The sequence below is a fragment of the Ruoffia sp. FAM 20857 genome (assembly GCF_045528645.1).
GTDB lineage: Bacteria > Bacillota > Bacilli > Lactobacillales > Aerococcaceae > Ruoffia > Ruoffia halotolerans.
Map to the genome: position 1 here is coordinate 57,672 of NZ_JBGQRB010000001.1, position 57,671 is coordinate 115,342.

The following is a 57,671-nucleotide window of genomic DNA, read 5'->3' on the forward strand; positions in this document are numbered from 1 at the left end:
GTTACTTAATGAAGACAGACTTCGATAGCTTAATACCAGCAATTGAAGCTGTATCTAACGGACATAGAGTATACGGAGATGAGATTGTCGCAAAGATTCCATCATTTCTATCCTCAGATCAGAAAAAAGAAGGGCAGAATCAAATAGAACATCAATCCCTCAGTGAACAAGAAGTGGAGTTAATACATTGGGTAGCCCAAGGATTAAATAATAAAGAAATTGCTGAGCAAATGCACTTCTCAGAAGGAACAATCAGAAACTACTTATCGAACCTATTAGAGAAGTTAGAATTAAGAGACCGCACACAACTAGCGATTTATTATTTTAAGAATATGGGGGAGTAGGAGGAGCCAAGTGATTGCTTCTTTTTTTGTTTGATGAGCTAGGAACCTAGGTATTCAGGTTGAGTAACCTAGATTTTTTTGATGCAAAGAGAGGATGCAATCGGATTTGTTGAAATTGATGCTTACTAAAAAATGTAGGATACAAAAATGTTGTATTAGATATTAATAAGCAGTTAGTAGTTTCTTCTTTTAGGAATTTTCCTTTAGTTCAAGTTCAACAGAATTTATCAAATTATTGATTGTTTTTTCATAAGCCCGACCTAATGTGTCATTATTAAACTGGTAGATGATATCAATAGCGCGGTCTGTGTATTTTTTGCCTTCAGTAATCTTGCCTTGCGCAATCATTGCTTTGCCTTTTAGGTATTGTAATTTATTGATCTCATAGAAATAAGGTGTATTGTTTAAATCATCAAGCAGTTCGTTAATCATATCAATTGCTAGAAATGTTTCTCGTTCCTTAATTAATTTATTGATGAAGTTAGTTTGGATGATAACAACAGAGTGCTTATAATTTCCTTCATCAACATAATTGGCTGCAGATGTCTTAGCTTTCTTTAAGAGAAGCCTATTAATATCTAAGGGGATAAACTTAATAAAGTTAGTGTAGAGATATACTTCATAGCTCCCCCAGTAATCATTGGCCATCAAATAATTGATGATTGTGTTTGTATTTGTTTGATTGATGGGTAGATCAGTTAAGTGATCGATAAAGTGAGTTATAAGGATTTTGTAGTGAGTATAGAATAAGGAATCATATTTATTTTTATTCTCATCAAGCTCAGTTAATTTTTGATTAAGTAGGCGTACATCATCATTACGAAAAGCGGGTGTTAAACTCGCAATAAATTCTTGAATCGGTGTAGAATTATAATTAGACACTAAACGGTAGAACTCTTTGGGATCAACTTTTAATCGTTGAAGTAAAGCTAATAAGTTGGAGGCAGAAATATCATTTTTTTCATTTTCAAATTTAGAAAGAAAAGAGACAGATACAATATCCTTACTAACTTCTTCAAGAGTTAAGCCTTTCGATTTTCGAATTCGTTTAAAGAGTGGACCAATATGCTGCATGATATATACTCCTTTGCGTTTGAACTATAGTCAAATATTAGAATATGTTAATAATACTTATGATAAGATGAATTTATAAAATGTCAAGGAAGGATAATATAATCAAGCTTAAGTTTTTTACTGCCGTCTGTTTTTTATTAGTCACTCTCAATATCACTAGTTATTCAAAAGTAATATCATTTCCAATGGATGATGATGATTATGTCCCGTATATTATTAAACATTTATGACTTAAAAAGATCTTTAATAATATATTACAAGGAGAAGGTTGATGTTGGTTCTACTTTTTCTTAGTTCAATGTAACTTAGAATTCAATATACTATTCAAAATATTTAATTAGAACTATGCCAATTGTCATTAAAAAGTTCAGATAATTATTAGTAATCGATAAAATAAGTAACTGAATGTACATTAGGAGGAAAAAGATGAATAAATTAAGAAGTAACAATTATAAAATATTTAGATTATTAATTCTTGCGATAACATTAATTCAGCTTGGGACATTCACTACAACGGTATCTGCTAAATTAGTTCTCATATCATATAGATATGATGAAAACAAAATTACTGGAAATCTTACAAATTATCATAATTATTTATATCGCGATGTTCCAGATAATGCATATATATCTTCAACGATAACTCGTATTGTAGAAGAGGGATGGAATTACATTAGGTTTGAGAAAATTAATAATTATAATTGGTGATTTATGTAGTTTAAGTAGGTGTCATCAGTGATTGAGTTATTAGACATACCCATTAAATTTAAAAGTCCATTCTAATAAATGTTAGTGTTACGTTCCAAGAGGGCAATTTTTATGGTCTTGGTGGAGCCAATGGTTCAAGAATGAGCTCAGTCCTTAATGCTATAGTTAAGCTAATTGAGTATGAAGGATAGATTGAAGTGAGTGGTCTAAACGTAACGCAGGCTCAAAGTTCTATTCAAAAGGTAATGTATTTAGAATATTCCGAGTGGTTTGACTATAACTTAACAGCAATGGACTACCATAAGCTATATTCAAAATTATGGAAGTCTGAGCTTGACTTGGATGGAGAGATTAATTATTGGGGCATGAAAGACTATGTCAATCGAAAGATTGACAAATACTCTTTAGAAATGCGGAAAAAACTACTGCCAAGTTTATGTGCACTTTCCTCGGCAAGATATCTAATTATGGATGAACTGATTAACGACTTAAACTAGGATACAGTTGTCTTGTTCAAACGGTGGCTGGAAAAAAATATCAGGAAAACAAATCTTATTTACTTCGCACTATCATGATACTATTTTTGAATTGTGTGATGCGGTGTAGGAGATTGAAAACTATCAATTGAAGCCTGTAGAGCAGTGAGGAGGATAATCCATGATATTGTTAGAGTTTTATAGTAAAAAAATTTACCGTAATAAATTTAATTTGATTCTATTGGTGATTTTAGCTGTAATTATGGGACTTTCACTTTATTTTAATAACAATTCCAACTCACTGATTTCTACTGTTAAGATGGAGCAAAATGATTTAAAAGCGATGCAAAGCAATATAGCTAATAACGCAGAACAAAATGCAGCTTTTACAGAACAGATAGAAAATAATGAGCGGTTTTTTCATATTATGAATCAGGAGAGTATTCAAAAGCCTATGCGACGCGAATTGAAAAATTAGTCAAGATTAGAGAAATTAGTGCTAACACTACTAATATTGAAAGCGATTTAAGGGTTTTAGATGAGATAATAGCGGAGTTAGAAGCACTGGCTGAACATAACCTAGAGTATGATTCTGTCTTTACCCCAACCAAAGGATTTAACTTTATGGCCTATTCAACAGTTAATTCTCTGGTGCCGTATTTGTTAATTCCATCTTTAATATTAATAATGACTAGTTTGTTTACTGACTCTTATAAGCGTAATCTTAATATTGATCTGACGTATCCACTTAAGTTAACAGAATTAAGAATGAGTAAATTTGTCACTGCCTTATTCTATTCAATCATCAGTTACTTAATCTATATGTTAGTCAGTTTTGGGTTGTCTTCATTAATTTCTGGAATAGGGTCTTTTAATTACCCATTAGTAGCTTATGGTGAAGATGGCATATCAATGCATGTTTACGATACATTGACTATTATGCTAGGAAGTATTGCCATACATTTCTTATTGTTAGTACTATTGGTATTACTTGTTTTGTTGCTTTCAGATTATATCCGTAATCGTCTCTATTTATTTTTTGTAATTTTACTGATTGTCTATTCTCAAGTTTTAGTTGTACCTTTAATTCCGCCTTTATATGGAATAAGTCATTTATTTCCTTTCTACTATTTAAATGCGAAGTCCATCATTAGTTATGAATCAGCTTTCTTACTAGGTAATTTAAATTTGAATTTTAAAACAGGTATATTAGTGATTACAGGTTATATTGTTTTATTATCTTCGATAATTTTTACGAACAATTTTAAAAATCAGAAAAGGATGGAGAATTAAAATGAAAAAATTACTATGTTTATTATTTGTATTAGTTACAATTACAAGTGTAGGAGCTACTTCAGCTAGTGCACAAGTTACAAAAGAGGTTATAAGTTCTTACTATTATGAATATAATAAGTTCACTGGTAATACTAGAAATTATGGGTATACATGGATTTTTGTGCCTGCCTCAGCATACATCACTGAAATTGCTGACAATTTTATTAGTGAGAATTTAACTTATATCACTCACAAAAGAAATTACTTTTATTCAAGATATAACTAAAAATTTCATATAACTATTCAATGATTAGTACTATAAAGAATATTTACAAACTTAATAGATTGTGACAACTATTCTTTAGTTGATCACAAAATGTTTTGTTGCATTTTAGAGTGATTTGGTACATTCAAGATGATATTTAATACTATTACTATATAATTGTATTAGTAGACAATGGAGAATAGGAATTACTAAATTTAAGAATGTTCATTAAAATTGTTTCTTGTCAGTATTATCAGGGGAGGTATCATCAATGATTCAGTTATCGGATGTATCCATTCAATTTGAAGAGCCCATTCTAACGAATGTTAGTGTTACATTCCAAGAAGGGAAGATTTATGGTCTTGTTGGAGCTAATGGTTCCGGCAAGAGCTCAGTTCTTCGTGCTATTGCAAGGCTAATCAAGTATGAAGGGAAGATTGAGGTAGGTGGTTCAAACGTAACGCAGGCTCAGAGTGGATTTCAAAAGGTAATGTATTTTGAACATTCTGAGTGGTTTGACTATAACTTAACAGCAATGGACTACCTTAAGCTATATTCAAAATTATGGAAGTCTGAAGTAGAGTTGAAAGAAGTGGTATCTTATTGGGGTATGGAAGATTATGTTAATCGCAAGATTGGCAAATATTCTTTAGGGATGCGCCAAAAACTACTGCTAAGTTTATATGCACTTTCTACGTTAAGATATCTGATTATGGATGAACCGACTAATGGCTTAGATAAAGATGCTGTTATTTTATTCAAACAATGGCTAGAAAAAGAAAAAGTATCAGGCAAACTCATTGTATTTACCTCACACTATCATGATACTATTTTTGAATTGTGTGATGCAGTGTATGAGATTGAAAACCATCAATTGAATCTCGTAGATCAGTGAGGAGGGTAAGCTATGATATTATTAGATTTTTATAGTAAAAAGATTTATCGGAATAAGTTCAACTTGATCTTATTAGTGGTTCTAGGGGTAGTTATGGGTGTGTTGTTATATTTTAATACCTTATCCAATACGCTAGCTCTCTTTGTTGAATCAGAGCTTGGGGCTATGAACGAGCAACTAGCTACGACGACGAATCAAGAACAAATCGCATCTATTGAACAACAGATTGAAAATAATGAACTGTTTTTAGCTTATTATGAATCGGGTCAATATTCTGAAGCCTACAAGACGCGAATTGAAAAATTACACAGAGTAAGAGATATTACAGTGAGAACAACGAATAATGATAGCGAATTAAGACAATGGGATGAATCAATTGCTGAGCTTGAAGTACTTGCAGAGCATAACCTGCAATATGACTCAGTTCATTCTCCAACAAAAGGCTTTCAATTTATGACATATTCGACAGCCAATTCTTTGATTCCTTACTTATTAATCCCTTCTTTAATACTAATAATGGCAAGTTTGTTTACTGATTCTTATAAACGTAATCTCAATATTGATCTAACTTATCCACTTAAGTTAACAGAATTAAGAATGAGTAAATTCACCACTGCTTTATTTTACTCTGTAATCAGTTACTTACTTTATATGTTAATAAGCTTTGGTCTTTCCTCGTTAATCTCCGGGGTAGGGTCTTTAGACTATCCATTCGTAGCTTATGCTAAAGATGGTATATCAATGCATGTTTATGATACGTTGACCATTTTACAAGGAAGTATCATCCTACATTTCTTATTGTTAGTACTACTAGTCTTACTCGTTTTGTTGCTTTCTGATTATATCCGTAATCGTCTTTATTTATTCTTTGTAATGTTATTGCTTGTCTTTTCTCAAGTATTAGTGATACCTTTAGTTCCGCCATTATATGGTATAAGTCATTTATTTCCTTTCTTGTATTTGGATGCGAAGTCCATAATTAGTTACGAATCAGCATTCTTGCTGGGGAATTTAAACTTGAATTTCACCACTGGTATTATAGTGGTTGTGGGGTGGATTGTTGTCTTAGCTGCGATGATTCTTATAAAAGATTTGAAGAAACAAAAAGATATGTAATGCTAACTAGTATAAAAAATACATCGATCCATAAGAGAGCAAATCTCTATGAATTGATGTATTTTATTTATTAATATTCAGTTTGGTTATCTTGGCGTTGTCTTTTTTGCTCATTGGAGATAGCTAATAATTTATCACGTAGGTCATTTTCCATCTCAAGCAATTCTTGCTCTGCCAAACGGCGTTGTTGACGGCCTGTTTGTTGAATCTCTAATGTCTCTTCTAAAGTACTAATTAGATTGCTTTGCGTTTTGCGTAAGGTATCGATATCGATGACACCACGTTCTGCTTCACGAGCAATGTCGACAGTGCTTTGTTTCAACATTTCAGAATTCTTAAGTAACAAGTTGTTCGTTGTCTCAGACACTTGGCGTTGTGATGTGGCCGCGTTTTGTTGTCTAAGTAAGGCTAGGGCAATCGTAATTTGGTTCTCCCATAATGGGATAGCCGTATGGATGGATACTTGAATCTTTTCTGCCAGAACTTGGTTCGTGTTTTGAATCATTCGAATTTGTGGTGCTTGTTGAATAGTCATTTGACGTGTTAAGCGTAGATCATGTGTTCGCTTGTCCAAGCGGTCTAAGAATTGATTTAAGTCGTTCACTTTTTGAACTTCCATTTGATCTTGAGACTGACGTGCTTTTTCGATAGCTGCTGGGATGACTTCGTTTTGAAGTTGTTCCATCTTAACTTCTCCAGCAGCAATGTAGACATTTAAAGCGTCAAAGTAATCTTTATTCTTGTTGTAGAATTGTTCAAGCATTTGGTTGTCATTAAGCAATTCAGTTTTTTCGCGTTCAAGTCGAATGGCCACACGGTCAATTTGGCTCCCAATTTGTTGGTAACGCATTTGAGTTTCAGTAATTGAACTCTTTACACGTTTGAATACACGTTGGAAGATGTTTGGTTCAGCCGTTAGTTGACGTGGGTCAGATTCTTGTAGTTTAGTCATTAACTCTGTAAGAACATCACCGACTTCTCCCGTATCTTTTAATTGGACTTGTTGAAGTATTGAACGAGAAAATTCACTTAATTTTTTCTGAGCGTTTGATCCATAAGCGATGATGGCACCCATGTTCGCTTCATCAATTTGCTTAGCTAAGTCTTGCGCTTGTTTTTGACGATGCTCTGGTAAACGTTCAATTAACTTTTCATTGGATACTTGACGTTTAGCAAGCATTTCTTGATCAGCTAGGTCTTTTTCTAGCGTTTGCTCGATAGTTTCATCGAAGGGATTGGCTAGTAATTCATCAAATTCAGATGATTCTTGTTGCGTTGGTTGAACGGGATCATTGATAGAACCGTGTTCTTGTTCTAATAGTTCGTCGAATAAGTCTTTTTCTTCAGTCATATTTTTCTACTCCTTCGTCTCGATGTCATCATCTTTGTCCATATTATTCCAATCTTCTAATATTTCATCAACCGATTTAGACGGTTCATTTGCTTGCTGGCGATTTAAAGTACGGTTAGCTAAATTAATCTCGTCATCTAAATCTTGGTAAGTTGCTTTGTGGAAGCTAATATAATCTTCAGTTAAGCGTTCAGCTAATTCTTCAATCGTTTGAGCACTTTTTTCTAGAATCAGATACGTTTGTTTGTTCTTAGCAATGTGTTCGCTCACTTCATTGTATTTCTCAGTTAAATCATCTATGGAAGGGAGAATACGGTATATAACATCTCCGGCTTCACTGAAGCGTTTAGGTTCTTTGACAATATCTTGAAAGAATTGCTTACTTATTTCAATCGTATTGTGTCTAACATCAATGGCACGTAATTTAGCAGTAGCGTTCATTTGTTTTTCAATCGAGATAATATGCTCGCGTGTTTGGGCTAATTGTTCTCTAAAGTATGAGATTTCTTCATTAGATAAACCAGCTTCTTGATAATGTTGAATTTTATCTGTTGCTTTGGATCTATAAAAAGGGTTTTTAGTAAAAGATTTTGGCTGATTCACAAATATCTTATCAATGATAAAAGTCATAACTCCAAACCCAAAAAGGGTGGTTAGACATAAGATAAAGAGTGATATTATATTATTTATCATATGATAATCAACTTCAAAAATCGCATTAAGACCTGCCCCCGCAAGACTTAAAAGCGAAAATAAATAGACAATGGTTTGTAAGACATGAGGACTGTCATTAGTTAGATGGTTATATAGACGTGATAATGTTGAAATTGAGCCAAGGGTCATAACGATGACGATGGCTAGGTAAATAAGTGAATAGGGTGAAAATGTTGAGCCGGATAGCAGTATCCCAAGAAATAGTAAAATTACAATAATCATGGGAACATTTCTGTTCTTGCGACTTGATTTATTTGTATGTGGTCGTTTCATAATTAATCCTCCATTTAATTTTTTCTTTTTCATGTTCATCTTAACTAAAGTTTATCATAGAGCATTGAATCATTTATCGGACTAGAGACCCATATTTAAATATTGGGCATATAAATTTAACCGAAAAGTCATGCATTACACACAGAACATGTCTATACTTACAGTTAGAGAAGAATGAAAGGTGGATTGAAGTCTTTACTTGTATTATACAGGAAGAGGCGCTACAATTTGTCTTATATTTATTAGGAGGTACATGATGTATTCGAATCCAGAACATATCCCATTCTTACAAGATGAAGCTTTAAAAGAAAGTGAATTAATCTATGATGGGGCAATCTTACAATTATATCGAAATCAAATCGAATTAGAGAACGGGCAACTTACTTACCGTGAATTAATTAATCATCAATCAGCAGTCGGTATTTTAGCGATCACACCGCGTGATACTGCAATACTTGTGAAGCAATATCGACCTGCAGTAGTCGATCACATTATTGAGATACCTGCGGGTTTAAGAGATTTTATTGAGGGTAAAGAAGAAGATGCACTCCTAGCAGCTAAACGTGAACTTGAAGAAGAGACAGGCTATCAGGCGAACGATTGGACGGAATTAGGGAGTTATTATGTGTCTCCAGGCTTTATTAATGAAAAGGTAACCGTATTTGTTGCGGAAGGCTTAATTAAAGTCGAAAATCCACTTGCTCAAGATGAGGACGAACAGATTGAATTAGTTGAATATAATCGTCAAGAAGTGAAGACAATGCTCGATAATGACAAAGTGAGGGATATGAAGACTGCACTTGCTTTAAATTACTGGCTATATCAAAAGGGTGAATAAAATGTTTAATAGAAAACGAAATAATGACTATGAAGATTATTTAGATTATGATAATAATCAAGAAGAAGAGCTGGAATTTGATGAAACACGTGAGTATCAAAACAATCCAGATGAAACATATGAGGAGAATCAGTGGCCGAGTGAAGAGGATTACTCCTATTATCAAGAGCAACAAGATGACTTCAATCCTGAATATGAAACAAGAAGTCAAAGGTATGCAAATGATGAACAAGAAATTCCATATGAAACAAATTATGAAAGTGAAATACCAGAAGAATATACAGAAGATAATGACGAGCAAGAAGAATCAATAACGAGTCAAAACAAGGCAATGCCTAGACGTGCGAAGTATAATGCACGGATTGATCGCTTCTTAAACAATGGTATTATCATTGTTGGCGTATTATTAATTATCGTGTTAGTCATTGCATTCTTACTATAAAATACATAAAAGAAAGAGGAATAATTATGATTATTGGGCTAATTGGAGCGATGGAAGAAGAAATTCGCGAGTTAAAAAAAACGATTACAAATCAAGAACACACTGAGCAATTCGGTGTAGAATTTATTAAAGGTAATTTGGAAGGCAAAGAAGTTGTTCTCGTATTATCAGGGATTGGGAAAGTAAACGTAACAATCACAGTGACATTATTAAAGCAATTATTTAATGTGACACATATTATTAATACAGGATCAGCTGGAGCACTGGACTCTGCCTTAGAAGTTGGAGATATTGTAATTGCCCATTCATTAACTTATCATGATGTCGATGTAACCGGCTTTAATTATGAGCTTGGACAAATGGCTGGAATGCCAGCGCAATATTATCCAGATACTGAAATGGTAAGAATAGCTCAAAATGCATGTCGTGAGATTGGCTTAGAACCTTATATCGGACAAATTGTTTCGGGTGATCAATTTGTTTCTAAACAAGAACAGAAGTTAGAAATATTAAATAATTTCCCGTTAGCGCGAGCAGCTGAAATGGAATCTACTGCGATTGCTCAAGCTGCGTATGTTATGGATGTCCCATTTGTTATTATTCGTGCGATTTCAGATTCAGCTAATGATGAAGCTTCAGTTACATTCGATGAATTCATTGTTACTGCAGGTAAAGTATCTGCCACAATGGTGATGGCAACTGTTGCAGCCTTATAATATATAATGTAATGACAAAACCTCCTAAGAAATTAGGAGGTATTTTTGTGGATTAACAAAACTTCAATAGCGTTATTTATTAAAATAAAATTAAAACTCTTGACTTAAAAGATTATATATCTTATTATAAACTCATAAATAAAACAGATTATTCCAAAGGACGAAGAGATAGGCAAGGCTATGAAAGAGAATTTGCGGTAGCTGAGAAGCAAAGCATAGCCCCCTATGAAGACACACCCTTTGTATAATAATCAAGGTTGACCCTTTATCGTCAAAGTAATTCTATTACTTGCTGAGATAATTATTGCGAAATAATTATAAAAAAAGGTGGGACCACGTCGTAGACGTCCTTTAATCCAATTGGATTAAAGGACGTCTTTTGTTGCTTTGATTTATAAAAAGGAGATAAGAAAATGAAAAAATTTGTATCAAAAATTAGTATGGTATTTGTCGCTCTATTGTTATTATTATCCGTTTCAAAGCCAAGTTTTGCACAAGAAATAAATAAAGATGAAGGGGTAGTCATTGGTTTCGATGACACTTTTGCCCCTTTTGGTTTCAAGAATGAAGCAGGAGAAAATGTTGGTTTTGATATTGATTTAGCCAATGAAATTCTAGGTCGGCTGGATGTTGAATATTCTTTCCAGCCTATTGACTGGAGTATGAAAGAAACAGAGTTAAATACTGGAAACATTGATATGATCTGGAACGGTTATTCAGTGACACCACAACGTGAAGAAGTTGTCCTATTCTCAGAGCCATATATTCAAAACCGTCAAGTGATTGTTGTTAAAGCGGATAGTGATATTCAATCCAAAGAAGATTTTGCAGGTAGATTAATCGCAACTCAAGAGCAATCTGCTTCACTAGAAGCGATTATGAATGAAGCTGACTTTGCCGAAGCACTAGATGGCGCTCAACCAGTCACATATCCAACGTTTGTAGAAGTATTTAGTGACTTAGATAATGGCCGGGTAGAAGGTATTGTTGTTGATGAATTATTAGCAACTTACTTCCTAGAGCAAAATGGGACAGCAGATCAATATCGAATTTTAGAAGAGAACTTTGGTGAAGAAGATTACGCAGTCGGTTTTCGTAAGACAGATGAAGCGTTTGTTGAAGAGTTTAATGCTGTGTTAGCAGAAATTATTGAAGATGACACATTTACAGAAATTAAATCACAATGGTTTAGTGATGTAGATAGCGAATAATATAACTAATGAGTAAGCTATAAGGAGCGAAAAGAAATGAACTTATCAATGTTACAACCCCTATATAATGGTTTCGTTACAACCTTTCAATTTTTCATATTCACGCTAATATTAAGTATTCCCCTAGGGTTAATTATTGCCTTATTAGCGCAGAGATTTTCGAAAACATTAGGGCTAATAGTGAATGGGTACGTTTATCTTTTTCGCGGAACGCCTTTATTGCTTCAAATGATGTTTATGTTCTTTGGTCTTCCATTTATTGGCATAGTGTTAGGGCGGTTTGAAGCCGCCCTCATTACTCTAGTCTTGAATTATGCGGCTTATTTTGTTGAGATTTTTAGAGGCGGTTTAAATGCCATTCCAAAAGGGCAGTATGAAGCCTTACAAGTTCTTTCAATCAATCGTTTCAATGGGTTGAAAAACGTCATACTTCCACAACTATGGAAGATTGTCATGCCATCCGTGGGGAATGAAGTCATTAGTCTAATTAAAGATACATCATTAATCCATATTCTAGGTTTAGAAGAATTATTAAAAGTAGGTCGGACAATGTCGAACCAACAAGCCAGTTTAATGCCCTTTGTTTATGTAGCCATTATCTATTTATTATTTACAGGTGTGACAACATTGGCGCTGAGATTTATCGAAAGACGTATCGAAGTTTAAAATTAAAAAAAAATTAAAATCTTTGACTTTAACGTTGGTTTCTTTTACCATATTCTTAATAATGATTTATTTATGGATAGGTTTTAAAGATGGATTCCTTCATGAAAGAGAGTTTGCGGTAGCTGGAAAGCAAATCATGAAGCCATACTCACACACACCCTATCACAAAACATAAAACGTTTGACGCGTTATCGTCTCACTTTTGCTCATGTAGTATAAGTGATCAAGTTAATTACCGTGAGGTAATTATAAATGAAGGTGGAACCACGTCTCGACGTCCTTTGCTCCCAAACAGAGTGAAGGGCGTTTTTTAATTTGTTTAAAGGAGTTTGAAAATGAAAAAATGGCTTAATTTATTAATACTTATTATGTTAGTATTTGTACCCATCCAAGCAGCGGCTCAATCAGATATTACAATCCAACCAGGTGAGACGGTTACAGTTGGACTCGATTCAACTTTCGCACCCTATGGGTTTTTAGATGATGGTGAATATACAGGCTTTGACATTGAATTAGCTGAAGAAGTCTTTGGCACAATGGGAGTTGATTATGAGTTCCAATCCATTGACTGGTCAATGAAAGAAGCGGAATTGAATAACGGAAATATTGATATGATCTGGAACGGTTATTCAAAAACACCTGAGAGAGAAGAATTAGTACTTTTTTCTGATAATTATGTCGAAGGTCGTGTCGGTGTATTAGTTAAGAATGAAAGTGATATTCAAACGATCGGAGATTTAGAAGGAAAAAAGGTTGCGACTCAAGAAGGTTCCTCTCAATTAGAAGCAATTAGACAGCAACCAGGCTTAGAGGAATCTTTAGATGGCGGTCGAGTGATTACTTTTTCATCTTTCAATGAAGTCCTTCAAGAATTAGCAACAGGACGGGTGGATGCGATTGTTGTTGCAGAATTAGTAACAAGATATTATTTCTCACAAAATGGTCAAACAGGTGAGTATCGCATGTTAGATGAAGATTTTGGTATTACTGAAACTGCCGTAGGTTTCAGACAAAATGAAACAGCTTTTGTTGAAGACTTTAATGTCGCTTTAAATGATGTATTAAATAGTGAAGCTTATGAAGAAATAGAAAATCGTTGGTTCGCTGAATTAGGTGGTGATGAGTCTGCTGAAGAAGCCAATATGCTTGCACCTTTATTGGATGCAGCCAAGACAACTTTACTCGTATTTTTTGTTGTTTTAATTGTAAGTATTCCACTTGGTTTGATTATCGCCTTATTAGAACAACGAGCACCAGCTTGGATAAAAGCAATCATCCAAGTATATGTTTACGTCTTTAGAGGGTCACCATTACTCCTTCAATTAATGGTTGTATATTTCGGCTTACCGTTTTTAGGTATTACACTAGACCGTGTGCCCGCAGCCTTAGCGACCATGATTATTAACTATGCTGCTTATCTAGTGGAGATTTTCCGAGGAGGCTTAAATGCCATTCCTCAAGGTCAGTACGAATCATTAAAAGTATTATCCATTAATAAACTAACGGGATATCGTCGAGTGATTCTTCCGCAACTTTGGAAAGTGGTAATGCCTTCCGTAGGTAATGAAGTCATCAGTTTAGTAAAAGACACATCACTTATTTATATTCTTGGTTTAGACGAATTACTAAAAGTAGGGCGTTCATTATCAAATCAGTACGCAAGTATGATGCCGTATTTATATGTCGGTGTGATTTACTTAGCTTTAACAGGAATTGTCACAATTGTATTAAATCAAATTGAGAAGAGAATTGACTATTAGGAGGATTACAAATGAGTTTAATCGTAAAAGACGTTAGTAAACAGTTCGGGAATAATGTCGTAATAAGTAATTATAGTATGGAAGTTGCCCCAGGAGAAATTACAGTCATTCTAGGGGAGTCGGGAAGCGGGAAGACAACATTACTGCGTATGATCAATCACTTGGAAGAAGTTGATAAAGGTTCTATCTCGATTGATAATACTTACTTAGTTAAAGACGGAGAATATCAAGATAATCAATCCATTAAAGATTATCAATACAAGATCGGACTTGTGTTCCAAGATTATCAATTATTCCCAAACTTAAGTGTGACTGAGAATTTATTATTAGCCCCACTTTCGAATAAATTTGCTGACAAAGCAGTTTTAGAAGAAAGAGCGGCTTCATTGTTGGAACAAATGGGTGTCGGAGACAAAGGGGATTCTAAACCGAGCCAGTTATCAGGTGGACAAAAGCAACGTGTTGCGATTGCGCGAGCGATGATGATGAATCCAAGCTTACTTTGCTTCGATGAACCAACCTCTGCCTTAGATGAGAAAACTGTCGGTAAAATTGCGGAATTAATTACTCAACTATCTAATCAAGGGATTATGATTTTGATTATTACCCATGATAATGAATTAGTAAAATTATTAGGAGACGCAAGAGTGATTCGAACGACAGAATTTATCAAATAATGCTTGCTTTTGATACACCTGTTTGGTACACTAGCTCTTGTGTAAAATAATGCAGCGTTAAAACAGAAAGCGCGTCAACATTCTAAAACCTAATGAAATAAGTAGGGCATCGAGTAACCGCGGCTGCTAATGGTGAAAGTGAAAAGCGGAATGCACGCATTCGAGTTTTAAACAGAATTATTTTACTCCAAAAAAACTTATTGGAGGAATTAAATTATGTCAAGATATACAGGACCATCATGGAAATTATCACGTCGTTTAGGAATCTCTTTAACTGAAACAGGGAAAGAAATCGCAAAACGTAACTACGCACCAGGACAACACGGGAACAACTCTCGTAGAAAAATCTCTGAGTACGGATCTCAATTACAAGAGAAACAAAAATTACGTTTCATGTACGGATTAAACGAACGTCAATTCGCAACATTATACCTACGTGCAGGTAAAATGGAAGGAAAACACGGTGAGAACTTCATGGTGTTATTAGAAACTCGTTTAGATAACTTAGTATACCGTTTAGGATTTGCTAATACACGTCGTCAAGCACGTCAATTAGTTAACCACGGTCACGTTACTGTAGATGGTAAACGTGTTGATATTCCATCATACTTAGTATCACCAGACCAAGTGATTGGTTTACGTGAAAAATCTCAAGAATTAGCATTAATCAAAAACAACTTAGAAAACGTTGTTTCTCGTTTAGACTTCATCTCATATGACGAAAACTCTAAAGAAGGTACTTTAACTCGTTTACCAGAACGTAGCGAATTAAATGCTGAAATTGATGAGTCATTAGTTGTTGAGTACTACAACAAATTAGGCTAATCTTTAGTAAAGATTTAATAACACAGAGTAATTTATATAACGGGTGTCAGTTTAGAGCTTATTCTAAACGGCACTCGTTATTTTCTGTCATAGGGTATAATAATAGGCTTACTTATTGCTTAAAATGAATGGATTCTTAAAAAAGACAATCGAATATTAAAAAAGACAAAAAATATCAGGACCACAAAAGTGATCCTGATATTTAAATTATTAGTATATATTATTCTGGAGCATCTGGAACTTCAATGTCTCCGTCTATAATTTGTTGTTTGTAATCTTCGATGACTTCTGATGCTTCATCGGTTAATCTTCCTTCTGCGATACCTACACCATCGTTAGCAAGGTTAAACCATTGGATGCCAGGTTCAAAGCCTTCTTCCATCATAGTATTACTGAAAGAGTGAATGGCATTCCCAGTGTTCTTTAAAGTAGAAGTTAAGTTGATATTGCGAGTTTCACCATCAATATCTACTTCACCTTCAGCACTTTGGTCTAAATCAACACCGATGACCCATAAATCTCGGTCAGGTTCAATACTTACTAAGTCTTTAGCTTCTGAGAATACACCGTTACCAGTAGGGCCTGAAGCATGGAAGATGACGTCAATATCATTCGAATACATCGTCGCAGCAATTGTACGACCAATTGATGGATCGGTAAAACTTCCTGCATATTGAATTTCGATATCAATAGAATCGTCGACGGCTTGAACACCCGCAACGAAGCCGGCTTCAAACTTATCAATAACAACGCCCTCAACACCGCCAACGAATCCAACTTTATTCGTTTGAGTCGTAGTCGCTGCAGCTACACCAGCAAGAAAAGCAGCTTCTTCATCGGCGAAGTTTAAAGAAGCAACGTTTGGTAAGTCAACGACTGAATCGACCATACCGAAGTATTGATCAGGATATTGTTCTGCAGTTTCCTGAACAGCTGGCTGTAATTTGTAGCCAATGGCAAAGATAATATCGATATTGTTTTGAGCAGCTAGATTTAGGTTTGTAATGTAATCAGCTTCAGTATCTGATTGGAAATAAGAAAAGCCATTCAAACCTTGTTCTTTGCTGTGTTCTTCACCCCAACGTTGCATGCCTTCCCAGGCACCTTGGTTGAAGGATTTATCATCAATACCTCCAACGTCCGTGACCATCCCGATACTAAAATCATCCTGGGCTTGAACACTTACAGTGGAGAGCATAAGTAAACTTGAGAAAAGTAATAAAGATTTCATTTATTTACCCAACCTTTCAAATATAATAAATATAGTATAGCATGTTTCTATAATAGAATTAGTATTTTTAATATAATAAATCGAATTTCAGTAATTTATTGAATTATTTACATATATAGTGATAATTTATAATCATTTCTGTTATTATAGTAAGTGTATGGGTGTACTATAGAACAATTTGACAGGTTTGGAATGATTTATATATACAAGTAGTATGATGACAAGTAAATATCTTGTCTATATTAGTACAGAAATAAGGTTGATTTAGATAAAAAGATGGAACATCGAGAACATAAACGATGTCATTAACGCTAATGCCTTTATTTATCTAGATAAATACTTTAATTAATGACTTGTAAATGCTATAATCTAGATTGACAATTTATGTAGTAAATTTAAAACACATATATATACTGATTGATGAGGAGCGAGACAATGAATTTAACCTTTACTGATATTTTATTTATCATCGTTATCCTCTTTCTTGTTGCATCGGGGGTTATTTTTTATCTAAGAACGCAGCGTGCGAAAGAGATTCGAGAACTAGAGAATCGTAAAGACGAGATGATGAGCATTTCAATTGCTGATCAGTTGTTTACGTTAAAGAATATGGACTTAGCGGGCCAAACGAAACGTAAATACGAAAGCCTTGTAGCAACTTGGCAAACTCTAACAAACTTCCAATTTACTGAAATTGAAGCGATGTTAGTTGGTGCTGAGCAATACAGCGAACAAATGAACTTAATGAAGGCTAAGACAGCTTTAGACGAAGCACGTGACTTACTTGATGAAACAGAAGTCCAAGTACACGATTTACATGATGAGTTAACGGCTTTACTAAAGATTAGTGAAGATAATCATGAACGTAATGAAGCGCTACTTGAACGATACAACACTGCTCGTAAAAGTATCATGAATCATTCATTTGACTATGGACCAGCCATTGAAACGTTAGAGAAAAACTTACAATATTTAGAGTTAAACTTTACTCGTTACAATGAATTAACAACAGCGGGCGATCATATTGAAGCGGATGATATGTTAGATACAATAGAAGCAGACTTAGGTAGCTTAGAAGACATTCTTGAGAAACTACCTTCAATGTATAACAAGATTAAGAAAGATTACGAAGATGCTTTAGAAGATATTCTTGATGGACACCAAAAAATGCTTGAAAGTCACTTTAACTTCGAAGGCGTGGACGTTCCTGAGAAAGCAGAAGAAATTCAAGAAAAACTGAACGAAGCGAAAAATCACATTAAAAATGCCGACTTAGTTGACGCGCAAACATTAATGGATAAAGCAGACCGTGAAATTAATTCATTATATGACTTTATGGAAGCTGAAATTGAAGCGAAGAATTATGTGAATACACATATTAATCAATTGCGCACGCGTTTCGAAGAAGTAAGAGAAAATAATCGTTATGCAGGGATTGAAGTAGACCGCATCGCGCAAAGTTATATCTTACACGAGAACGAAGTTGATCAAATCGGTGAACTAACTGAACAAATTAACGCAGAGTATGGACGATTTACTGACACTGCCGGAACGATTGAATCCGATGGTGCAGTCTTTACTCAAGTTGCAGAACAATTAAGTCGTATTGAAAAGAATTTAAATGAATACGATAGCAAGCAACAAAAAATCGTTAAAGATTTAGGACAACTTAATGCACGCGAGCGTGAAGCGAAAACAAACTTAGATTCATATGAACTTGATTTACGTAACATGAAGCGACGCTTAGAGAAGCAACATTTACCAGGTTTAAGTTCTAATTACTATGAGATATTCTACAAAGTGACAGACGAGATTGAATATTTATCTAAACAACTAAATCGTGTTCGCATTGATATGGTTGAAATTGAAGGCTTAGAGAAACAATTAGCTGAAAACTTAAATAAATTAGATGAATTAACTGAGTCTACTGTCGATAGTGCAACACTAACTGAATATATGATTCAACATAGTAACCGATTCCGTTTTGACTATCCTGAGATGGATCAAGCCATTCATGAAGCAGAATACTTATTCTATGATGAATTCCGCTACGACGAAGCTTTAAATGTTATTGAAAAAGCTTTATACCGTGTTGACCGTGAAGGTCCGACTCAAGTTAGACGTATGTATCAACAAGAAAAACAAAATCGCGTATTCTAAACAATACAATAACCTTTGAATTTTGACTTTTAGTCGATTCAAAGGTTATTTTTTAAGTTTAGTAAATATTATATATACACTGACATCTAATCTAAGCTATGTTATAATGTTTGGTGCTGTTTTTAGAATATTTTTATAGATAAGAAAAATTGTAGAAGGAGAAATGCCATGTATTATTTCGATAATAGTGCAACAACAAAGCCGACACCTGAGATTCTGAATATATATCAGAAAGTGTCATTAAATTACTTTGGAAATCCCTCAAGTGCACATAAACTTGGAGAAGAAGCTAAAGCATTAATGACATCCGCACGCAAACAAATTGCTGCGATATTAGGCTTTGAAAGCAATGAGATTTACTTTGCTTCAAGTGGGACTGAAGTGAATAACTGGGTCATGCAACCGATCTTAAAAGCAATTAAACAAATTCATCCCAATAGAAATAAAGTATTAATCTCTTCGATTGAGCATCCAGCTACAATGAAACAAATCCCACTGTTAGAATCATTAGGCTACCAAGTGGAACTAATAAAAGTTGATGCCAACGGACAGATTGACTTGGCCCACTTTGAAACTTTATTAGATAATGAAGTTCTACTAGTGTCAGTCATGGGAGTAAACAATGAAGTTGGAGCAATCCAACCTGTTAAAGAAATGGCCACTTTTTTACAAAAATACCCACAAGTGATTTGGCATATGGACGGCGTTCAGACCATCACTTCGCAAATCGCATTGCTGCGTGAGCCACGCATTGATATGATTACTTTATCAAGTCATAAATTCCATTCAGTACGCGGAGTAGGTATACTAGCCCAACGTCAACGCGTTCCTAATATGCCTTTACTTCATGGTGGTGGGCAAGAGACTGGTCGACGCAGTAGTACTGAGAATTTAGCGGGAATCGTTGCGACAAGTCGAGCGCTAAGAAAAATGAATGAAATCCAAGCGGATACAAAAGAAAGATTAGCAACTTACCGCGGTAGAATCATTGAAACTTTAAAAAATCTTGATTGGCAAGTATTTGCTGAGACAACAAGTAGTGAACATATTGTTTGTGCAGCTTTAGCACCCGTTCCCGGAGAAGTGCTATTACATGCTTTAGAAGCACACGATATCTTTGTTTCGACAACAAGTGCCTGTGCTAGTCGCTCGCACCAAGAGCATGCGACATTAAAAGCCATGGAAATACCCGACGAGATCAGTAAATCAGCGATCAGGCTAAGTATGGCTCATTCAACTACAGATGAAGACGTAGATTATTTACTTAAGACCTTAGAACAAGTAACTGAACAGTTTAAAAATTACGCCTAAAGGGGGGTTATAATGGAAGAAAAGCAAATTAAAATTCATTACGGAGAGTTATCAACAAAAGGTAAAAACCGTAAAATGTTCCAACAGAAGATGGCGGAACAAATTAGACATAAGACTAAACATATTGAGCGCATTAAAATTTTCCCTAATCGTGATTTTATGTTTATCAAATGGGAAGAAGCAAGATATGAAGAGCTCATTGAAGTATTAAAAGATATCCCAGGTATTTCACGTTTTGAACCAGTTTATCCTGTAGCAAAAGACATGGATGCTATTAAAAAAAGAGCATTAGAATTATTCAGTGAGTTAAATATTCAAGACGGTGAATCTTTTAAAGTCGTTGCTAAACGTTCTGATAAGGAATTTGAACTAGATACTTACGAAATTCAACGTGAAGTTGGAGATGTTATTGGGGAAGTTTATCAAAACCTAGCTGTTAAGATGACAAGACCGACATATAAACTGACAGTCAGTATTCATCTGAAAGATGAAGCATACTTAAGTTTATTATCATACCAAGGACTCCAAGGGATGCCTTATGGATCAAGTGGGCGTGGGATGTTAATGTTATCAGGTGGTTTTGACTCACCTATCGCAGGTTACTTAATGATGCGTCGAGGAATGGAGATTGAAGCCGTTCACTTTAGTAGCCCACCATATACAAGTCCCCAAGCTCTAGAAAAAGCGAAAAAATTAACAGCTAAATTAGCACACTTTGGAATGCCAATTAAGTTTCATAACGTTCCGTTCGCTAAAATCCAAGAAGAAATTAAAGCACATGTACCAGACAGTGAATCGATGACCGTGATGAGACGCTTTATGTTGCGAATCATGGATCAGCTTATTGAACGAAATAATGCTGATGCTATTGTCAATGGAGAGTCTCTAGGACAAGTTGCTTCTCAAACTATCAAGAGTATGCGTGTAATCAACGAAGTAACTTCAACACCCATCTTTAGACCATTAATTGCGACAGATAAAAATGAAATTATTAATTTAGCCGAGAAAATTGATACCTTTGATATTTCTAATGAACCTTATGAAGATTGCTGTACAGTATTTGCACCAACGGCACCTCATACAAAACCAAAACAAGAAAAAATCGAAGACTATGAAAGTGCACTAGATATCGAAGGCTTAGTGAAAGATGCCGTTGAAAATACTCATATTGAGAAGATTGATGAAGACTATATAAAAAACCAAGAAGCAGATTTTGCTGATTTACTGTAAGCAATAATCAGAATCTTTGAAGTATTCACTTGCAAGCGATATAATGACAATAGTATTAAAATATGAAAGGGAGTTATATCATGCAAGTAACATTTAAAGGCGATCCAATCGAAGTAAAAGGTACTCAACCTTCAGTAGGGGACAAAGCACCTAACGCAACTGTTACTAACAACAAAGGTGACAAAGTAGAATTAGAAGATGTAATTAAAGGCAATGTAACAATTCTAAGTGTTGTACCTGATGTATTAACTCGTACATGTGAATTACAAACTAAGAACTTTGCTGAAAAGACTGCAGATAAAGGTTATAAATACATTACACTTGGTCGTAATACTGTAGACGAATTCAATGAGTGGAACAAAGAAAACAATCTAAATGTTGATACTTATACAGATGCTGACGGAGAATTCGGTAAAGCATATGGTTTAGATATTGAATTAGGTGGAGACGTTCGTACAACGCGTTCTGTATTTGTTGTAGATAAAGATGGAGTCATCCAATACAAACAAATCGTCGACGAGGTTGCTGACGAACCTGATTATGACTCAGCTTTAGAAGCTGCAGATAAACTATAAGATTAGTTAAATCTCAAAATATATTGATTCATAAACCGCCCAAGAATTTTTTTGGGTGGTTTATTTTGCTATGAGTTATGTTTTGACTTGGAATATGGAGATTAGACAAATTTTAAAAAGGAATAAAATAATATTATAAGAAAACTAAAGCCATTTTGTACAAAATGTACTATTATATATTAAAGGGGTGATGAGGAATGAGTAATAAATATTATGCACTTTTAAAGGAAAAATTTCCGACTAAGGAAAGTGTCTTAACAGAAATTATTAATTTAGAAGCAATTATGCAATTACCTAAAGGGACTGAGCACTTTGTGAGTGACTTGCATGGTGAGTATGTTGCTTTTAACCACGTTATGCGTAACGGTTCAGGGAGTATTAAGGAAAAGGTAACGAACTGCTTTAAAGACCGTGATAATATCGATATTGATGATTTAAGCGTATTAATCTATTATCCAACAGGCAAGATAATATTGGAAGAAAATCGATTAAATAGTGAAGAGATTAAAAAATGGTATCGTAAGCAAATTCATTTATTAATTGAGGTAACTTTATTCTCAAGTACAAAATATACTCGTTCAAAAGTGAGAAAAACGTTAGACTCACAATACCGTTATATTATTGATGAATTATTATCAGAATCTAACCCAAGTTTAAATAAAGAAGATTATTTTGATACAATTATTGATAAAATCATAGAATTAGGACAAGCGAAGCCTCTAATTCGTTCTCTATGTATCGCCATTCAACATTTAGTTGTTGATCACCTACACGTTGTTGGGGATATATTTGATAGAGGTCCAGCGCCAGATAAGATTATTGATCGTTTAATGGCCGTACCAAGTATCGATATCCAATGGGGGAACCATGATATTATTTGGATGGCAGCGATGGCAGGGTCCCTTGTGTCAATTATGAATGTGATTCGAATCTCAGCGCGTTATAATAATTTAGATGTCATTGAAGAATCATATGGAATTAATATCAGACCATTAATTGAGTATGCAGATAAATACTATGAGCCTATTGATAAATTCAAACCTAGACTGAGCGATATCAACGAAGTTTCTGAATTAGAATATCGAATTTTAAATATTATCCAACAAGCAACAAGTATTCTTCAATTGAAACTAGAGGGTCAACTTTATACTAGACGACCTGATTTTATGATGGAAAATCGTGACATGTTGAGTGTCATTAATCCAGAAAAAGAGACTATTACAATTGACGGAAAAGAGTATGCATTAAATAATTTTCATGCACCCACTGTGAATTGGGATAATCCTAATGAATTAACAGAAGAGGAAGAAATCTTACTTGAAAAGCTAAAAGATTCATTTATAGGTAGTGAAAAACTTAGACGGCATATTAACTTCTTATTAGATAATGGAGGAATGTATTTAGTTTACAATAATAACCTACTTATTCATGGTGGAATTCCTATGCATGAAAATGGCGATTTTAAATCATTACGGATTGATAATAAGTCGTATGCTGGGAAAGAATTACTCGATTTCTTTGAGTTGCATGTATACAAAGCTTTCATGAACAGAGAAGTTTCAGATGACTTTTCAACAGATATTATGTGGTATTTATGGTGCGGGGATTCGTCGTCATTATTCGGAAAAGGTGCGATGAAGACGTTTGAACGTTATTACATCGAAGATAAAGAAACGCATAAAGAACCTAAGAATCCATATTACCAATTAAGAAATAATGAGATTAATTGTTTAGACATATTACATGAATTCGGGCTAGATAAGACAGCACATATTATCAATGGTCACACACCAGTCAAAGCTAAAGACGGTGAAAGCCCAATTAAAGGGAATGGTCGCCTAATTGTTATTGATGGAGGTTTCTCAAAACCTTATCATTCACAAACTGGTATTGCTGGTTACACTTTATTATCAAACAGTTGGGGTATGCAGTTAGTAGCTCACCAGCCATTTGATTCAATCGATGATGCGGTGATGAACAAGAAAGATATCGTGTCAGTTAAACGATTGGTTGATCGTGTAGAAAATCGAACAAGAGTAAAAGAAACAACTGTTGGCGAGAAACTTCAAAAAGAGATTGCTGATTTAGAAGAACTCTTTAAAAATTACGAGCGTTATTAACATCTACTCTTTATTTTTCAGCAAAGTGATTTGTATGAAAAATAAAGAGTTTTTTTGTAATATGAATATGTACAATAAATTAAGGAGGCTATTATGAATAAGATTGAAAAGTTACAACAACAAATAAAAGATTCAAAGCATATCGTCTTCTTCGGTGGGGCAGGAGTTTCGACTGAAAGTGGGATTCCTGATTTTCGTTCGGCCGAAGGAATCTTTGTTCAAGAGGCAGGTTACCAATATTCACCCGAAGAAATTATTTCACATTCATTCTTTCTACAACATCCTAAAGTATTCTTTGATTTTTATTTTGATAAATTAATTTATCCTGATGCAAAACCAAATTCAACGCACCAATTTATTGCTGATCTAGAAAAGGTAAATAAAGACGTCACAGTCATTACACAAAACATTGACGGCTTGCATCAAGATGCTGGAAGTACGACAGTCTATGAACTTCATGGAACGGTGAGAGAAAATTACTGCCTAAATTGTCATCGAGAATTTACAATTTCAGAGTTAGAAAGAGATGCTGATGGCATTCCAAGATGCCCGGATGATCAAGGAATCGTTCGACCGAATATTGTCTTGTACCAAGAAGGTTTAGATCAAGATATTCTCAATCATGCGATTAAAGCGATTCAAGAAGCAGACATGCTAATCATTGGAGGAACTTCTTTAGTCGTATATCCTGCTGCTGGTTTAGTAAATTATTTTGGTGGCGAATATTTAGTGGTTATTAATAAAACAATCATTCAAGCAGGACAATATGGGGCTTTAACTTTCGAGGATAGTTTATCAAATGTGTTTAACCAAATTAACTTAAGATAAGTTTAATAAACAGTATAAAATGAGCCATCGGCTACTTGTGAAATCTAGTCAGATTTGATACACTATGTCTATATTTGAATACATTGCTAAGAAGAGAAGAGTAATTGACAGCACACTACAGAGAAGGGACAAATGGTGAAAGTTCCTAATGTTGATGAAGGTAGCTTGAAGCAATAAAGTGCGAAGATATTTTTGAGTGCTTTACGGAGATGACACTTCGATACAAACAAAGAGAATGAGTAATCATTAAATTAGGTGGTACCACGATAACGTCGTCCTATGTCCAGACATAGGACTTTTTTTGTGAGAAAAATAAGTGATACGCTTTAAAAATGCATACTAAAAATAATTATACTTAGAAAGGATTGACAGAATGAGTAAAAAAGTATTATCAACTAAGTACCAACCGCAAGAAGTTGAAGCGGGCAAATATGAACAATGGCTAGAAAAGGGTGTTTTTAAACCGAGTGAGAATCCGAATGCAGAACCTTATTCAATCGTTATTCCACCACCAAACGTGACAGGTAAACTCCATTTAGGACATGCTTGGGACGTTACATTACAAGATATGATTATCCGTCAAAAACGTATGCAAGGATATGATACGTTATGGTTACCAGGAATGGACCACGCTGGAATCGCCACTCAAGCAAAAGTTGAAGCCAGATTACGTGAACAAGGTATTTCAAGACATGACTTAGGACGTGAGAAATTCTTAGAAAAAACGTGGGAATGGAAAGAGGAATATGCTTCACATATTCGCGAGCAATGGGGAAAAATGGGGGTATCAGTCGATTACTCTCGTGAACGCTTCACGCTAGATAAAGGTTTAAACACAGCAGTAAATAAAGTATTTGTTAAATTATACGAGAAAGATTTAATTTATCGCGGTGAATACATCATTAACTGGGATCCAGTAGCACAAACAGCTTTATCTGATATTGAAGTTATCCATAAAGATGTTCAAGGAGCATTCTACCATGTTGAATATCCAGTTGTTGGTTCAGATGAGCGTGTAGAAATTGCGACCACTCGTCCTGAGACGATGTTAGGAGATACTGCAATTGCAGTTCATCCTGAAGATGAACGTTACCAACACTTAATCGGTAAGACTGTTCTATTACCTCTAATGAACCGTGAAATACCAGTTGTAGCCGATGAATACGTGGAACGTGAGTTCGGAACAGGTGTGGTTAAGATTACACCAGCGCATGACCCTAATGACTTTGAAGTAGGAAATCGTCATGACTTAGAACGTCTAAATGTGATGCATAAAGATGGATCAATTAATGCGAACGGTGGAAAATACGAAGGCATGGACCGTTTCCAAGCACGTAAAGAAGTAGTTAAAGACTTAAAAGAACAAGGTTACTTAATAAAAGTTGAAGAGCACTTACACTCTGTGGGTCACTCTGAAAGAAGTGGGGCTGTTGTAGAACCATATCTTTCAACTCAATGGTTCGTAAGAATGGAACCTTTAGCTAAGCAAGCGATCGATAATCAAAAGACTAATGATGCGGTAGAATTCTTCCCACCAAGATTCAATGATACATTTATTACTTGGATGGAGAATGTTCATGACTGGGTTATCTCACGTCAATTATGGTGGGGACACCAAATTCCAGCTTGGTATCATAAAGAAACAAATGAAGTATATGTTGGTGAAGAAGCACCATCGGATATCGAAAACTGGGAGCGTGATGAAGACGTATTAGATACTTGGTTCTCATCTGCATTATGGCCATTTTCAACGATGGGTTGGCCCGAAGAAACTGACGATCTTAATCGTTACTTCCCAACTAATACGCTAGTAACGGGCTATGATATTATCTTCTTCTGGGTAAGTCGTATGATTTTCCAATCATTAGAATTTACTGGAGAAAGACCATTTAAGAATGTTTTAATGCATGGGTTAATTCGTGATCCTGAAGGTCGTAAGATGAGTAAATCATTAGGGAACGGAATTGATCCAATGGATGTGATTGAAGAGTATGGTGTGGATGCTTTACGTTGGTTCTTAGCGAACGGCTCAGCACCAGGGCAAGATGTTCGTTATATTCCAGAAAAATTAGCATCAGCATGGAACTTTATTAATAAGATATGGAACGCAAGCCGTTATGTATTAATGAATGTGGATGATATGACGCTTGAAGAAGTTCAAATTGGTGACGATATGTCCTTAGCGGATCGTTGGATTTTATCACGCCTACAATCTGTAACAGAGAATGTTACTCGCTTATTCGATAAGTTTGAGTTTGGTGAAGCGGGTCGTGTGTTATACCACTTTATTTGGGATGATTACTGCGATTGGTATATCGAAATGACAAAAGAAAACTTACAAGATGATAGTACAGATAACACAACAACGAAAAGTATTTTAGTCTATGTACTAGACCAATTCTTACGTCTATTACATCCAATTATGCCATTCGTGACTGAAGAAATTTGGCAACAAATTGCTCCCGCAGAAGAGTCAATTGTTGTATCAAACTATCCAACTGTACAAGATAAGTTCATTGACAAAGATAGTGAAGAAGCAATGACGAAATTAATTGATATTATTCGTTCGGTTCGTCAAATTCGTAATGAAATGAATACCCCACTTTCAAAAGCGGTCGATTTATATATAAAAGTAACAGACGAATCAGATCGTAACGTATTAGAAGAAAACATTGCTTACATTCAACGATTCTGTAACCCAGAGCATTTAGAAATTGGTAGCGAAGTTGAAACACCGAGTGAAGTTGTAACACAAACTTTACCGTTCGCACAAGTCTTAATGCCATTAGAGGGCTTAATTAAAATTGAAGACGAAATTAAACGTCTTGAACAAGAAAAAGCTAAACTAGGAAAAGAAGTTGAACGTTTAGTTAAAAAATTAGGTAACGAAAACTTTGTTAAAAAAGCTCCTGAAGCCGTTGTCAATGAAGAACGCGCTAAAGAAGCAGACTATAACAAACAATTAACTGCAGTTACCGAAAGAATTGCACAATTAAAAGCACTATAAAAAACAACGAGTATTCCCTAAAAGAAACAATTGGGCAATGAACAAGAAGTATTATTTTCAGGGGAGTTAATATTCGAATTATATTAACGGGGAGTCTTGATTATAAAATGAAATTTACTAGTGTCGAACAAGCAACTGCTTGGCTAGATGCACAAACAAATCCTAAACAAAGAATTGGTCTTAAGAAAATTGAAACAGCAATGAACTATGTTAATAATCCACACCTAGGACTTCCAGTTATTCATATAACTGGAACGAATGGTAAAGGATCAACAACTACTTTTCTTAAAGAATTGTTACTAAGCCAAGGATTAGCTGTTGGAACTTTTACATCACCACATATTATGCGCTTTAACGAAAGAATCAGTTACAATGGCGAAAATATTAGTGATGATAATTTAATTCGAATTATCGAACAAATGGTTGAAGTTAATGAATATATGGAAACAACAGAATATGGACGTCTAATTTTCTTTGAACTTTATACTGTCATGATGGCTCTGTACTTCCAGGAAAAACAACCTGATGTTTGTTTAATTGAAGTAGGTATTGGTGGGGAAAATGATTGTACCAATGTATTTAAAGCTGATTTAGCGATTCTTACAACTATTGGTTTAGATCATGAAGATTTATTGGGAGATACTGTTGAAGCAGTCGCTTCTGAAAAGTCAGGAATTATTAAAGAGAAATCGATTGTAGTCACTGGCCCCATCCAAGCCTCTCCCTTAAATGTTGTAAGTGAACGTGCAAAATTAAAGAATGGCTCGCATGTGAAATTTGGTGTCGATTATGGTTTTGACTCTATCCAAAACTTAAAGGAAAATGGGTCTTCATTTGACTTTTGGCAAATCGTTGACAGTCAAAAACAAGTTCGAAATTGGCATATTACGATGCTAGGACGTTATCAAATAGATAATGCCACAATTGCTTTAAAAGCATTTATTGCTTGGATGTCACATCTTGACCAACACATTAATTTTGAAGATGCTGCCTATGCGTTAAAACATACAAAATGGATGGCCCGAATGGAGAAAATTTCGGATACCCCAATTATATATATCGACGGTGCTCATAATGCGCATGGTTTAACTGCACTAAAAACTATGGTCGATGAATACTTCTATGATAAAGAAATAACAATTTTGTACGCAGGCTTATCGACGAAAAATCAAGATGAACAATTGCCAATATTACAAGCCTTTGAAGCTGAAAAACTTTATTTAACTCAATTTGATCATCGAAAAGCGATGTCGATTGATGATTTTGAAGAGTTAGCAGATGAATTGCTCAATACTTCATTTACAATGGTTGAGGACTGGCAAGGTTTTCTTTTAGAATTTGTCGAAAAAGCTGATGAAACTAAGGATAGAATGATAAAGCCCATATAATTGTGTAAAAGATAAAGAAGCCATAAATGCCTTCTGATACAATGTAGTTGCTACACAAACATTGAAAGGATGACATTTATGGCCCAAGTAAATATTACCTTAGATTTAGAAGAATTAACAGAGGCAATCTTCGAGAGCGATATGAACGCAATGATGAAGTCTATGGCTGTGGCGGTTTTAAATGCGTATATGGAAATTGAAAGAGATCATTATATTAATGCTACCCCTTATGAAAGAACCCATAAGAGAAAAGATCAACGCAATGGATACTACGAACGTGATTATACGCTCAATGTTGGCACGGTGAAGCTGAAGGTCCCAAGGACCCGAACGGGAGAGTTCAGTACAGATATCTTTGAAAAATATCAACGAATGGATAAAGCCTTTGTACTTGCTATGGTTGAAATGGTAGTTAATGGTGTTTCTACGAGAAAAGTATCAAATATCGTTGAAAAATTATGTGGAGAAGATGTGTCCAAGTCCTTTGTTTCAGATGTACTAACAGAATTAGATCCGGTAATTGACGAATTTAAATCACGTTCACTCACTCATTCTAAGTTCCGTTATGTTTATACTGATGCTATGTATATTAAAGTACGTGAAAATAATCGTGTAGTCTCGAAAGCTATTTATTTAGCTCAAGGTGTGACTGACGATAATAAACGCGAAATTATCGGTTTTAAAGTGTCTGACGAAGAATCAGAAGAGGCTTGGACCAACTTCTTTCGCAATATGACCAATCGTGGACTAAGAAGACCAAAACTCATTATTTCTGATGCTCACGCTGGGTTAAAGGCAGCTATACGTAAAGTATTTGTAGGTGCTGCTTGGCAACGTTGTACGTTCCACTTCACCAAAAATATTACAGATACTATGCCTAAGAAAAATAGTGAAGTAGAACGACAAATGATTAAAGATATTTTAAGAGCGCCCACCAAACAAAACGCTCGAGAATTAAAAGTAACATTTGAAGAACATGTTATTAATAAGCCTAAATATGAAAAAGCTCTTCAAACCCTAGATTCAGGGTTCGAAGATGCTATTCAATATATGGGTGAGCCAGAGGCTTACCACATTTCCCTACGTACGACCAATTCAGTTGAACGGATTAATCGAGAAATTAGGCGTAGAGATAAAGTCATTGGCATTTATCCGAATATTCCGTCCGCTGAACGCCTTATTGGCGCCGTGGTAATGGATTTACATGAAGAATGGCAAAGTAAAAAATATAAATTCTTAAAAGATAGAAATCTATAATTATATAAGCTTAAACCGACTTCAAAAAACTCCCTTATTTGGTATGGTTACTATTATTTTGGTTAGCTCATTTTTCTTAATTGCTAATTTACTTAATGAGTGAGTTTGAAAGATTTTGATAAAACCTTAGAAAATGAAATGATGTAACTACATTATATCATTTACACAAGATTATGGACTTGACAGATAGAATCCTATTAGTTACAGGATCATTGTACTTTGTTTCAGATGTGAGACAATTATTTTTGAAAAAAGTGAAAATAAAATAATGGAAATGCCTCTTTTTTGCGTATTTATATATATACACAAAAAGGAGGTATTTTTTATGTACATTTCAAAATCATTTATTCGAGAAGTTCCAAAAAATTTGCAACCGAGGGAAAGATTACTGACCTATGGTGAAAAAGCCTTGTCAGATCAGGAATTGTTAGCAATATTGTTTAGAACTGGAACACGAGAAGAGAATGTACTCAATCTTTCGCTGCGTTTTATCGATCACTTTCAAAATTTAAATGAATTAAAACATTCCAGCATTGAAGAGTTTCAACAAGTCAAAGGTGTCGGACCGGTGAAGGCCATTGAGCTTAAAGCCGCGATAGAATTAGGTTACCGGATTGCGACGAGTGCAGTACCAAAGTATGGACATATTGTGTCTACCAAGTCTGCTGGGGAATGGCTCATTACAGAAATGGCTGATTTACATCAAGAACATCTTGTTGTATTATTTCTTAATACCAAAAATGAAATTATTAAGAAACAGACTATCTTTATTGGCTCCGTAAATAGTTCTGTCGCGCATCCTAGAGAGATTTTCAAAGAAGCGGTAAAGTATCCAACGGCTCGAATTATCATCGCTCATAATCATCCAAGTGGGGATACACAACCAAGCCCAGCAGACTTACACTTTACTAGGCGAATGATTGCGTGTGGTGAGTTAATGGGGATTAATGTTTTGGATCATTTGATTATAGGGCAGCATGAATATTTAAGTATTCATGAAACCACGAACTTATTTGATTAAAATTTTAAATAAAAATGTAAAAATATTGCATTTTTTATCCATTGTGATAACATTAACATATGTTTTTGTCAGAGGTAAGAAAGATTTTTAAATAATTCAATTCGTACCATCAGCAAGAATATAATACAAGTGCTAGGCACGAAGAGGAGGCTATGAAAATGGCAGAAGGAAAAGTAAAATGGTTTGACGCTGGTAAAGGATTCGGATTCATCGAACGTGATGGAGAAGAGGACGTATTTGTACATTTCTCAGCAATCCAAGGTGACGGATTCAAATCTTTAGAAGAAGGTCAAGAAGTATCTTTCGATATTGAAGAAGGAGCTCGCGGACCTCAAGCAGCTAACGTTAATAAACTATAATTTTGTTAACAATGACTAATTAAAATCTCTTTAAAGAGTAAGGCTCAGGACATTTGTCTTGAGCTTTTTTATATGCATATAAATTGAATGAAAGTGCTTCCGATGATAGACTGAATTGTGAACAGAGTAAATATTAAACCATTATATTGATAGTGACTCATGTATTTATTGAATGAATTTAAACATATGATGCTTATAATCATGAAAGGGGAAATATTAGTGAAGACTTACCAAATTTATATCGATGGTTCTTGGACAAATAGTCAAAGCCCAGAGACAAAAGATGTTATTAACCCTACAACCGAGGAAGTCATTGCGAAAGTTCCAATTGGAAATAAAGAGGACGCGAATAAAGCTGTTGAAGCTGCAAAAAGAGCATTCCCAAGTTGGAACACGTTATCACCTGAAGAACGCGCGGAATATGTCTTAAAAATTGGAAAAGGCATTCGTGAAAGAGCAGAGGAAATTACAGACTCAGTCGTAGCAGAACTAGGATCTGCTCGTAGTTTTAGTGAATATTCTCAAGTCGTTCGTTCAGCTGAAGAACTAGAGGCTTCTGTTGAAGCATTAAAACAATTTGATTTTACAGAAGAAATTGAGAATGCGACCATTATGAAAGAGGGCGTTGGTGTTGTTGCAGCTATTACACCTTGGAACTATCCTTTAAACCAAATTCAGCGTAAAATTACACCCGCACTTTTAGCAGGGAATACAGTTGTTGTTAAACCTGCTTCGGATACACCGATAACTGCAATGATACTAGCTGAAATCATTGATGAAGCTAGGTTACCTAAAGGTGTTTTCAACTTAATTACAGGTAGCGGGAGTGATTTAGGGGACTACTTAGCAGGACATACTGATGTCGGCTTAATTTCCTTCACAGGTTCGACGGATGTCGGTCGTAATTTATTCGACAGAGCTAAAGGTGGCATTAAAAAGCTTGTACTTGAACTAGGTGGTAAATCTGCCTTAGTTTATTTAAAAAATGGTGATTTACAAACAGCAGTGAAATCTTCAATGGATACGGTATTAAATAATACAGGACAATCGTGTTCTGCGTTAACTCGCTTACTTGTGCCAGAAGATGAACTTGACGCCGTGAAAAAGGCACTTGTTGAATATGTCGAAGAGGCTAAAGTCGGCGATCCAAATGATAAAGAGATTGTTGTTGGTCCCCTAGTTTCAAAAGGACAAAAAGAAACAGTTCTTGAATACATTGAAAAAGGAAAACAAGAAGGAGCGGAAGTTCTTATTGGTGGGAATGAAATTGGCCGTAAAGGATACTTTGTTGAACCAACTGTATTTGTGAATGTTTCTAACGATATGACTATCGCACAAGAAGAAATTTTTGGCCCAGTGCTTTCAGTTATTACTTATAAAGATGTCGCTGAAGCCATTGAAATCGCGAACGACTCAGAATACGGTCTAAGCGGCGCTGTTGTGGGTGTCGAAGAAGAAGCTTTAGAAGTAGCTCGTCAACTTAGAACAGGAAATGTTATTGTTAACGGAGCGACAGTTAACAATGCGGCACCTTTCGGAGGTTATAAACAATCGGGTGTTGGCCGGGAGAAAGGCCATTACGGAATTGAAGATTACTTAGAAATTAAAGCGATATTTAAATAAGTTTTATTAGGGGCTAGCAAGACAGCCCCTTTTTTATGGGAAAAATTAGAAGAATAATAAGTCTTACTTAAGAAGTTCGAGTAATCCTATTTATTTAGTTTACAAATTGAAAAAAACTTATATAATTTTATTAAGAGTGTGAAGATTGGTAGCTTTTTGATTGATTGGTTTGCTATAATGTTTTGGTATGATTATATTCTTGTCAAAAGGAGGAGAAGCAATGTTTTGGAATAAGCAAAGACTAGGCATTGACCTCGGTACTGCTAACACCATCATTTATATTGAGAAAAAAGGCATTGCGCTGAGAGAACCTTCCATTGTTGCCAAGCAAATAGAAACCGGTGAAATTGTTGCCTTTGGAAAAGAAGCTGAGCAGTTAGTTGGAAGAACCTCTGACAAATATGAAATTATTCGGCCAATGCGTGATGGGGTTATTGCAAATTTCGGATTAACAAAACAGATGTTATCGCACTATATAAAACAAGCTGTTCATCGGTCCATTTCACGGCCAGAAGTAGTTATCTGTGTGCCAAGTAATATTTCAAAAGTTGAAAGACGAGCAATGATTGACGCCATTAAAGACTTAGGAATTTCACGTGCTATGATCATTGAGGAGCCGTTTGCAGCAGCTTTAGGTGCTGACTTATCAATATCCGAACCCCGCGGAAAGATGGTGGTCGATATTGGTGGTGGAACAACGGATGTTGCGACCATCTCTTATGGTGAAGTTGTAGATAATATTACAACTCGTGCTGGTGGGAATCGCATGAATGAAGCGATTCAAGCATTTGTTCGTGAAAATTATCAATTAGCCATTGGTTACGGTGAAGCAGAAGCATTGAAGATAGAAATTGGGAATGCGAAATTTACTGAATATGATAAAAATGATAAGATGGTCGTTAAAGGTCGTAATATCGCAACTGGTGTTCCTGATGAGCGAATTATATATGCTAAGGTTGTTTCTGAAGCCTTAGATGAAGTCATCTCGATGATCGTAACGTCAATTAAACAAGTGTTAGAAGTGACGAAACCTGAGCTTTCTGTTGATATAATGGAATCTGGCATTGTCCTATCGGGCGGTGGCGCCTTATTGAAGCGTCTACCTGAAAGATTGTATGACGAAATTGGTATCCCTGTGCACTTATCTAAGATACCTCTCGATAGTGTCGCAATTGGTGCAGGAAAGATGCTGAAAGAACTAAATAAACAAGGTAAAGAACACGAGCGTCGCTCACGCTAGAGTTTTTTAGGTAAGGAAGAGGAATGAATGTTAAATAATAAGAAATTAATCGGATTACTTATCTCAGGTATAGCCGTAATTTCATTGGTATTCTTTTCACTGAATAATGGGACTACTAATGTTGTCAGTAGTGCAGTCAATGAAACCGGTGCGTGGGTAGGAAGAGTCTTCTCTGCTCCCGTGAATATCGTAGTGAATTTTGTTGATTCAGTTGATGAATTAATAAATACCTTTGAAGAAAATCAAAGTTTAAAATCTAAAATTGATGAAATCGATGAGATGCAAGTAAGAATTGCAGATTTAGAAACAGAAAATGAAAAAATGCGTCAAGAATTAGATTTATCAGAGACGTTAAGTGACTTTACTCGTGTCAATGCCACGGTCATTTCTAGAAACCCTGACCAATGGATGGAAACTCTAACAATTAATGTTGGGGCCAATGAAGGTATCAAAAAAGACATGTCTGTCATGGCTGGGAATGGTTTAATTGGACGTATTGTCGAAGTAAACCCAATGAGTTCTAAAGTGATGTTATTAACAACACAACAACAAAACGAAAGCATGGTCTCTGCAAGAATCCAAACGCAAGGTGATTCATCAGCCAATGGTATCGTGAGTTCATATGATCCAAGAACCGGACATTATATTATGACTCAAGTCGATCCAGCAGCAGAAGTGGCAAGTGGTGATATGGTTATTACATCAGGTCTTGGTGGAATCACACCTGCTACTTTATTAATTGGGGAAGTAGCTGAATCTTATATGGATGATTATGGCTTATTCCAAGTTGTTGAAATTGAACCTGCGGGTGAGATGACTGATATTCGTTTTGTCACAGTGATTATCGGTGAAGGGCAGAGTGAATAGATGAGAATCAATCGTTGGCAAAGATTAAAGTGGACAATTCCTGTGATTTTATTCCTAACAACAATTATTGATGCAGCCTTACCAGCCATATTTCCAGCTGCATTTTTAGGGAATGGCCAAGTGATCGTATCACATATCACTTTGTACTATATTGTGACATTTGCTTTTTATTTTCGTGAAAGTAATATTTTAATTTATAGTTTTATGTTTGGGTTATTCTATGATTCGTATAACACAACCGTTTTAGGTGTTTATGCTACTTTATATTTCATCATCGCTTATTCAATTATTAAAGTTAAAAAGTATTTTCCAAAGAAGATGCCAGTTCATGCGATGTTATTCTTTGTAGGGATTGTAATCCTCGATGCCTTAGTTTACGTCTTTTATAATGAATTAGGCACGTCAATGATTTCTATGACTGGCTTTTTAGTTTCAAGATTAAGCCCGACATTGATTTTTAATATTGTGATGGCGATTATTCTTTATTTCCCAACACGAAGCTTATTAAATTGGTTAGGTTACGAAGATTACATAATATTCTAATTATTAGAATGAAATGATAAAAAAACGGCAGAATGAAAGTTTTTTTAATAAAATGATAAAAACAGTTGACTTATCTTATAAGAATTGCTAAACTCATTTCAAGTTAATAAATTAAGTCTGAGATTAAGAGAGTAGACAATAAAGCTCATCAAAGCGAGGTAAGGTAGAGTGGAAGCTTACCGATGAATTATTGTTGAACCGCACTTATGAGACAGGCAAGTGAATAAGTAGCTTGCTTCGCTGTCTGAGCGTTAACAATTTTGAGGGAATTCTTCTAGTTTATTTAGAGGAGTTAACTAGAGTGGTACCGCGGTCTCAAACCCGTCTCTATGTTCGAAGGAACTAGAGACGGGTATTTTTGTATGCATTTGTAAATAAGGCTTAATATTTAACAGTCGCGTTGAAGTTGAATTAAATAGAAAAACAAAAAGGAGAAATAAAAATGAAAAAAATGATGAAAGTATTATTATCTGTCGTAGTCGTAATAGGTTTATTCGCATCAGTGAAACCAGCAGAAGCACAAAAAACATTAGCTGATATTCAAGAAGCAGGTGAATTAGTCGTAGGTACAAGCGCTGATTTCCCACCATTTGAATGGGTAGTCCTAGATGGAGGCGAAGCACAAGTCGTTGGGATTGATGCGGATCTAGCACAATTAATTGCCGATGAAATTGGTGTTGAGTTAGTTATTGAAGATACATCATTCGATGGTTTAATTCCTTCAGTTAGCTCAGGCCGTGTAGACATGGTTCTTGCAGGAATGACTTATTCTGAAGAACGTGCTGAGCAAGTGGATTTTTCAGAAGTTTATTATGAAACAAATAGTAAATTCGTTGTCCCTGTTGGAGAAGAAGGAAACTTTGAGTCAATTGAAGATTTCGCTAATTTAAAGATTGGTGTTCAAAAAGGTACAATTCAAGAAAGTTTACTAAATGATGTTCTTCCTGATGCTGAATTAGTATCAATGAACAAAAATGGCGATCTTATCGAAGCTCTAAAATCAAAACGAGTGGATGCAGTCTTAATGGACGGTATCGTCGTTGGTGAATTCGTTAACTTAAACAGTGACGCAATTGTCTTACTAGACGACATCCAAGTTGAAGAAGAAAACGAAGGTTTCGCTGCTGTAACGGCTAAAGGTAACACTGAGTTAATGGAAGCCATCAATGAAGTTATCGCTGATGTGACTGAATCAGAACAAATGGAAGAAATCGTAACTAAGAATACAGAATTAAACGCTGAACAAACGGAAGAATAGGCGATAAAGAAAGCATCAGCGGACAATATCAGGAGGCGTAACAATGAAAAAAATAATGAAAGTTATCACAGCTGTGATGTTATTAGCATCACTTGTCTTACCATTATCAAACGCAAAAGCACAAACAACGCTAAAGAGCATTAAAGAAAAAGGGCAACTTGTTGTTGGAACATCGGCTGATTATCCGCCTTTCGAATGGATTTCTATCGAAGATGGGCAAGAGGAAATTATTGGAGCAGATATTGATTTAGCACAAAAGATTGCCGACGAAATTGGGGTAGAGCTCGTTATTGAAAATATGGGCTTTGACGGTTTAATCCCTTCGTTAAAGACAAATCGTGTGGATATCTTAATTGCTGGTATGGGTTATACTGAAGACCGTGCTGAGCAAGTTGATTTCTCAACACCTTATTATGAAACAACAGATTACTTCGTTGTTCGTGCTGAAGACGCAGAACAGTTTGAAGATGTCTCAGCTTTTGCTGAGAAACGCTTAGGTGCTCAAAAAGCTTCAATTCAAGAAGGAATCATTCTAAGTGAATTCCCTGATGCAAATTTAACTTCTCTAGGGAAAAATAATGATTTAATTCAATCACTATTAACAAACCGTTTAGATGCTGTTTTATTAGACGAAGTCGCAGCAGCTCAATTTATAAAGCAAAATGATGGTAAACTAGTTCTTTTAGAAGAATTCCCATTCATTGATGAAGAAGCTCAGACAGGTCAATCAGTTATTTTGAATAAAGATAACGAAGATTTGTTAGAAGTCATTAATGGCGTTGTTGAAGAAATGGTTGAAAATGGCGAGTATGATGAGTTAATTGAAAAATATATAGAGTTAATCTAAAGAAATATCAAAGAAGCCGTTTGTAATATTACTGACGGCTCTTTTTTTAAATGAATATAAATATGTTAAACTTAATAAGAATGTAAGCCTTTATATCATATTTATAATTGAAGATAAGTATTTACGGGAGGATTTGGTTGAATGGATTTAGCAGAACGAATTAAACAATTGACAGAACAGCACAATGATATGATCATTGAAGGAATGGTTGACTTATTACAGATTCCCACAATATACGAAGAAAAGACTGTTTCTGAAGAAGCACCTTACGGTGAAGGTATCGCGAACGGACTTGCTTGGATGAAGGAAAGAGCCGATCAGGATGGCTTTAATACTTTTAACGATAAAGGCCAGTATTTAGTTATCGAACTACCTGCATCTGAAAAGACTGACAAACGTATTGACGTTGTTGGACACATGGATGTCGTTTCAGTTGGAGATGGTTGGAATTACGATCCATTTGGAGCAGAAATTGTAGGAGATCATCTCTACGCACGTGGTGCTCAAGATATGAAAGTGGCTGTTTGGTTGTCCTATGTATCTTTACTAATGATTAAAGAAATGGATTTAACTTTAAGCCATAATTTACGTCTCGTAGTAGGAACAGATGAAGAGAGTTCATTCGAAGATATTGTATACTATGTAGAACAAAATGGCTTACCAAACTTTATGTTTACACCAGATTCATCATTCCAAATAACACTTGGTGAAAAAGGGGATGCAGCCTTTTCATTAGAAGGGGAAATTCAATCAACGATAGTTGACACAATCGAAACAATTAACTCTGAAAATGCGATTAATGATCGTGTTGATGTCATTCTTAAAGAAGAAGCGATAGATAAAGTCACTGAAGCACTTGAGGAATTAACTTTCAAACATGCGTTAGTTGGTAATAGTTTAACTATTTATGGGAAATCTGCACACAGTTCTAAGCCTGAATTAGGAGAAAATGCACTCGCACACTTATTCAAATTGCTAGCGGAGAAATTAGATGAAGAATGGGCAGTGCCATTTAATGCAGCTTTTAATGACTACAACGGTGCTGGTTTAGACTTAAAATCACACTATGAACCTATGGGGTCACCGACTGTGAATCCGTCACAATGTCATTTAACAGATGGTGAACTTAGACTTGTGGTAGATATTCGTTTCCCTAATCCGGTTACTAAAGACCAATTACAAACAACTTTAGAAAGTAAGTTTCCAAATTTTATTATTGGGAACCATTTCCACTTCCCACCTACTGAAATTTCAATGGATAATCCCTATGTAAATCAATTAATGGGAGTTTATGATGATTGGATTTCAGAGGATCAGCCTGCATTTTATAGTGGGGGCATTACTTATGCCAAATTATTCCAGGGAGTTGGTGTCGCATTCGGAATCACATACTTAAATGATGGTATGGAAAACCGCGCACATCAGGCAGATGAATACTTTAATTTATCAGCCATACCTACCGTTTTGGGTGCTCTAACAGATGCAATGGTTCGTTTAATTCAATTATAGAAAGTAGGGTTTATGTATGAAGTTCATTGATTTACATGCAGACACACTTATGCATACGTCGTTATCAGGTGCCGATTCTTTAATGCACAATTCTCTAACACACCTTGATATTCAACGATTAAGTCAAGGCGGAGCGATGGCACAATTTTTAGCTGTTTTCATGCTAAATGAAGCCATATTTAAAAAGCAAAATAGACCAATAATTAGCGATAAAGAATACATCGATCAACTATACAAACATTTACAAGAAAGTATTGATAAGTTTAGTAATAGCATTCAATTAGCAACTAACTATGAGACACTTGGAAGCAACCAAATGGCTAATAATATCTCGATATTCTTAACTTTAGAAGACGGCAGACCGATTGGGGAAGATCTCACTCGCTTAGAAGATCTATACGAGATGGGCTTTAGATTAGTCACACTTACTTGGAATAAAGAAAATTCTATTGGATACCCGAATAGTTTTGACAAGAACGACATGCGAAAAGGCTTAAAGAAATTCGGCTTTGAAGCTATCGAATTAATGAATAGCCTAGGCATGGTAATTGATGTCTCGCATCTATCTGATGGTGGGTTCTATGATGTGATTGAAACGTCAACGAAACCAATCATTGCGAGCCACTCAAATGCAAGAGCTCTTTCACCGCATCCAAGAAACTTATCAGACGATATGATCAAGAAAATCGCTGAGTCTGGTGGAGTCATTGGTCTGAATTTCTTTGGCAAATTCTTAAATAAAGATATAACGCAAAATCAATCGACCATTAAAGTTATGATTGAACACTTGGACCACATTCGTAACATTGGTGGTGCAGAAGTCCTCGCTTTAGGAACAGACTTTGACGGCATGAGCGGTGAGTTAGAAATTGATGGCCCAGATAAGATGAATCTGTTATTTGATGCCTTATGGCATTCAGGCTGGGATTACGGAACTATTGAAAAATTTGGTTTCCAAAATGCCATGCGTGTAATTAAAGATGTAATGAAATAGGGGAATGTGATGGAAAATATTTTTACAGAAGAGGAATTCAATCTCTTCAATATTAAAGGCTTAGACACACAGATGGCTTTGATTCGCTCAGAAATCCAACCATTATTTAGATATTATGGTCATTTCATTTCGGAGCATATTCAAACAAAATTGAATTCAACTGAATCCTTGCCAGTTCATGTCGCAAAGCATATCCAACGCTCAGTTCACGAGCTAGAATCAACTTGGTGTGCCATTGGTGGAGATAACCGTGGTTATAAGAAATATCCTCATTTTCAAATTGGGATTAAGGGAGAGTATCTTTTTATTATGTTGTCTTTTATTGATAATATCTTATATCAAAAAGATATTGCGAAACTCTTTCAGGACGATATTGAAGTGTTTCAATCTTTACCTGAGGATATAATGATTATTCCCAATCATACCAAATTGGCTTATGAAACGATTCAAGAAGCGGATTTAGCTAAGTTATTCGAACGTCTAGAAATAGTTAAAAGTGCAGAGTTTATGATTGGGAGAATTGAACCTAAGATGAACCATCAATTACAGTCTGAAGAAGACTATAAAGTTTGGCTAGCAAAGACAGTTGATGAGCTTTTACCTATGTATCAAAAAGCAATGAAATTTTATGAATAATTATTAAAAATAGTTGACGCTTATCTATTATTTTGCTATGATACTACTGTTGTATTTGTGCACCCATCTGCAACCGCACATCTTAAGTATATAAGTGATGGAAACATCCACTTAAAATGGCGAGTCTCGGTGTAGGAGTAAGTGATTACTCTGACAATAAAAATATAGGAGGTGCTTGAATGTACGCAATTATTAAAACTGGCGGAAAACAAGTAAAAGTTGAAGAAGGACAAACAATCTTCATTGAGAAGTTAGACGTTAACGAAGGTGACACAGTCACTTTTGATGAAGTTGTATTAGTAGGTGGAGAAGACACTAAAATTGGTGCTCCATTTGTAGAAGGTGCTACTGTTGAAGCGACTGTTGAAAAACAAGGTCGCGGTAAAAAAGTAACAATCTTCAAATACAGACGTCGTAAAGACTCTCATACTAAACAGGGTCACCGTCAACCTTATACAAAAGTTACAATTAACTCAATTAACGCATAATAATGATTAACATATCATTTTATCGCGATACTCATAAGCACATTAAACAAGTCTTAATGACGGGTCACGCAGGTTATGCTGATCCAGGTTATGATATTGTTTGTGCGGCAGTATCGAGTCAAGTTATTTCAGTTGAGAATTCATTAGTTCAATTGTTGAACATTGAAGTTGAAACGGAAGTAAACGAAATTGAGGGAGGTTACTTAAAAGTAACGCTACCTTCAAATTTAAGTAAATCAGTGACTCATGATGCGCAGTTATTACTTCAACATTTGCATTTTGCTTTTGAAGTGCTGGCAGAAAGTTATCCTGAATTTATAAATATATACGAAAAAGAATTCATATCATAGGAGGTGCATTGGAATGTTAAAACTTAATTTACAAATGTTCGCTACGAAAAAAGGTGGAGGTTCGACACAAAACGGTCGTGACTCAATCGCTAAACGTTTAGGTGCAAAAGCATCTGACGGACAAACTGTTACAGGTGGATCAATCATTTTCCGCCAACGTGGAACTAAAATCCACCCAGGTAACAACGTAGGTCGTGGTGGGGATGATACATTATTCGCACTAGTTGACGGTGTTGTTAAATTTGAGCGCAAAGGACACAGCAAAAAGCAAGTTTCTGTATACCCTGCAGTTCAAGAAGCTTAATTAGTATTAATTAAGAATCAATTGAAATAAGCCAGTTTAGACGATTTAAAAGTCTAAACTGGCTTATTTTTTTATTTTGTTTTTGGCAGATTTATACTGGTCCTATGAACGTGGACAACCAGAGATATGTCCATTTCATTAGTGGGCTCATTTCATTTCTGAAAAAATTTAAGCAGATTCCTATATAGAACCCAAAAGCTTATGAAGACTAATCAAAGTCGTCTACTCCTTCAACATATCACTTCGATCAACAAAGCCATCTGGTGTTAATTCAACAATACGATTACATACAGCTTGTAAAAAGCGGCGGTCATGCGATACCGTGATGATTACACCAGGAAAGTCTTTAAAGTTTTGTCTTAATTCACCCTGCGATGTAGCTGAAAAGTTTCTTGACGGCTCATCTAATAACAATACATTTTGTTTTTGTAGGTCAAATTTTAGTAAGAATAGTTTTGCTCTTTGGCCACCAGAAAGGGCGTTGAAAGAATGCGACATTTCATCAGGCAAAAACTTCATGCTACCTAAGTAAGTCATAATTTGTGTTCTTTCTTCAGCCGAACCAGTTTCACTTAAGAAACTAATGGGAGTATCTTCGGGTGAAAGGATGTCTTCATAATTTTGTGGCATATAACCAACTTTTACTGCATCAGTATTCACCAATTTTTGCTCAATTTTCTTTAAGAAGGTACTTTTACCGATACCATTTTGTCCTATAATACCGATTTTGTCAGACCCATTCACAGTTAGTTTAAGGTTTTTGGCTAAAACTTTGTCATCAATTTCTATCGTTTCATTATATAGATTAAGAATTTGTTTACCTTGAGGAACAGGCTGGGTATTCGAAAAACGAATATCAATAGGATCTTCTTTTATTGGGACTTCGTCAAAATTTTCAGTTTCGCGGTCATAGCGATTCCCCGTAGATTTGACTGCTTTCATTTTCTTGGCAAGCAATCTACCAGCAGTTGCATCATGCGCAGCTCTTAACTGTTGTGTCACACTTTGTTCGATGCGATGATGACGTGCCATCTTTTTATCGTGTTCTTCGCGTTGCTTCAATGAAACTTTCATTTGTTGATTAAACTTGGATTCTTTTTGGCTAATATAGTCACTATAGGGTAAGTTGGCGAAGGTTGCTACAGGGCGTTCTTTGTGTTGCAATCTTTCAAGATGTAAGACACTTGTAGCAGTTTCTTCTAACAGGGCTTCATCATGGGAGATAAAGATGACCGTTTGTGTTGTATTTTTTATAAAATTCGTCAACCAATTCAAAGTTTCGATATCTAAATCATTGGATGGTTCATCTAATAGTAATAAATCACAGCCGATCATGAGCAATTTAAGAAGTTGAACTTTAATGCGTTCACCACCAGAAAGTGATTTCAGTGTTTGTTGGGAGTATAATCTGTCAATATCAAAGGCAAGTTGACTCCCAAATTTATATAATTCAGTGTAATCAAGTGTTGCGACGTCTATATCCGCAAAGAAAAATGATTCAATCTCTTCTTCTAATAATTCTTCCGGTAGAGCTTGTGGTAGATAGCCTACTTTACTAAACTGATTGACCAGCTCACCAGAAATATCTAAGTAACTGTGGATGTGATTTTGTTGTAAGATATAGTGCAGCAATGTTGATTTACCATTACCTTCTTGTCCAATAATCGCGAGTTTATCACCCGAATTCACCACGAAGTTGACATTTTCCATTAAAATCGATAAATCATATCGATGTCGTATAGTTAAATTTTTAATTTGTAACATAAATATTCACCTCATATTCAAAAAAACGGCCGACTACAATGAGATTGCAGCACGGCCGTTTTTAGGAAAGGGCATATTAGTAGGCAGTTTGGTATACCAAAAAAGCCTGTAGGATGCACAATTATCATCTAAAAAAGACCGCAGAAAATAAACCTTGTGTGTCTATTTTCCTAAAGCTGCTTTTTTAGATAATAATCATTTGTACACCACCTATCTTTTTATTATTCAAAATGTACCACAAAGTCAGATTTTTTACAAATATTTTCTTAAAAAGGGATTAATTAATGTAGAGTCAATAAATCAGTGGTAAAGTAAAAGGTGGACATAAATTCAATCTTAAAATATATATAAAGGAAGTGAAGTATGCTAGAGTTAAAAAATCTCAAAAAAGTATACAAAGTAGGAAATACAGTTACGAAAGCATTAGATGATGTATCTGTTGCGTTTCGTCAAAAAGAATTCGTAGCAATTCTTGGGCCAAGTGGTTCAGGGAAGACAACATTTCTAAACGTGGTCGGTGGACTTGACCGCTACGATAGTGGAGATATGATTATTAATGGGCAATCAACTAAATCTTTTAAAGATACAGATTGGGATGCTTATCGAAATAACTCTATTGGTTTTGTTTTCCAGAGTTACAATTTAATTAGTCACCTAGGCATTACTGATAATGTGGAATTAGGTATGACATTAAGTGGTGTTTCGAAAGAGGAAAAACGTCAAAAAGCGGAAGATGCCTTAAGACGAGTTGGCTTAGGAGATCACTTAAATAAAAAACCAAATCAATTATCCGGAGGACAAATGCAGCGTGTAGCCATTGCACGTGCGTTAGCAAATGATCCAGATATTTTACTATGTGATGAACCCACAGGGGCATTAGATTCAGATACTGGTATTCAAATTATGGAGTTAATTCAAGAACTATCACTTGAGAAATTAGTGATTATGGTCACACATAACCCTGAATTAGCTGAAAATTATGCCAATCGCGTTATTGAATTTAGCGATGGTCAAATGGTTAATGACTCAAATCCATATGACAATACGGTTGAAGCAGATAAATTAAATTTAAAACGTACTAAGATGAGCTATTTTACAGCATTAAGCTTATCATTTAAAAATATTTGGACTAAAAAAGGACGGACGTTCCTAACTGCATTTGCATCCAGTATCGGAATCATCGGAATAGCAGTCGTCCTATCTTTATCAAATGGTTTCCAAAAGCAAATTGACCAAACACAAGCAGAAACATTAGCGCAGTTTCCGATTACGATTTCTCAAATTGCTCAAGATACATCCGCAGAGAATCTGACGAATATTCAAGATAGCGGCGAACCTTTTCCTGAGACATCAGAAGTAGTCGCAGATGTGGATCCGAGAGAGAATTTACAACATATTAATCCAATTGATGAAGAATTTATTGATTATGTGGAAAATATTGATCCGGCGTTAAGTCAACATATTAACTATGCGCGTAGCACGCAGTTGAATTTAATGCGTGAAATTGATGGCGAGCCACAAATGGTTCGATTTTCAAATGTTGATAGCGAAAATCAAATCACTGGTGATATGATGAATATGGTCTCAAGCATGACGGGTGTTGGTGTCTCAACATTCCCGCATAACTTAGATTCTGGCAACAATACATTCTTACAAGATAACTATGATGTCCTTTCTGGAAATTATCCAGCCAATGAAAATGAAGTCGTCCTAATTGTCGATGAGAATAACGAAGCGAACTTACATGGCTTGAATAATTTAGGATTTGAAGTAGAAGAAGGTGACGCGATTCCATTTGAAGATATTGTCGGAACTAAAATTGCATTAGTTTATAATAATGCTTATTATGAAGAGTTACCTACAGGTAATTATGTACCAAACCAAGATTTAGAAGAGGTTTACAATAATGATTCAAATGAAATAATCACAGTTTCAGGCGTTCTTCGAATTAAAGAAGACTCACCAATGGACTTATTAGCTCCAGGTATTGCGTACAGTGATTTACTCGCTCAAAAAGTTGTAAACGAAAATCAAGAATCTGATGTCGTTCAAGCACAAGAAGAATCCGATGTTAATGTGATGACAAATGAACCTTTAGAAGGTGAATCAAAAGATCAATTAATGACTTTCTTAAGTGCCAATGAAATACCAAATACAATTATGATTTACCCGAACAATTTCGAAGCTAAAGATGAAGTGTTGGCATACCTTGATGAATTTAATGAAGGTAAGGCTAATGAAGATAAAATTATTTACTCTGACTTAGCTGGTACGATGACAGAATTAACTGGAGGCTTAATGGATGCGATCACGTATGTGTTAATCGCCTTTGCAGCTATTTCATTAATTACAAGTATGATTATGATTAGTATAATTACTTACACGTCTGTACTTGAAAGAACGAAGGAGATTGGTGTACTGAAAGCCTTAGGTGCTCGTAAGAAAGATATCACACGTGTATTTGACGCTGAAACATTAATTCTTGGGGTCTTCTCAGGTGTTATAGGAATCGTCGTCGCTTACTTACTGACTTTCCCAATAAACTCAGTAATCGAATCGTTGACGGAATTACCTAATGTTGCCCAACTAGATCCAGTACACGCACTCGTATTAGTAATCATCAGCACGATCCTAACTGTACTAGGTGGACACATTCCTGCTAAAATGGCAGCTAATAAAGACGCGGCGATTGCTTTACGAGCAGATTAATCGGTTTATGGTTGGTGAGCGATACTATGGAAACTCAAAGTGTCACTTCCACGCAGAAAATCAATAAATTAAGAAGGATTCACATTAAATTTCCTACCTAAACCAAAAAAACGACTCAACCGCATAGGATTGAGTCGTTTTTTGCTATTTAAACTCTTTAAAGTAACTTGTGTCGTCTTGTTGAGTCAGTTTACGGAATTCATCGCGCGTTTCTTGAGGTAACGATCCACCGAAGTCCATAAATTCGATTAAATCTTTGAAAGCGCGTCTCGGAATCGCTAAATCAGCCAGCTCATCTAATTCAAAGCCAAGTCTGATGTCACCTTCTTTACCAATTTCCAATTTTTGAACAAAATCTGGTTCAGTAACAAACACAGATGACATTCCGATCATGTCAGCATTTTCTAAAGCTTCTAGTGCTTTATCGGGGTCATTTATCCCACCTGTTGCTATGACTGGAACACGTCCATTAATATGATCATAAACTGCTTTGTTAACTAATTCGCCTTCGTGTTTTCCAGCGCGGGCAGTTGCTTTATAAATGTCGCGCCCCCAGCTAGCAATCGCATAGTATTGAATATCTGACACTTCTAATAGCCAATCAAAATATTGATTAAACTCATCTACAGTATAGCCAACTTCAGATCCACGCGTTTCCTCAGGTGTTCCTCTAAAGCCAAGAATAAAGTTTTCAACACCTGACTCATCAATAGCACCTTGAACAGCTTTCATCACTTCAACACCGAAACGTGCACGATTTTCCAATGTTTGAGAACCGTATTCGTCATCGCGTTCATTTGAGAAAGGTGAGAAGAACTGTTGTGGTAATAGGCGTTGAGCATTCGAAATTTCAACTCCGTCAAATCCAGCTTCAATGGCACGGCGTGTCGCGTCAGCATATTGTTGAATCACGTGGTTAATTTTTCTTTTAGACATAGGTAAAACTTCGTGTTCAATCGGAGTTTTTAAACTCATTTGGCTTGGACCATATACTACGCCGTAATCGCGCAAAGTTACTTTCGCAAAACGACCGGCATGAGTTAATTGTAGTATGGCTTTCGCACCATCTTTTTTCATAGCTTCGGCCCATTTAGATAAACCATAGATATAACTGTCGTCACGAACACTCGGTCCAAACTCGAACAATTGTGCATAATCTTCGATATACGCAGCAGTTGTTATTTGAAGAGGCGCAGATTTGCTACGTCTTTCGGCATAAAGAGTTTCTTCCTCAGTGACATAGCCTTCACGGGATGATGCATTCGTTGTTAATGGATTTAACGAAAAGCGGTTAGCAATCTCAATTCCATTAGGTAAACGCAAGGGTTCGAAAAGTGGCGCATATTTTTTGTTAATTTGGTTTGACATTTGATCCTCCTATTAATTTATATTATATCAATTGTATCATAGAGATAATAAAGCGACCACTCACACGGTTACAAAATAACTCATATTAGTACCACTATGAAAGGGATTTCAGTATAATAAAACAAGATAGGTTGCTGCTTTATATGGAAGGGTGGAAATAAAAATGAAAAATATGAAAAAAAGTTTAGTCATGTTACTTCTATTCACGATGTTTGGTCCCCTAATAAATCATGTTCATGCAACATCAGAAACAACAAGCACAGACTTTGAAATGATACCTGATTGGGCACTCACATTGTTTGAAGACACAGCTCAGGAGAATAAAATGTTAGATCAAGCTTGGGAAGATTATCAAACTGCTATCGAAGAGTATCAATTAGCAGATTTAGAAACAATGGATCCAGGAACATCTTACACTCAAGTTCTTGAAACATATAATCCAGATGAGGATATTGAAGTTGCTGAGGAATCGGCAGAAGATGGAACTGCAACGATTAGTTTTATTTATCGGGCTGAAGAAGGGGATTTAAATCCGACCACCGGTATTGAAGACTGGGCTCAAGTTGATTTTTATTTTGTGAATGAGAATTTAATTTATACGGGGATTACTACTTTATCACTTGCCTTTATGGCAGACGGATTAGTTTCAACTACTGACCATTCAGCTCTAGTATCTGACAATGCAAGTGTGGATGAATTGGTAGAGGTTGAAAATTTTGAATTAAATGGGTTTGGACAAATAAAAGTAGACGGTGAGTATGCGTACGGAGTAGGCTATCCAAAAGAGTCAACAAATATTGGCGAAGGTGGTTTATTAATTATTCAAGATGGGCAAGTTGTGGGTGACTCAACAGCTACTTTTGAAGATTTAATGGCCTATAGTTTTTCAGGATTCATATATTTAATGCTTGTTTCGCAAGTGGATAATCAAGTCTTTGAACCTGCGCAATAAATAAAGAGGAGGTCGTTTATGCTTTCAGTTGGAATTATGTCGGGGACATCTTTAGACGGAATTGATGTCGCCTTATGTGAAATATTAGGCTCCGGAACGGATACGAGTGTGCGTTTAATTGAATTTGATACGTATGATTTACCTCAAGCAATTCAAGAAAAAGTTCGTCAATGTGCTGCAAATGAGTTCATTCGACCAGCCGATTTGTCATCGCTAAACTTTGAATTAGGTGAATTGTTTGCTGATGGAGTTAAACAAATTTGTCAAAAAGCTAGGATCGAAACAACTGAGTTGGACTTTGTTGCCAGTCACGGTCAAACAATTTACCACCATCCTTTTCCTAATAATGAATACGTTGCAAATACAATGCAATTGGGTGAAAGTGGCGTCATCGCAGCACGTTGTGGCTGTACAGTGATTAGTGATTTTCGCGTGATCGATGTTGCATTAGGTGGGCAAGGAGCCCCTTTAGTTCCATATTCTGAGTACGTAGTGTACGCAGATAAGAATAAATCCAGAGGTTTACAAAATCTTGGTGGCATAGGAAATATTACAATCGTCCCAAATACAATGGATTCCAACGATATTGTAGCATTTGATACAGGACCAGCAAATATGATGATTGACTCGGCAATGAAACATTATTTTCAGAAAAACTATGATAATGGGGGAGAATCAGCCTTGAGTGGTGAATTCATTCCTCAACTCCAAGCTGAATTGAAAGGTCATCCATATTTAAAGTTACCCATTCCAAAATCAACAGGTCGAGAAATGTTTGGCGATGATTATGTGGCGCCTATATTAAAAAGATATAAATCAAGTAAAGCAGAAGATGTCGTGGCGACACTAACTTGGTTCACAGCGTATTGCATCAGTTATCACTACTACGAATACGTAGAGAAAATACATACTCTCGATGAATTAATCATTTCTGGTGGGGGAAGTCATAATAAAGCCATAAGAAAGTACTTGTCAGAATTAATGCCAGAAGTGTCTATTTTAGTTCAGGAGGATATTGGGTTCAATTCAGATGCGAAAGAAGCGATTGCGTTTGTTATATTAGCCAACGAAACTCTTCATAAACAACCGTCAAATGTCCCAAGTGCCACTGGCGCTTCAAAACCAGCCATCTTAGGTAAAATTCAATACGCACCTTAAATATTATAATAGCTCAACAAGCTCAAAATCTTGTTGAGTTTTTTTGCTGATTATTGAAGAAAATTTCATTTATTTTTAAAATACACGAAATGATATTTCAATTTAAGTAAATGTATGTTATTATCAATGTGTGAAAACGTATTCATTAAAAATGAGACAGGAGCGATGAAATGGAAGAAATTATTTTCGAGATTATTTCTAATGGAGGCAATGCGAAGTCATTAGCCTATGAAGCAATCGAAGCGTCAGAAAAAGGGGAGTACGAGAAAGCCGAGGAATTACTTGTTGAGGCGAATGAGTTTTTGAAAAAAGCACATAAAGTACAAACAAGCATTATTACGGATGAAGTGAATGGAAACCATATTACGGTTTCAGTTTTATTCGTCCATGCCCAAGATCACTTGATGACTGCGATGGAAGTAAGGGATTTAGCGAATATACTCATTAGACAGAATAAACGATTGAATGAGTTGGAGAAGAAATTAAGTTAAGCATAAAAGGTGAAAGGTGATGATGATGGCTAAAAACAGATCAGAAACAAAAGCAAGAACGCAAGTTCCAACACTCAGTTTCAAAAATGCCTTTTTACTGATGTTGTATATATTTATAACATTTACCATTGGAATGACTATTATTGAATACATTCCAAGAAATATGCTTTTAGTAGTAATTACACTATTAAGTCTAGTCATTGGTTATGGTATAGGTTTTATCCAAGAAAAAATTCAAAACAAAAAGAAATTAGGTAAAGCTTTTCTTTGGTTAGGGGGCGTGTTTTCAGTCTTAGCTTTTGTCATGTTATTTGGAATTTATTATGCTGCTGTCTTATTTTAAGGAGGAATTAGAATGAAAATATTATTAGTTTGTGCCGGTGGAATGTCGAGTGCCATTGCTGCGAAGTCGTTAAAAGAAGCAGCTCAAAAAGATGGATTGGATTTTGAAGTAAATGAAATAAGTACTTCTGCCTTTTCTGATGAAGTAGGAAGAGAGTATGATTTAGCATTAGTAGCACCGCAAGTGCGTCACAGATTTGATACGTTTAAAGCAGATGCTGACAAAGCCAATGTGCCAATCTTATTAATTGCACCTAAAGGTTATTCACCCATCGGTGGGAAATTTTTATTAGAGCAAATTAAAAATGAAGCCAGTGATTTATTCAACTAAGGAGGATAAAAAATGTTTGAAAACATAGCGAATTGGATTGATTCACATCTTTCGACACCGATGGCAAAATTAGGTGAGCAACGTCACTTAAGAGCCATTCGTGATGGTATTGTTGCGACATTACCGATCATTATTGTTGCTTCTATGTTTATGGTTATTGCCTTTTTACCAAACTCATTACCTGAATCATGGGGTATTTCAAATTGGATTATGGAGAGTCAATTCAAGATTCTATTACCTTATAGAATGTCAATGTACATTATGACCTTATACGCTGTCTTTGGTATTGGGTATTCTTTAGCAAAATCTTACGATTTAGATGGTTTATCAGGCGGGATTTTAGCAGAATTAGCTTATCTATTAACTGTCATCCCGGTGATGATTCCTGCAGTCACTGATGGCGTGACTGAATTAGCTACACAGAATCCTGAATTGGCAACTTATTTAGAACAAATTCCAGCTGGCTTTAATATTCCAATGGCAAATCTTGGATCCGGTGGGATGTTTATCGGGATACTGAGTGCCTTCTTCGCCGTTGAAGTATATCGATTTACTCAACGTAGTGGTTTCAAGATTTCTATGCCAGAACAAGTTCCTGCTTCAGTGGCACGTTCATTTGAAGCCCTAACGCCAACTGCTATTATTCTAATTGTCGTATCAGCGATTACAATGTGGATGGAAATAGATGTTCACGGAATTATTGCAACATTTATGGAACCACTTATTTCAGCTTCTGACTCATTAGGTTCGGTATTACTATTAACGTTCTTAACGAATTTCTTCTGGATCTTTGGTATTCACGGTGCATCCATTGTTGGATCTTTAGCTCGACCTTTATGGTTAGTCCTTTTAGAGCAAAATACAACCGCATTAGCTGCGGGTGAAGCCATTCAGAATACAGCTCCAGAGCCATTTTATCAATGGTTTATCTATATCGGTGGTGCAGGAGCAACGATTGGTCTTGCATTATTACTTGCGTTCGCAACTAAATCTACTTATGGGAAAACCTTAGGTAAAACAGCGTTAGTTCCAGCAATCTTTAATATTAACGAGCCATTAATCTTCGGGGCACCAGTTGTCTTGAACCCAACATTAATGATTCCATTCACGGTTGCTCCAATGGTGAATGCTGTAATTGCCTGGTACGCAACAGAATGGGGATTTGTCAGTCGAACAGTCGCAAGTGCACCGTGGACGTTACCTGGCCCAATAGGAGCCTTCCTTTCTATGGGGAATGACTGGAGAGCAGCAGTACTAAATATTGTCTTAACACTCATCGCTGTCTTAATTTATTATCCATTTGTTCGTACTTATGACAACCAATTATTAGCCGAAGAACAACAAGATACAAGCGCAGAATAAAATATCATCACACATTCAAACGTCCTATTAATCTAGGGCGTTTATTAAGTAAAAAGGTAGGTAATTATGAGAAAACTAGGAATATCAATTTATCCAGAAAAAGATGACAGTCAACGTATCAAAGAATATATTAAAGCCGCTTCAGAAAGTGGCTTCAGTCGAATCTTTTCATGTCTTCTATCAGCTGATGGTAACAAAGATCAAATCATATCTGAATTTATAGAAGTGAATCAGTATGCTAAAGACCTTGGCTTTGAAATTATTGTTGATGTGGCCCCTCGTATCTTTGAGAAGTTAAACATAAGTTATGATGATTTATCATTCTTTAAAGAGATTGGAGCCGATGGCTTGCGTTTAGACATGGGCTTCACCGGAAGTGAAGAGGCTTTAATGACTTTTAATGAGCAAGATTTGCTGATTGAGATTAATATGAGTAATAATGTACATACGATTGATACCATCATGGACTATCAACCTAACCAATATAATTTAATCGCTTGTCATAACTTTTATCCACACCGTTATAGTGGTTTAGGAATCGATTTCTTCAAAGCATGTACAAAGCGATTTAGCCAATATGGGTTAAGAACGGCAGCCTTTATTACAAGTCAGAATAAAGATACATATGGACCTTGGCCAGTCACGGATGGTCTGCCAACATTAGAGATTCATCGGGAATTACCTTTAGATGTTCAATTAAAACATTATATTACATTAAACCTCATCGATGATATAATTATATCTAACTGCTTCCCAACAGAGGACGAATTACAAAAAGTAAAAGAATTAGATCTAACAATGCCGGTATTTAACGTTGATCCAATTGAGAATTTACCTGAAACTGAGACAGCTATTTTATTCGATACATTGCACTTTAACCGAGGCGATATCAGTGAAAATATGATTCGCTCTACCCAAAGCCGAGTAAAATACAAAGGACACCAGTTTGATGTCATAAATCCAGTAGAAGTCATCCGACGAGGTGATGTCATTATTGAAAGTAGTGAGTACGGACATTATGCTGGAGAATTACAAATTGCCCTCAAGGATATGAAAAACAGCGGTAAGAGTAATGTTGTAGGAAGAGTAAGAGAAGAGGAAATGTTTATCTTAGATGATATAAAACCTTGGCAAAAATTTAAACTTCAAGTAAATCGTTAATATTATAGAAAAGTGGTGAGGATTGTTTGGCTGAGACAAATATTATTGGCTTGATAAAATCAATCAAAGAGAGTTTACCTAAGGCGGAAAAGAAGATTGCTCAAGCAATTATAGATGCACCAGAAGACACAATCTATCTTTCAGCTAAGCAGTTGGGAGAAAAAGCGGGTGCCAGTGCTCCAACCGTGGTTCGTTTTTGTAGACGCTTAGATATTGATGGATATACCCAGTTGAAACTAATGATTTCCAGCGAATTATCAAAATTAACCGATTCAGGTTACTCTGATATAAGTGAGGATGAGAATTTTTATGAAATTAAAGAAAAATTATTGGGAAATGCGCATCAATCTTTAGTTGATACAACATCATTAATTAAAGAAGAAGAAGTCAATGCTTCCATTCAGCAAATTGAAGAGGCAGATGTTATTTATGTATATGGGGTGGGATCTTCTCACCTCGTGGCAGAAAACTTTGCCCAAAAGTGGCGCCGTATTGGCAAGATAGCGATTGTTGAAAAAGATGCACATGTGATGATTACTCTCATAACAGGGAACCAACAAAAGGCTCTTTTCGTGGGTATATCTAACTCGGGTGAAACAAAAGAAGTGATAAAGTTAATGCAACTTGCAAATAAAGCAGGTTGTCAGACGATGGCGATTACACAGTTTGGAAAGAATAGTTTATCTGAAGAAGCCGACGTAACGTTACGCCATGTTAGAGCGAATGAACAATTATATCGTAGCGCGGCGACTGCTTCTCTGCATGTACAGTTTTATGTCGTGGATATATTATTTCACACTTATGCATCAAAACATTATGAAGATGCGATTGATCGAATTTTGCTTTCACGTAAAGCGATTAAAGATTACAATGACTAATTGTTTAACAGCCTATGCTTTGAGCATAGGCTGTTTCTTTATGCGAAACAATATATATGTTGCAATCAATCATCATATGTCTTTTATATAATGCGTATTATATAATTGTATTTATGACGCATTAAATAATTTAGGAGGCATAGATTATGCAACATGTATACGATTTTAATGAAGGAAGCCTAGAGATGAAAGAGTTATTAGGTGGTAAAGGGAGTAACTTAGCTGAGATGACGCGCTTAGGTTTACCAGTACCTAAAGGCTTTGTCATAACGACGGCAACATGTATCGATTATTTGGAACATGGTGAGGAATTGGATTCAATGACACAATCAGAGATAAATGCTGCATTAATTCGCTTGGAGGAAAGTTCAAAGAAAGGATTTTCTGACACAGAAAATATACTCTTAGTTTCAGTTAGAAGTGGTGCGACGATTTCAATGCCAGGAATGATGGATACAATATTGAATGTAGGCTTGAATGATGCAAATGTTGCTTGCTTTGCACAAATCACACAAGATGAACGCTTTGCTTATGATTGTTATCGTCGACTTCTGCAAATGTATGGGAATGTTGTGTATGGTATTGATATGAAACACTTTGATAATATTTTAAATCAAGTTAAAAGAAATAAACGTTATAGCCAAGATTTCGAATTAACAGCTGATGATCTAAAAGATATGATTTCGCAGTATAAAGAAATCTATATAAATCTTGCTGGTAAAGCATTCCCCCAAGATGTCAAAGCACAAATTATGGGTGCGGTTGAAGCGGTGTTTAAATCATGGAATAATGATCGAGCCAAAATTTACCGAAAATTAAATAATATTCCAGATTCAATTGGAACAGCAGTAACAATTCAAGAGATGGTATTCGGTAACAAGAACAAAGAAAGTGGTACGGGTGTTCTTTTCACAAGAAACCCATCAACAGGAGAAGACCAATTATATGGCGAATTCCTATTGAATGCTCAAGGTGAAGATGTAGTGGCTGGAATTCGCACACCCATCTCTATTAACCGTTTAAATGAAAGTATGCCTGAAATCTATACTGAATTACTAGACATGACTAATAAATTAGAACAGCACTATAAAGACATGCAAGATGTGGAATTTACAATCGAAGACCGAAAGCTACATCTACTGCAAACTCGTAATGGAAAAAGAGGAGCAAAGTCAGCATTCAAAATCGCCGTCGATTTTGTTAATGAAGGCATCTTAACTAAAGAGGAAGCATTATTAACGATTGATCCAGAATCGATTAATCAATTATTACACCCGACTTTTGATGAGAAAGATTTAGCTCAAGCTGAATTAGTGACAGACAATGGTCTGCCAGCGAGTCCAGGCGCAACGATGGGACATGTAGTATTTGACGCTGTAACAGCAAAAGAATGGTCGGCACTAGGTAAACCTGTCATCTTAGTACGTCACGAAACTTCTCCTGAAGATATTGAAGGAATGAGTGTCAGTGAGGCAATCGTTACAAACCATGGTGGGATGACTTCTCATGCAGCCGTTGTTGCCCGAGGCATGGGAAAATGTTGCGTAGCAGGTTGTGATGTACTTGAGATTAATGAAGAGCAGAAGTCCCTGCATTATCCTGGTGGTAGTTTAGTTGAAGGGGATATCATCTCAGTCGATGGGGACACAGGATCACTCTATGTCGGAGCAATTCAAACTCGAAATTCAGATTTAGATGAGAATTACCATACTGTGATGTCTTGGGTAAATGACATTGCGACAGTAAAAGTGCGTATGAATGCCGAAACGCCTTTAGATATTCAAGCGGGCTTAGACTTTGGGGCAACAGGAATTGGACTTGTTAGAACAGAGCACATGTTCTTTCAACCAGAACCTTTGAGAGAATTACGTCGCTTTATCCTTTCTAACAGTGATAAAGAAAGAAAAGATGCAATAGGCTCGATTTTAATCCATCAACAAGGTGACTTTAGAGAGATTTTTGAATTGATTCAAGATAAACCAACGGTAATACGTCTCCTGGATATGCCTTTACATGAATTTCTACCAAATTCTAAACAAGATATTGAACTTGTTGCAAGCCAACAAAACGTTTCAGTTGAAGATATTTCGCAAAGGCTGACAGGTTTGAAAGAATTAAATCCAATGCTCGGACACCGTGGTTGCCGCTTAGCAATGACTTACCCAGGATTATATTTGATGCAAGCAGAAGCAATCATGTTAGCAGCTATTGAGTTAAATAGTAAAGGTATAGCCGTTAAGCCTGAAATTATGATACCATTAGTAAGTACAGAGCGTGAAACGGCTTACCTAAGAGAAATTATTCAAGTGCGAATTGAAACTATATTAGAAGAACATCAAGTTCAAGTACCGTATACAATTGGAGCGATGATTGAAACACCTAG

The 57,671-nt window shown here is 35.6% G+C and carries 55 protein-coding genes and 2 other annotated features (2 of these 57 cut by a window edge); of the genes, 49 read left to right on the forward strand and 6 right to left on the reverse strand.

Annotated elements, in window-relative coordinates:
- Positions 1-344, forward strand: partial view of a DNA-binding response regulator gene (locus ACEN4N_RS00275; RefSeq protein WP_407093477.1) — the 3' portion only. 46 nt of this gene lie to the left of the window's left edge; the window shows 344 of its 390 coding nt (coding positions 47-390); its start codon lies off the left edge, out of view; the stop codon is at positions 342-344.
- Positions 345-533: 189 nt separating this feature from the next.
- On the opposite strand, the gene ACEN4N_RS00280 is transcribed toward ACEN4N_RS00275, so the two are convergent.
- Positions 534-1,418: a helix-turn-helix domain-containing protein gene (locus ACEN4N_RS00280; protein ID WP_218931771.1), complete on the reverse strand. Its 885-nt coding sequence runs from the start codon at positions 1,416-1,418 to the stop codon at positions 534-536.
- Between the two features lie 426 nt (positions 1,419-1,844).
- Here ACEN4N_RS00280 and ACEN4N_RS00285 point away from each other — a divergent pair, with 426 nt between their 5' ends.
- The 7 genes from ACEN4N_RS00285 (at position 1,845) to ACEN4N_RS00315 (ending at position 6,153) form a co-directional block, all read left to right on the forward strand.
- Positions 1,845-2,126: a hypothetical protein gene (locus ACEN4N_RS00285; RefSeq protein ID WP_218931772.1), complete on the forward strand. Its 282-nt coding sequence runs from the start codon at positions 1,845-1,847 to the stop codon at positions 2,124-2,126.
- Between the two features lie 197 nt (positions 2,127-2,323).
- Entirely contained in the window at positions 2,324-2,623 is a 300-nt protein-coding gene (locus tag ACEN4N_RS00290) for a hypothetical protein (protein ID WP_407089565.1), read from the forward strand.
- 160 nt (positions 2,624-2,783) lie between these two features.
- Positions 2,784-3,080 (forward strand): hypothetical protein, encoded by a 297-nt coding sequence (locus tag ACEN4N_RS00295; protein ID WP_407089566.1) that lies wholly within the window; start codon positions 2,784-2,786, stop codon positions 3,078-3,080.
- 290 nt (positions 3,081-3,370) lie between these two features.
- Entirely contained in the window at positions 3,371-3,895 is a 525-nt protein-coding gene (locus ACEN4N_RS00300; RefSeq protein ID WP_407093478.1) for a hypothetical protein, read from the forward strand.
- Position 3,896: 1 nt separating this feature from the next.
- On the forward strand, positions 3,897-4,163 hold the full coding sequence (locus tag ACEN4N_RS00305) for a hypothetical protein (RefSeq protein ID WP_218931774.1): 267 nt from the start codon (positions 3,897-3,899) through the stop codon (positions 4,161-4,163).
- A gap of 250 nt (positions 4,164-4,413) precedes the next feature.
- Positions 4,414-5,037 carry an ATP-binding cassette domain-containing protein gene (locus tag ACEN4N_RS00310; protein WP_407089568.1) on the forward strand — a complete coding sequence of 208 codons (624 nt, stop codon included), beginning with the start codon at positions 4,414-4,416 and terminating at the stop codon, positions 5,035-5,037.
- Between the two features lie 12 nt (positions 5,038-5,049).
- Positions 5,050-6,153 carry a hypothetical protein gene (locus tag ACEN4N_RS00315; protein ID WP_218931776.1) on the forward strand — a complete coding sequence of 368 codons (1,104 nt, stop codon included), beginning with the start codon at positions 5,050-5,052 and terminating at the stop codon, positions 6,151-6,153.
- A 70-nt stretch (positions 6,154-6,223) separates the two neighbouring features.
- Here the strand turns inward: ACEN4N_RS00315 and ACEN4N_RS00320 are convergent, their stop codons facing one another.
- Together ACEN4N_RS00320 and ACEN4N_RS00325 are read right to left on the reverse strand one after the other, a co-directional pair.
- On the reverse strand, positions 6,224-7,504 hold the full coding sequence (locus tag ACEN4N_RS00320; protein WP_407089569.1) for a toxic anion resistance protein: 1,281 nt from the start codon (positions 7,502-7,504) through the stop codon (positions 6,224-6,226).
- Between the two features lie 6 nt (positions 7,505-7,510).
- Entirely contained in the window at positions 7,511-8,524 is a 1,014-nt protein-coding gene (locus tag ACEN4N_RS00325; protein WP_407093479.1) for a 5-bromo-4-chloroindolyl phosphate hydrolysis family protein, read from the reverse strand.
- Between the two features lie 223 nt (positions 8,525-8,747).
- On the opposite strand from ACEN4N_RS00325, the gene ACEN4N_RS00330 reads away from it, so the two are divergent.
- From ACEN4N_RS00330 to rpsD, 8 genes are all read left to right on the forward strand, one after another.
- Positions 8,748-9,329, forward strand: a complete 582-nt coding sequence (locus tag ACEN4N_RS00330) for an NUDIX hydrolase (protein WP_407093480.1) — start codon at positions 8,748-8,750, stop codon at positions 9,327-9,329.
- 1 nt (position 9,330) lies between these two features.
- Positions 9,331-9,771: a hypothetical protein gene (locus tag ACEN4N_RS00335; protein ID WP_407089572.1), complete on the forward strand. Its 441-nt coding sequence runs from the start codon at positions 9,331-9,333 to the stop codon at positions 9,769-9,771.
- A gap of 26 nt (positions 9,772-9,797) precedes the next feature.
- A complete protein-coding gene (locus ACEN4N_RS00340; RefSeq protein WP_407089573.1) occupies positions 9,798-10,487 on the forward strand; it encodes a 5'-methylthioadenosine/adenosylhomocysteine nucleosidase in 690 nt (229 codons plus the stop codon).
- A gap of 413 nt (positions 10,488-10,900) precedes the next feature.
- A complete protein-coding gene (locus ACEN4N_RS00345) occupies positions 10,901-11,698 on the forward strand; it encodes an amino acid ABC transporter substrate-binding protein (RefSeq protein WP_407089574.1) in 798 nt (265 codons plus the stop codon).
- Positions 11,699-11,734: 36 nt separating this feature from the next.
- Entirely contained in the window at positions 11,735-12,364 is a 630-nt protein-coding gene (locus ACEN4N_RS00350) for an amino acid ABC transporter permease (protein ID WP_407089575.1), read from the forward strand.
- A 335-nt stretch (positions 12,365-12,699) separates the two neighbouring features.
- Entirely contained in the window at positions 12,700-14,124 is a 1,425-nt protein-coding gene (locus ACEN4N_RS00355; RefSeq protein WP_407089577.1) for an ABC transporter permease subunit, read from the forward strand.
- 11 nt (positions 14,125-14,135) lie between these two features.
- On the forward strand, positions 14,136-14,801 hold the full coding sequence (locus ACEN4N_RS00360) for an amino acid ABC transporter ATP-binding protein (RefSeq protein WP_407089578.1): 666 nt from the start codon (positions 14,136-14,138) through the stop codon (positions 14,799-14,801).
- Between the two features lie 216 nt (positions 14,802-15,017).
- Entirely contained in the window at positions 15,018-15,626 is a 609-nt protein-coding gene (rpsD, locus tag ACEN4N_RS00365) for a 30S ribosomal protein S4 (RefSeq protein WP_197104534.1), read from the forward strand.
- A gap of 220 nt (positions 15,627-15,846) precedes the next feature.
- Here the strand turns inward: rpsD and ACEN4N_RS00370 are convergent, their stop codons facing one another.
- Entirely contained in the window at positions 15,847-16,857 is a 1,011-nt protein-coding gene (locus ACEN4N_RS00370) for a BMP family protein (protein ID WP_407089579.1), read from the reverse strand.
- Positions 16,858-17,292: 435 nt separating this feature from the next.
- Here ACEN4N_RS00370 and ACEN4N_RS00375 point away from each other — a divergent pair, with 435 nt between their 5' ends.
- The 23 genes from ACEN4N_RS00375 to rpmA all read left to right on the forward strand — a co-directional run bounded on the left by ACEN4N_RS00375 (position 17,293) and on the right by rpmA (position 42,772).
- Entirely contained in the window at positions 17,293-19,017 is a 1,725-nt protein-coding gene (locus ACEN4N_RS00375) for a septation ring formation regulator EzrA (RefSeq protein WP_138403621.1), read from the forward strand.
- 168 nt (positions 19,018-19,185) lie between these two features.
- Complete coding sequence (locus tag ACEN4N_RS00380) at positions 19,186-20,328, forward strand: cysteine desulfurase family protein (RefSeq protein WP_407089580.1); 1,143 nt, start codon at positions 19,186-19,188, stop codon at positions 20,326-20,328.
- Between the two features lie 12 nt (positions 20,329-20,340).
- Positions 20,341-21,558, forward strand: a complete 1,218-nt coding sequence (gene thiI / locus ACEN4N_RS00385) for a tRNA uracil 4-sulfurtransferase ThiI (RefSeq protein ID WP_407089581.1) — start codon at positions 20,341-20,343, stop codon at positions 21,556-21,558.
- Between the two features lie 80 nt (positions 21,559-21,638).
- On the forward strand, positions 21,639-22,133 hold the full coding sequence (locus ACEN4N_RS00390; RefSeq protein WP_338489372.1) for a redoxin family protein: 495 nt from the start codon (positions 21,639-21,641) through the stop codon (positions 22,131-22,133).
- Positions 22,134-22,330: 197 nt separating this feature from the next.
- A complete protein-coding gene (locus ACEN4N_RS00395; protein ID WP_407089582.1) occupies positions 22,331-24,253 on the forward strand; it encodes a fructose-1,6-bisphosphatase in 1,923 nt (640 codons plus the stop codon).
- 90 nt (positions 24,254-24,343) lie between these two features.
- Complete coding sequence (locus ACEN4N_RS00400) at positions 24,344-25,081, forward strand: NAD-dependent protein deacylase (RefSeq protein WP_407089615.1); 738 nt, start codon at positions 24,344-24,346, stop codon at positions 25,079-25,081.
- A 373-nt stretch (positions 25,082-25,454) separates the two neighbouring features.
- Positions 25,455-28,088, forward strand: coding sequence for a valine--tRNA ligase (locus ACEN4N_RS00405; protein ID WP_407089583.1), 2,634 nt, complete (start codon positions 25,455-25,457; stop codon positions 28,086-28,088).
- 107 nt (positions 28,089-28,195) lie between these two features.
- Positions 28,196-29,476, forward strand: a complete 1,281-nt coding sequence (locus ACEN4N_RS00410) for a bifunctional folylpolyglutamate synthase/dihydrofolate synthase (RefSeq protein WP_407093481.1) — start codon at positions 28,196-28,198, stop codon at positions 29,474-29,476.
- Between the two features lie 78 nt (positions 29,477-29,554).
- Entirely contained in the window at positions 29,555-30,733 is a 1,179-nt protein-coding gene (locus tag ACEN4N_RS00415; protein ID WP_407093482.1) for an IS256 family transposase, read from the forward strand.
- A gap of 325 nt (positions 30,734-31,058) precedes the next feature.
- On the forward strand, positions 31,059-31,754 hold the full coding sequence (radC, locus tag ACEN4N_RS00420) for a DNA repair protein RadC (RefSeq protein ID WP_338489363.1): 696 nt from the start codon (positions 31,059-31,061) through the stop codon (positions 31,752-31,754).
- 158 nt (positions 31,755-31,912) lie between these two features.
- Complete coding sequence (locus tag ACEN4N_RS00425; protein WP_338489361.1) at positions 31,913-32,113, forward strand: cold-shock protein; 201 nt, start codon at positions 31,913-31,915, stop codon at positions 32,111-32,113.
- A 219-nt stretch (positions 32,114-32,332) separates the two neighbouring features.
- Positions 32,333-33,736, forward strand: coding sequence for an aldehyde dehydrogenase family protein (locus tag ACEN4N_RS00430; protein ID WP_407089585.1), 1,404 nt, complete (start codon positions 32,333-32,335; stop codon positions 33,734-33,736).
- A gap of 220 nt (positions 33,737-33,956) precedes the next feature.
- Positions 33,957-34,976 (forward strand): rod shape-determining protein, encoded by a 1,020-nt coding sequence (locus tag ACEN4N_RS00435; RefSeq protein WP_407089586.1) that lies wholly within the window; start codon positions 33,957-33,959, stop codon positions 34,974-34,976.
- 27 nt (positions 34,977-35,003) lie between these two features.
- On the forward strand, positions 35,004-35,843 hold the full coding sequence (gene mreC / locus ACEN4N_RS00440; protein ID WP_407089587.1) for a rod shape-determining protein MreC: 840 nt from the start codon (positions 35,004-35,006) through the stop codon (positions 35,841-35,843).
- A complete protein-coding gene (gene mreD / locus ACEN4N_RS00445; protein WP_407089588.1) occupies positions 35,844-36,386 on the forward strand; it encodes a rod shape-determining protein MreD in 543 nt (180 codons plus the stop codon).
- Between the two features lie 110 nt (positions 36,387-36,496).
- Positions 36,497-36,718, forward strand: a binding site (T-box leader).
- A 110-nt stretch (positions 36,719-36,828) separates the two neighbouring features.
- Positions 36,829-37,644 carry a transporter substrate-binding domain-containing protein gene (locus ACEN4N_RS00450; RefSeq protein ID WP_407089589.1) on the forward strand — a complete coding sequence of 272 codons (816 nt, stop codon included), beginning with the start codon at positions 36,829-36,831 and terminating at the stop codon, positions 37,642-37,644.
- Between the two features lie 43 nt (positions 37,645-37,687).
- Positions 37,688-38,491 carry a transporter substrate-binding domain-containing protein gene (locus ACEN4N_RS00455; RefSeq protein WP_407089590.1) on the forward strand — a complete coding sequence of 268 codons (804 nt, stop codon included), beginning with the start codon at positions 37,688-37,690 and terminating at the stop codon, positions 38,489-38,491.
- A 141-nt stretch (positions 38,492-38,632) separates the two neighbouring features.
- A complete protein-coding gene (locus ACEN4N_RS00460; protein ID WP_407089591.1) occupies positions 38,633-40,000 on the forward strand; it encodes a Sapep family Mn(2+)-dependent dipeptidase in 1,368 nt (455 codons plus the stop codon).
- Between the two features lie 16 nt (positions 40,001-40,016).
- Positions 40,017-40,994 (forward strand): dipeptidase, encoded by a 978-nt coding sequence (locus ACEN4N_RS00465; RefSeq protein WP_407089592.1) that lies wholly within the window; start codon positions 40,017-40,019, stop codon positions 40,992-40,994.
- 9 nt (positions 40,995-41,003) lie between these two features.
- A complete protein-coding gene (locus ACEN4N_RS00470; protein WP_407089593.1) occupies positions 41,004-41,630 on the forward strand; it encodes a DUF1054 family protein in 627 nt (208 codons plus the stop codon).
- Positions 41,631-41,691: 61 nt separating this feature from the next.
- Positions 41,692-41,767 (forward strand) — a sequence feature (ribosomal protein L21 leader region).
- 42 nt (positions 41,768-41,809) lie between these two features.
- On the forward strand, positions 41,810-42,118 hold the full coding sequence (gene rplU / locus ACEN4N_RS00475) for a 50S ribosomal protein L21 (protein ID WP_138403602.1): 309 nt from the start codon (positions 41,810-41,812) through the stop codon (positions 42,116-42,118).
- 2 nt (positions 42,119-42,120) lie between these two features.
- On the forward strand, positions 42,121-42,468 hold the full coding sequence (locus tag ACEN4N_RS00480) for a ribosomal-processing cysteine protease Prp (RefSeq protein WP_138403601.1): 348 nt from the start codon (positions 42,121-42,123) through the stop codon (positions 42,466-42,468).
- Between the two features lie 13 nt (positions 42,469-42,481).
- Positions 42,482-42,772 carry a 50S ribosomal protein L27 gene (gene rpmA / locus ACEN4N_RS00485; protein WP_197105071.1) on the forward strand — a complete coding sequence of 97 codons (291 nt, stop codon included), beginning with the start codon at positions 42,482-42,484 and terminating at the stop codon, positions 42,770-42,772.
- 222 nt (positions 42,773-42,994) lie between these two features.
- Here the strand turns inward: rpmA and ACEN4N_RS00490 are convergent, their stop codons facing one another.
- Positions 42,995-44,536 (reverse strand): ATP-binding cassette domain-containing protein, encoded by a 1,542-nt coding sequence (locus ACEN4N_RS00490; RefSeq protein ID WP_407089594.1) that lies wholly within the window; start codon positions 44,534-44,536, stop codon positions 42,995-42,997.
- Between the two features lie 363 nt (positions 44,537-44,899).
- Between ACEN4N_RS00490 and ACEN4N_RS00495 the strand changes: the two genes are divergently transcribed.
- On the forward strand, positions 44,900-47,245 hold the full coding sequence (locus ACEN4N_RS00495; protein WP_407089595.1) for an ATP-binding cassette domain-containing protein: 2,346 nt from the start codon (positions 44,900-44,902) through the stop codon (positions 47,243-47,245).
- A gap of 144 nt (positions 47,246-47,389) precedes the next feature.
- Here the strand turns inward: ACEN4N_RS00495 and ACEN4N_RS00500 are convergent, their stop codons facing one another.
- On the reverse strand, positions 47,390-48,613 hold the full coding sequence (locus ACEN4N_RS00500; RefSeq protein ID WP_407089596.1) for an NADH-dependent flavin oxidoreductase: 1,224 nt from the start codon (positions 48,611-48,613) through the stop codon (positions 47,390-47,392).
- Positions 48,614-48,776: 163 nt separating this feature from the next.
- Between ACEN4N_RS00500 and ACEN4N_RS00505 the strand changes: the two genes are divergently transcribed.
- The 9 genes from ACEN4N_RS00505 to ppdK form a co-directional block, all read left to right on the forward strand.
- Entirely contained in the window at positions 48,777-49,565 is a 789-nt protein-coding gene (locus ACEN4N_RS00505) for a hypothetical protein (protein WP_407089597.1), read from the forward strand.
- An 18-nt stretch (positions 49,566-49,583) separates the two neighbouring features.
- Positions 49,584-50,723, forward strand: a complete 1,140-nt coding sequence (gene anmK, locus ACEN4N_RS00510) for an anhydro-N-acetylmuramic acid kinase AnmK (protein ID WP_407089598.1) — start codon at positions 49,584-49,586, stop codon at positions 50,721-50,723.
- Positions 50,724-50,893: 170 nt separating this feature from the next.
- The gene (locus ACEN4N_RS00515; protein WP_407089599.1) at positions 50,894-51,214 is read left to right on the forward strand and encodes a PTS lactose/cellobiose transporter subunit IIA; all 321 of its coding nucleotides are present in this window, start codon (positions 50,894-50,896) and stop codon (positions 51,212-51,214) included.
- Positions 51,215-51,233: 19 nt separating this feature from the next.
- On the forward strand, positions 51,234-51,557 hold the full coding sequence (locus ACEN4N_RS00520) for a hypothetical protein (protein WP_407089600.1): 324 nt from the start codon (positions 51,234-51,236) through the stop codon (positions 51,555-51,557).
- A 12-nt stretch (positions 51,558-51,569) separates the two neighbouring features.
- Complete coding sequence (locus ACEN4N_RS00525; RefSeq protein WP_407089601.1) at positions 51,570-51,887, forward strand: PTS sugar transporter subunit IIB; 318 nt, start codon at positions 51,570-51,572, stop codon at positions 51,885-51,887.
- Between the two features lie 12 nt (positions 51,888-51,899).
- Entirely contained in the window at positions 51,900-53,249 is a 1,350-nt protein-coding gene (locus tag ACEN4N_RS00530) for a PTS sugar transporter subunit IIC (RefSeq protein WP_407089602.1), read from the forward strand.
- A gap of 66 nt (positions 53,250-53,315) precedes the next feature.
- Positions 53,316-54,410 (forward strand): DUF871 domain-containing protein, encoded by a 1,095-nt coding sequence (locus ACEN4N_RS00535; protein ID WP_407089603.1) that lies wholly within the window; start codon positions 53,316-53,318, stop codon positions 54,408-54,410.
- Between the two features lie 26 nt (positions 54,411-54,436).
- Positions 54,437-55,288, forward strand: a complete 852-nt coding sequence (locus tag ACEN4N_RS00540) for a MurR/RpiR family transcriptional regulator (protein ID WP_407089604.1) — start codon at positions 54,437-54,439, stop codon at positions 55,286-55,288.
- 146 nt (positions 55,289-55,434) lie between these two features.
- A protein-coding gene (ppdK, locus tag ACEN4N_RS00545) for a pyruvate, phosphate dikinase (protein ID WP_407089605.1) crosses the window boundary here: on the forward strand, positions 55,435-57,671 show its 5' portion. 385 nt of this gene lie beyond the right edge of the window; 2,237 of the gene's 2,622 nt are visible here — the first part of the coding sequence; it begins with the start codon at positions 55,435-55,437; its stop codon lies off the right edge, out of view.

Excerpts from the sequence above, each read along its gene's own strand:
- ACEN4N_RS00340 (WP_407089573.1), top strand. The coding sequence starts at position 9,798 with ATGATTATTGGGCTAATTGGAGCGATGGAAGAAGAAATTCGCGAGTTA.
- ACEN4N_RS00455 (WP_407089590.1), top strand. The coding sequence starts at position 37,688 with ATGAAAAAAATAATGAAAGTTATCACAGCTGTGATGTTATTAGCATCA.
- ACEN4N_RS00300 (WP_407093478.1), top strand. The coding sequence starts at position 3,371 with ATGAGTAAATTTGTCACTGCCTTATTCTATTCAATCATCAGTTACTTA.
- ACEN4N_RS00480 (WP_138403601.1), top strand. The coding sequence starts at position 42,121 with ATGATTAACATATCATTTTATCGCGATACTCATAAGCACATTAAACAA.
- ACEN4N_RS00500 (WP_407089596.1), bottom strand. The coding sequence starts at position 48,613 with ATGTCAAACCAAATTAACAAAAAATATGCGCCACTTTTCGAACCCTTG.
- anmK (WP_407089598.1), top strand. The coding sequence starts at position 49,584 with ATGCTTTCAGTTGGAATTATGTCGGGGACATCTTTAGACGGAATTGAT.
- ACEN4N_RS00390 (WP_338489372.1), top strand. The coding sequence starts at position 21,639 with ATGCAAGTAACATTTAAAGGCGATCCAATCGAAGTAAAAGGTACTCAA.
- ACEN4N_RS00415 (WP_407093482.1), top strand. The coding sequence starts at position 29,555 with ATGGCCCAAGTAAATATTACCTTAGATTTAGAAGAATTAACAGAGGCA.
- ACEN4N_RS00350 (WP_407089575.1), top strand. The coding sequence starts at position 11,735 with ATGAACTTATCAATGTTACAACCCCTATATAATGGTTTCGTTACAACC.
- ACEN4N_RS00490 (WP_407089594.1), bottom strand. The coding sequence starts at position 44,536 with ATGTTACAAATTAAAAATTTAACTATACGACATCGATATGATTTATCG.
- mreC (WP_407089587.1), top strand. The coding sequence starts at position 35,004 with ATGTTAAATAATAAGAAATTAATCGGATTACTTATCTCAGGTATAGCC.
- ACEN4N_RS00410 (WP_407093481.1), top strand. The coding sequence starts at position 28,196 with ATGAAATTTACTAGTGTCGAACAAGCAACTGCTTGGCTAGATGCACAA.
- ACEN4N_RS00460 (WP_407089591.1), top strand. The coding sequence starts at position 38,633 with ATGGATTTAGCAGAACGAATTAAACAATTGACAGAACAGCACAATGAT.
- ACEN4N_RS00355 (WP_407089577.1), top strand. The coding sequence starts at position 12,700 with ATGAAAAAATGGCTTAATTTATTAATACTTATTATGTTAGTATTTGTA.
- ACEN4N_RS00285 (WP_218931772.1), top strand. The coding sequence starts at position 1,845 with ATGAATAAATTAAGAAGTAACAATTATAAAATATTTAGATTATTAATT.
- ACEN4N_RS00520 (WP_407089600.1), top strand. The coding sequence starts at position 51,234 with ATGATGATGGCTAAAAACAGATCAGAAACAAAAGCAAGAACGCAAGTT.
- radC (WP_338489363.1), top strand. The coding sequence starts at position 31,059 with ATGTACATTTCAAAATCATTTATTCGAGAAGTTCCAAAAAATTTGCAA.
- ACEN4N_RS00345 (WP_407089574.1), top strand. The coding sequence starts at position 10,901 with ATGAAAAAATTTGTATCAAAAATTAGTATGGTATTTGTCGCTCTATTG.
- ACEN4N_RS00370 (WP_407089579.1), bottom strand. The coding sequence starts at position 16,857 with ATGAAATCTTTATTACTTTTCTCAAGTTTACTTATGCTCTCCACTGTA.
- ACEN4N_RS00465 (WP_407089592.1), top strand. The coding sequence starts at position 40,017 with ATGAAGTTCATTGATTTACATGCAGACACACTTATGCATACGTCGTTA.
- ACEN4N_RS00535 (WP_407089603.1), top strand. The coding sequence starts at position 53,316 with ATGAGAAAACTAGGAATATCAATTTATCCAGAAAAAGATGACAGTCAA.
- ACEN4N_RS00515 (WP_407089599.1), top strand. The coding sequence starts at position 50,894 with ATGGAAGAAATTATTTTCGAGATTATTTCTAATGGAGGCAATGCGAAG.
- thiI (WP_407089581.1), top strand. The coding sequence starts at position 20,341 with ATGGAAGAAAAGCAAATTAAAATTCATTACGGAGAGTTATCAACAAAA.
- ACEN4N_RS00405 (WP_407089583.1), top strand. The coding sequence starts at position 25,455 with ATGAGTAAAAAAGTATTATCAACTAAGTACCAACCGCAAGAAGTTGAA.
- rpsD (WP_197104534.1), top strand. The coding sequence starts at position 15,018 with ATGTCAAGATATACAGGACCATCATGGAAATTATCACGTCGTTTAGGA.
- ACEN4N_RS00525 (WP_407089601.1), top strand. The coding sequence starts at position 51,570 with ATGAAAATATTATTAGTTTGTGCCGGTGGAATGTCGAGTGCCATTGCT.
- ACEN4N_RS00315 (WP_218931776.1), top strand. The coding sequence starts at position 5,050 with ATGATATTATTAGATTTTTATAGTAAAAAGATTTATCGGAATAAGTTC.
- ACEN4N_RS00280 (WP_218931771.1), bottom strand. The coding sequence starts at position 1,418 with ATGCAGCATATTGGTCCACTCTTTAAACGAATTCGAAAATCGAAAGGC.
- ACEN4N_RS00375 (WP_138403621.1), top strand. The coding sequence starts at position 17,293 with ATGAATTTAACCTTTACTGATATTTTATTTATCATCGTTATCCTCTTT.
- ACEN4N_RS00530 (WP_407089602.1), top strand. The coding sequence starts at position 51,900 with ATGTTTGAAAACATAGCGAATTGGATTGATTCACATCTTTCGACACCG.
- ACEN4N_RS00450 (WP_407089589.1), top strand. The coding sequence starts at position 36,829 with ATGAAAAAAATGATGAAAGTATTATTATCTGTCGTAGTCGTAATAGGT.
- ACEN4N_RS00425 (WP_338489361.1), top strand. The coding sequence starts at position 31,913 with ATGGCAGAAGGAAAAGTAAAATGGTTTGACGCTGGTAAAGGATTCGGA.
- ACEN4N_RS00435 (WP_407089586.1), top strand. The coding sequence starts at position 33,957 with ATGTTTTGGAATAAGCAAAGACTAGGCATTGACCTCGGTACTGCTAAC.
- ACEN4N_RS00325 (WP_407093479.1), bottom strand. The coding sequence starts at position 8,524 with ATGAAAAAGAAAAAATTAAATGGAGGATTAATTATGAAACGACCACAT.
- ACEN4N_RS00305 (WP_218931774.1), top strand. The coding sequence starts at position 3,897 with ATGAAAAAATTACTATGTTTATTATTTGTATTAGTTACAATTACAAGT.
- ACEN4N_RS00495 (WP_407089595.1), top strand. The coding sequence starts at position 44,900 with ATGCTAGAGTTAAAAAATCTCAAAAAAGTATACAAAGTAGGAAATACA.
- ACEN4N_RS00505 (WP_407089597.1), top strand. The coding sequence starts at position 48,777 with ATGAAAAATATGAAAAAAAGTTTAGTCATGTTACTTCTATTCACGATG.
- ACEN4N_RS00360 (WP_407089578.1), top strand. The coding sequence starts at position 14,136 with ATGAGTTTAATCGTAAAAGACGTTAGTAAACAGTTCGGGAATAATGTC.
- ACEN4N_RS00320 (WP_407089569.1), bottom strand. The coding sequence starts at position 7,504 with ATGACTGAAGAAAAAGACTTATTCGACGAACTATTAGAACAAGAACAC.
- ACEN4N_RS00330 (WP_407093480.1), top strand. The coding sequence starts at position 8,748 with ATGTATTCGAATCCAGAACATATCCCATTCTTACAAGATGAAGCTTTA.
- rpmA (WP_197105071.1), top strand. The coding sequence starts at position 42,482 with ATGTTAAAACTTAATTTACAAATGTTCGCTACGAAAAAAGGTGGAGGT.
- ACEN4N_RS00310 (WP_407089568.1), top strand. The coding sequence starts at position 4,414 with ATGATTCAGTTATCGGATGTATCCATTCAATTTGAAGAGCCCATTCTA.
- ACEN4N_RS00295 (WP_407089566.1), top strand. The coding sequence starts at position 2,784 with ATGATATTGTTAGAGTTTTATAGTAAAAAAATTTACCGTAATAAATTT.
- ACEN4N_RS00335 (WP_407089572.1), top strand. The coding sequence starts at position 9,331 with ATGTTTAATAGAAAACGAAATAATGACTATGAAGATTATTTAGATTAT.
- ACEN4N_RS00380 (WP_407089580.1), top strand. The coding sequence starts at position 19,186 with ATGTATTATTTCGATAATAGTGCAACAACAAAGCCGACACCTGAGATT.
- ACEN4N_RS00395 (WP_407089582.1), top strand. The coding sequence starts at position 22,331 with ATGAGTAATAAATATTATGCACTTTTAAAGGAAAAATTTCCGACTAAG.
- ACEN4N_RS00470 (WP_407089593.1), top strand. The coding sequence starts at position 41,004 with ATGGAAAATATTTTTACAGAAGAGGAATTCAATCTCTTCAATATTAAA.
- mreD (WP_407089588.1), top strand. The coding sequence starts at position 35,844 with ATGAGAATCAATCGTTGGCAAAGATTAAAGTGGACAATTCCTGTGATT.
- rplU (WP_138403602.1), top strand. The coding sequence starts at position 41,810 with ATGTACGCAATTATTAAAACTGGCGGAAAACAAGTAAAAGTTGAAGAA.